Origin of the sequence: Colwellia sp. D2M02 (assembly GCF_018860755.1) — a bacterium.
Lineage (GTDB): Bacteria > Pseudomonadota > Gammaproteobacteria > Enterobacterales > Alteromonadaceae > Colwellia > Colwellia asteriadis.
The window spans coordinates 1-44,792 of the sequence record NZ_JAHKPW010000056.1 but is presented as its reverse complement, the minus strand read 5'-3'; the positions used below and the strand labels follow the sequence as shown (position 1 = coordinate 44,792).

Sequence of the window (44,792 nt, the reverse complement as noted above, 5' to 3'; positions counted from 1 at the left end):
TCCATCCCGCGTCCGAATGGTTTAATAATATCTCATTAAGAGATAAATAAACGAGCCTTAAAAGTTTTAATTCATTTTAAAAGAATATCCTCAAAAATCTCTCCCTGAGAACGAGGCGTATACTAAGGATAGCGCACTCATAAAGCAAGTGCTTTTTTAAAAAAAATTACGATAGCTTAAAACTTCAACATAAAGGGGGAATTACGCTCAATTTCGCCGCATAAACTTTAACTTTTGTTTATGTGCACTATGTTTGCGTATATAATCGCAGCATAGTTTACTCTGGAAATACCCCATGAAAGAAAGCACGCAACAATTTTTAGCCTTAACGTCTCCTGGCATTGAAGTTTTACTTAGTGATGAAATAAAAAGCCTAGGCGGTGAAAACGTCATTCAAAAGCCAGAGGGGGTTTATTTCGACGCTTCAATGGCTGTTGGTTATAAAATTTGTTTGTGGACGCGCCTAGCCACAAGAGTAATGTTAAAGCTTGGTGAAGGTGACGCTCTTAACAAAGACAAACTATTTGCCACGGCAAATACGATTAATTGGCCTGATATTTTTACCAGTAATACGACATTTGCTATCGATTTTGTTGGTTACAGTGAAGAAATCCGAAATAGTCAGTTTGGCGCGTTAACTATTAAGGATGCGATTGTTGATCAGTTTAGGGAGCAAGGTTTAGATCGTCCTAATGTTGATAAAAGCGCGCCACAAATTAGTTTTCAAGCACGCTTACTAAAAGACAATATCACATTATTTTTAGACTTTTCGGGACGCGGTTTATTTCAACGCGGTTATCGACAAAATAGTGGTGCTGCACCATTAAAAGAAAACTTAGCCGCAGCATTAATTATTCGTTCGGGTTGGTTAGATGATACGAGTAAGCCACTGGTTGATCCTATGTGTGGCTCAGGCACTATTTTAATTGAAGCTGTTTCAATGGCTGCTAAGCAAGCACCAGGAATTGACCGTAGAACATGGGGCTTTGCAGCTTGGCAGGCACATAATGTTGAGTTATGGGAAGAGGCTCTTAGCGATGCTATTACACAATCAGAACAATCACTTGAACAACTAAAAGTTAAAGTGTTTGGGGTTGATATCGACTCACGCGTTATTAATACCGCACAGCAAAACTCACGTGCTGCTGGCTTACAGCGCTTTATTGAGTTTTCATGTAAAAACACCAATGATATGAATAATACGTTTGGACAAGCGGGCACTATATTATTTAACCCTCCCTATGGTGAACGTATTGGTGAGTTACCAGAGCTTGTTGAAAACTTTGTTTTATTTGGTCAGAAGTTAAAAGCACAATTTTTAGATTGGCGTGTAGCTATTTTTACCGCGAACGTTGAGCTGCTAAGTATGCTCAAGCTTTCCAGTTTTAAACGCTATAAGTTGAAAAATGGTCCGTTAGATTGTCAACTAGCTTTATATAACGTTGATGAAAAACAGCTATCAAAAGATGCAAGTAACCCACAAGCTAACTTTGCCGAACAAGATAGTGCTTTTGCCAATCGTCTCAAGAAAAATGCTAAATCACTTAAAGGCTGGCTTAAATCAAATCAAATAGATTGTTACCGCCTTTATGATGCTGATATCCCAGAGTATAACGTTGCCGTTGATATTTACAGTGAGTATTTAGTGATTCAAGAGTACGCAGCACCTAAGAATATTGAAACAGAAAAAGCGACTAAACGCTTACAAGAAGTCATTTACTGGGCACCTAAAGTGTTAGGTATTCCAACAGATAAAGTTGTACTTAAAACCCGAGCGAAACAAAAGGGTAGTAATCAATATCAGCGTATCGATAAATCAAAGCAGTCAATTACCATTAATGAACATGGCGCTTTATTTAAAATAAACCTTTGGGATTACCTTGATACTGGCTTGTTTTTAGATCATCGAAAAACTCGCCAAATTGTTGCCAAGAAAGCGAAAGGTAAAACACTACTCAATATGTTTGCTTATACTGGTTCAGTGTCTGTGCAAGCGGCGATACACGGCGCTAGTGAAATTACCACGGTTGATATGTCTAATACTTATTTAAATTGGGCTCAAGATAACTTTGCTTTAAATAAATTGAGTAGTCATAAGTACCAATTTGTTCAGGCTGATTGTTTAGATTGGTTGAAGAAAAACACGCAAAAGTTTGATTTGATTTTTATCGACCCGCCAACATTTTCAAACTCAAAGCGTATGGAAGACAGTTTTGATGTACAACGTGATCATGTCACTTTACTTACTGATGCATTAAAGTCTCTTAATAAGGGCGGAGAAATATTCTTCACGAACAATAAGCGTAATTTTAAAATAGATTTTGATGCGTTAGATAAAGCCGGTTTACAAGCGCAAGCGATGTCTGATATTACCCGTGATAAAGACTTCTCCCGTAATAAACATATTCATAATAGCTGGTCTATTACACGAAAAGCCTAATAGGTTTTATAAAATGCAAATATATAACCTTTATGGCAGCGAAGGCTGTCATTTATGTGAGCAAGCTCAAGCGATTTGTTTATCAATATTGGCTAAAGAGCAGCTAAATGAAGTTGATATTATTGAGCAAGAACGCGTTGAACATGAAGAAAAAACATTGGTTGAACTGTATGGCGTGCATATCCCCGTACTTGAAAAGTTAGCCGTTAATGGTAATGCTAATCGCAAGTTATTTTGGCCTTTTACTGCAGAGCAAGTTAAACAACTTAGTTTGTAATGACAATATTTAAATAAGAAGAATTATGGAATTATTAAGAATAGCCAATGGCGAACTTGCTTTTGGTGAAGATAAAATTTTAGATAAAGCTGACTTGAGCATACAAACGGGTGAGCGTATCTGTTTAGTGGGCCGAAATGGTGCTGGTAAGTCAACATTAATGAAGATATTAATGGGCTTACAAAATTTAGATGATGGTCAAATCTTAAAATCAAGCACCATGCAAATGGCTATGTTAGAGCAAGATCCACCAGAATCATCAGAAATGAGTGTCTTTGATTATGTCGCTGAAGGCGTAAAGGAAAATGCTGACTTAATTCGCCGTTATCACCACTTGATTCATATCATTGGTGAAGACCCGAGTGAACAAAACCTTAATAAGCTTGCTAAAGTTCAAGAAGAGTTAGAGCAAGCTAATGCATGGCAAGATGAGCAACGCATAGAGCAAGTGATGACGACTTTATCACTTAATGGTGATGCTAAAATTTCAGATCTTTCCGGTGGTTGGCTAAGAAAAGTCGCCCTTGCTAAAGCATTAGTGACGAGTCCAGATATTTTATTACTTGATGAGCCAACTAACCATTTAGATATTCAAAGTGTTCTATGGCTGGAAAAGTTTTTAAAAGACTTTGCTGGCACTATTATTTTTATTAGTCATGACAGGGCATTTATTCGCGGTTTATCTACGCGCATTTTAGATCTCGATCGCGGGCAATTAAAAAGCTACCCTGGTGACTACGATTTATATGTCGAGCAAAAGCAGCATGACTTACAAGTTGAAAGTCAACAAAATGCGCTGTTTGATAAAAAGCTTGCTGAAGAAGAAGTGTGGATTCGCCAAGGAATTAAAGCAAGGCGTACACGTAATGAAGGCCGAGTACGCTCTTTAGAAAAACTGCGCTTAGAGCGTAAAGCAAGACGCGAAGTTCGCAACCAAAGCGCCATGAATATTACCCAAGGCGAACGTTCAGGAAAGTTAGTTTTTGAAGCTGAAGATGTAACCGTAGCCTTTGAAAATAAAGTGGTGATAGATAAGCTTAACTTATTAATTTCGCGCAACGATCGTCTAGCGTTAATTGGTGCTAATGGTACAGGTAAGTCAACATTAATTAAATTGATTATGGAAAGGCTACCTGCAACAAGTGGTAAAATGCGCTCAGGAGTTAATTTAGATATAGCTTACTTTGATCAGCACAGAGAAGCTTTAGATTTAAATAAAACGGTTCAGGAAATTGTGGGTGAAGGTAAACAAGAAGTAGTCGTTAACGGTAAATCTCGCCATGTATTGGGTTATTTACAAGACTTCTTATTTAGCCCTAAGCGAGCAAGAACACCGGTAAGAGCATTATCGGGTGGTGAAAAAAATAGGTTGTTACTCGCACGACTATTCTTACGCCCGAGTAATTTACTCATTCTGGATGAGCCAACTAACGATCTAGATATTGAAACTTTAGAGCTACTTGAAGAAGTGGTTGCAAATTATGCAGGAACCGTTATTTTAGTTAGCCATGATAGGGACTTTGTTAATAATTGTGTTAATACCTGTCTTTATTTTGATGGAACCGGACAAATTAACCAAATCGTTGGTGGCTATGATGATGTTGATGATTATTTGGTATTAAAGGCTGAACAGCGTCAAACTATGCTCGATAATGCAAAACAACAAAACAATAAAGCCACTCAAACAAAGGTTCAAGAAAAAGCAAAGCCAACCGCTCCTGAAGTTAAAAAGAAGAAGCTTTCATTTAAAGAAACAAAAGAGCTGGAAGAGTTACCCGAAAAAATAGATGTACTTGAAACTGAAATAGAGGCATTACAAGTGCAGGTTAATGAAGCTGACTTTTTTACTCAAGAAGAGAGTGTCACTAAAAAAATATTGAACCAGCTTGCTGAAAAAGAGTCAAATCTTGAAGTTATCTATGCGCGTTGGCAAGAATTAGACGAGTTTTAGTAGCGAAAAAGCAGGGTAAAAAGAAGAAACTAGTTCTTCTATATAAGTTAATAGTGTCTGAAATTATTCAACGATAAATGTTTAACACTTTTGTGGCACCCCTGTTATTAGTATTAAACTCAAAGTTTTCAAGGCAATTTTTATTAAAATAAGTTGTCATAATAATCATTAATAAGAGTTAACAAGAAGAATGAAGCAATTTGCAAAACATATGTTGGCAGTGGGCATTACCAGTGCATTGAGTTTTAGTGTGATTAATCCCGTTGCAGCCGCTACTTATAAAGTGGTTGATAAAATTGCCGTTGATGAACTTAAGCATAGTTATGCTCAACAACAAAATAATAATGGTGTATTAGCAATCTCTGGCTCTAACCTTTATAATTTTCCGGTGCAATTTGACTATCTAGATGATGATGATTTTACAAAAATTAGAGAGTTAGCAAGGATTCGACATGAGAGAGTTCATGGTTTAAATGAAATTGAAAATTATGACGAGTTAGTCGCAGGAAACCCTACAGCTAACGATCTGGCATGGGTTAAATCTTATTTAGCTTTGCAAGTTGATTTTGAAAGTCCTGAAAATGACCCTTATGAGTATCAACGAGTTGGTGATTTAGTTGCGATGATTAACTTGGGCGGTGATGCCGATACCGAAGTTTTTAAAATATTTGACCAGCCTTTTGCCGGCACTGATACCTTAACTCGCTCAACCATTGATATTATTTCAGGTGTAACCAACAGTGGTATTGCTTATGGTAGTGCGACAGCACCTTATTTACCTATGGAAGACTTCACGACCAGTAATGGTAATGTTAAAACTTTTTGGTTAAGAGAGCATGGTCAACGAGGTTTTTTCTCTTACGATAATGGTGCTCAAATTTTTCCTGTGATACCAGCAGAGACACGCTATGGTGGTGGTATTTCAGCGGTGCTTGATGTCAATGATAACGGTGAAGCTGTTGGTTACATGAGTTATGAGTTAAGTGAAACAATTCAAGAGTATGTTGAGGATGAAAGCAATGGTTGCTCCGATCCCGATGTTGTTGATGACTTTCCTTTTGAAATTTGTGTTCAGCGTTATCAGCCTTACATGTATCGTATCATGGCATTTAAGGGCAGCTTGAATGCAAATGGCGAGGTGACTTCAGAGCAGCTAGGTTTGTTGGTCGAGCCACACCCTGAAGATACACGTAATTACTCAAGTCGCGCTCTGGCTATTAATAATAATGGTGTAGCCGTTGGCTTTGCTGATGGTTGGGATGATGAAGGCGTTACTACACCTGACGAGGATGAGAGGTTGACAGGCTCTTATGCGGTGATGTTTAAGGATGGTAAAGTTTTTGATTTTAACCAAGAACATTACAGTTTTAGAGTGTTTTCAGGCTCTGTTGTAAATTGGTCTAAAGCTTATGATATTAACGATCATGGCCTCGTTGTAGGTACAACAAATACATTAAGTGCAGTTAACAAGTTTTTTTATGTTGATACCAGCGTTCCTGAAGCTGAAATGAAAATGACTTTACCCGATGACTTTTTTAAAAGCTCACAGAGTGCAGCATATGCGGTTAATAATAACGGTATGATAGTTGGCGATGGTGAAATAGAAACTCATAATGCGAGTACTGATAATCCACGTCGCACAGCCGCTTTTTTATATGACAGTAAAACGGACGTTTTTAATAATGTTAATGATTTATTAGAATGTGGCTCGCCTTATACGGTAGTAGAAGCTCGTGATATTAATGATGAAAATGTTATTTCAGGTACAGCTATTATTAAAGTTGACAGGTACGATGCCAAAGGTGAACTTATGCTCGATAGCGACGGAAGTCCCCTTACAGAAGATGTGGTTCGTGCTGTGACCTTAGTACCTATTGCAGGAGAAGTGGAAGATTGTTTTGATGAAGAAGAGAAAGTAGAACGTCAAGGCGCAAGCTTTAACTTACTAGCGTTATTATCACTATTTGGCTTATTTGGTGTCCGCTTATATAAAAGAATATTTTAGGGGAGCTTCGTGCCATTATAAAGAAAGCACTTTTTAGTGCTTTTTTTATAAGCTTAATTTATACGCCGAGAGTGAGTAATAAATATAAAAATTATTTAGGTGAAATTTGTGTTTTTTTAAATTCTTCCTATGCTTAAAGGAGTAAATAACTTTTAATTTATTAAGGAGCGTGTATCTATGATGAAACGGCAAAAACGCAACCGTAATGATAGGGCACACATAAGAGATGACCTAGCAGGTATATCTAAACGCTTTAAAGCAAATAGCCCTTACTAGAGTGATTATATTCAATCATAATGGTTATTCGGTTGGCGAGAAGCCATAGAAAATAAGCATCAGGGGGTTGTTTAAATAAAGAATTAGTGTTTTATGGTTAACAGCTCTCAAAATAGTGAAAACGTTATTTTATGTATATTTGATATGAAAAAGAATTAAAAATCCCAGCAAGAGCTGGGATTTTTTATAGTTAGATATACGCTTTTCGTTTCTTTTATGAACGATTATGGTAATGAGCTTTTACATGGTTAATTTCTAATACATAACGTCTAACTTTTTTATAAACAAATATTAAAACTTACTCGTATCTGTAAAAAGACCTACTTTTAAGTCTTTCGCCGTATAAATTTCACGACCATCTACACAAACACTACCGTCAGCAAGACCCATGTAAAGTTTACGTTTAATTACTCGTTTAAAGTCAATTTTAAATGTTACTTTTTTTGCAGTAGGTAAAATTTGACCGGTAAATTTCACTTCACCCACACCTAGTGCACGACCTCGACCAGGACCGCCAGTCCAAGCTAGGAAAAAACCAACTAGCTGCCACATGGCATCTAAACCAAGGCAACCAGGCATTACCGGATCACCTTTAAAGTGACAGTCAAAAAACCATAAATCAGGGGTAATATCTAACTCAGCTAACACTTGTCCTTTACCATGCTCACCGCCATCTTCAGTAATTGTGATAATGCGATCCATCATTAGCATATTGTCTGAAGGTAGTTGAGAATTTCCCTCACCAAACATTTCTCCAGTGCCTGCTTTAATAAGATCTTCTTTGTTATATGAGTTTTGTTGTGCCATCGCCATAATAGAGTCGATATCCAATAATAAAATAAGATGTGTACTTTAGCGTACACTTGTACACTAAACAACTCGGAGCAGTTAAAAAGTAGCTAGTTTCGGTGAAAATTAAGCAAGCGCATTACTGGTAGCTTAATTTATATACTGAAATAGGAAGTTTATGTTGTGAAAAAGCAATAATATTAGCTTATGACTATTTTAAATTAAGCGAATATAATAAAGTTAACTGAAAGCTAAGTGCCTTATTATTATTCGAAATGGGATTTTCATGAAAGATTTAGCACAAGACGAACAGGGTACCCCCCCTAAAAAAGCAATGACTAATGCACAAAAGCAAAAGCGTTACCGAGAAAGGCAAAAAGAACGCGGCTTACAAGAAATGCGAGGATACTTATCGCCAGAGGCTAAGCATTGTTATCAATTAATTGCCGAGCAAACAAATTGGTCTGATAGTATTATACTCAGCAACGCAGTACGGTTAACTTATGCAGCTTATAAAAATGGTCAAATAGGCTTGCTAAATAATTGGCTGAAAAACAATAAACTATAACCGTGTTATAAACTTACGCTACAATAAAGATAATGCTCTTGCCTTAAGATAAGCTTAACTTGTCATTTTTAATTATATAAATGATACTTTTTAGCTCACAATGAATAGACTTGAGTTTTAAGTAACATAAGCCACTAGCTGAATCAGCTAAACCATTTGATAATAACAGGTAAAATTTGTGATAAATATTCTATTAGTTGATGATCATCATATTGTTCGAGCTGGTATCCGTAATATCTTATCAACTTTTAAAGGTATAAAAGTTGTTGGTGAATGTGAAACGGGTGAGGAGGCAATCAAGTTTTGTCGAGAACATGAGCCTGATGTTGTTTTAATGGATATGGACATGCCCGGTATAGGCGGTTTTGAAGCCACTAAAAAAATTATTCGTTTTGTACCCAGTGTACAAGTAATTATTTTAACAGGGCATACGGAAGATCCATTCCCAACTAAAGTCATGCAAATGGGCGCTGCAGGTTTTTTAACCAAGGAAGCAGGACCTGATGAAATGGTTAATGCTATTAGAGCGGTCAATAGTGGGCAGCGTTACTTACCTCCAGAAATAGCTCAAAAAATGGCGCTGAATCAATTTAAAACAGTAGATGATAATCCCTTTAATGGTTTATCTGATCGTGAATTACAAATTATGGTAATGATAACACGCGGTGATAAAGTTCCTGATATATCAACACGTTTAGACTTGAGCACAAAAACGATTAATAGTTACCGTTATCGTATGTTTGAAAAATTAGGTGTTAGTAATGATGTTGAGTTAACCCATCTTGCTATTCGTCATGGTATGTTGAAAACAGAAAAAATTTAATTTTGTCAAAAAATCACCCCGAAAAACTAGTCGCTTCTCCAGCAAAGCCAACCCGTGAAAGCCAGCCGCCCGTAATGTCTTTTGATAGTACGGCTTTTTTGCAAGCCGTTACCGAGCAAGCAGGTGTTTACCGCATGTATAATAGCCAACAGCAAGTTATTTATGTTGGTAAGGCTAAACAGCTTAAAAAGCGTTTAGCGAGTTATTTTAGACAAGATGTTGGCTCAGTAAAAACCAAGGCTTTAGTTAAGCAAATTTGCGCAATAGACGTTACAGTCACTCACACCGAAGGTGAGGCGTTGATTCTTGAAAATAACTATATTAAAAAATATCAGCCGAAATATAACATTTTACTTCGTGATGATAAGTCTTACCCTTATTTACTGATCACGGCACATAAACACCCAAAGCTGGGCTTACACCGTGGCGGCAAAAAAGTAAAAGGTGAGTACTTTGGTCCATACCCAACCGTTGGTGCCGTTTGGGAAAGCTTACGCTTAATGCAAAAGGTTTTTCCTATAAGACAATGCGAAGATAGCTATTATCGCGCGCGCTCTCGACCTTGTTTACAACATCAGTTAGGTCGATGCTCTGCACCATGTGTTGATAAAATATCGCAAGCAGATTATGCAGAGCAAGTTAACTTAGCAAAACTTTTTCTTAAAGGTAAAAGCTCAACGGTTATTGAACAGTTAGTACAGCACATGGAAGCTGCGAGTCAGGCACTTAACTTTGAACTTGCTGCAAAATATCGCGATCAAATCGTTACCTTACGAAAAGTACAGCAGCAACAATATGTCAGTGGCTTTACCTCTGAAATGGATGTGATTGGTTTATATCGATTTAAATCGCAAGTGTGTATTCATTTATTGTGTATTCGTAGTCATAAAATACTAGGGAGTAAAAGTTACTTCCCTGTTGTTCCAGCAGAAACAAATGACAGTGAAATTATTGAGGCTTTTATTGCTCAGCACTATTTGGCTAGCGACGCAGCTAACGGCGGTGAAGTACAAGGCCATATTCCCAAAGAAATTGTCATACAAGGAGAGGTTGAGCAGCGACTTATGCTGACGGAACTATTAAGTAAGCAGGCTGAATTTGAGGTGAAAATATCGTCTAATAGCCGCAGTGAGCGTGCTCAATATTTAAAATTGGCTCAAACCAATGCACAAAGTGCGTTGGTTACTCGAAATAGTCATAAAGAATCAATGCAAGCTCGTTTTACTGCATTAAATGAGGTGTTTGAGCTAGAGCAAGGTATTCAGCGTATCGAATGTTTTGATATTAGTCATACTATGGGGCAGCAAACTGTTGCCTCTAATGTGGTTTTCAATCAAGAAGGTCCTTTGAAGTCTGACTATCGACGCTATAACGTGCACGGTATAACACCTGGTGATGATTATGCCGCTATGGCTTTCGCCTTAAATAAGCGCTATAGCAAGCTTAAAAACCTTAGCAGCACAGATGACACCCAGCTACTTAATGTCCCTGATATTGTTTTTATTGATGGGGGGAAGGGCCAACTTGCGAAAGCGGAAGAGTTTTTTAATCAACTTGAGCTAGTTAAAACACCTTTACTTGTTGGTGTTGCTAAAGGAGAGTCACGTAAGCCAGGGTTAGAAACGCTTATTCTAGCAGGGAGTCACCAACTAATTTCATTACCTACTACATCGCCAGCATTGCATTTAGTGCAACATATACGTGATGAATCACACCGTTTTGCGATTGCAGGTCATCGAGCTAAGCGCCAGAAGGCGAGTAAAAAATCTATTTTAGAGTCTATTGAAGGTATTGGCGCTAAAAAAAGGCAGAGTTTATTAAAGTATTTAGGTGGTATACAAGAGGTGATGGTTGCAGATATTAGCGCGCTTGAAAAAGTTCCAGGTATTAGTAAAGTATTAGCGCAAAATATTTATGATGCATTACATGACAAGTGATCGATAACTTGTGTAAACTAAAGAAAAATACTTGTAGTGAAAAGTAAATGTGGACTATACCTAATCAAATAACTTTATTTCGAATCATCTTAATTCCAATCTTTGTTATTATTTTCTATTTGCCTTTATCTTGGAGTCACTTTGGTGCGTTTGCCGTTTTTTGGTTAGCAGCGATTAGTGATATTTTAGATGGCTACCTTGCCAGAAAATTAAATCAATCTTCTGCTTTTGGTGCTTTTATTGATCCCGTTGCTGATAAATTGATGGTGGTTGTGGCATTAGTAATGATCGCCCAAGATTATCATTCATGGTGGATCTCGGTCGCAGCGATAATTATGATTGCTAGAGAAGTTTTTATTAGTGCTTTGCGTGAATTTATGTCTTCTCGTGGTAAGCGTGACATCATTGCGGTTTCTAATATGGGAAAATATAAAACAGCGGCACAAATGTTAGGAATAATGGGTCTTATTTGGCAACCTGATTACGATATTCCATTAATTTTGTTTTATTTCCCACATGAAATATTAAATGTATTGTCTTATGGCTTTTACTTTATTGCGACAGTATTAACCGTAGTTACCCTAGTTAACTATTTTAGAGCTGCCTGGCCTGAACTTAAAGATGTTTAATTGTACTAGTCTTTTATCTGTTGTTAATTTGATTGCTTTAATAAGCTAACTTAACAACATACTTTAAATGCTGTTAGCACAAAATAACCGCGCCACCGCTCGGTTTTAGTTAAAAAAACAACAAATAAGACGAAAAGTAAGCAGTCGAAATAAAAATGCAATTTAATAGTTGACTGGAAAATATTAAGATGTAGAATGCGTTTCCGTTGACAGGGAGTCAGCAGGCAAAGTTAGCTAGTTAAGCACTACGGTGTTAAATGGCTAATAAGTAATAATGAAGTAACTAATCGTTAACGTTCTATGAAGCGGCTGTAGCTCAGCTGGTAGAGCATCACGTTGCCAACGTGAATGTCACGAGTTCGAGTCTCGTTAGCCGCTCCAACTTATTTATATTTAGTTTAATATAAATAAAAGTATATTTTTGATAGTAATCAAATGTAAACTATGAACACCTCGATAAAGCGTTGATGTATAAGGCGGGTTGGCAGAGTGGCCATGCAGCGGATTGCAAATCCGTTTACCTCGGTTCGACTCCGGGACCCGCCTCCAAAATGCCCGGGTGGTGGAATTGGTAGACACAAGGGATTTAAAATCCCTCGCCGAAAAGCGTGCCGGTTCAAGTCCGGCTCCGGGTACCATTTCATCAACACTGTGTTGAGAAAAAAAGTAAAAAAATGGTTGTTAAGCTAATATTGATACGCTAAAATGCGCGCCGATAATTAGACATAACCAAGTAAATAAAGTGATCTGCGGCTGTAGCTCAGCTGGTAGAGCATCACGTTGCCAACGTGAATGTCACGAGTTCGAGTCTCGTTAGCCGCTCCAATCTTTATGGTAAAAGTATTGGTGAATCACTTAAAATTAGCTCTAATGAAGCGGCTGTAGCTCAGCTGGTAGAGCATCACGTTGCCAACGTGAATGTCACGAGTTCGAGTCTCGTTAGCCGCTCCAATTTTTATAGTGTTAATTTGAAAAGTAGGTCTCCAATACCTACTATAAAAAAAGCTCCCATATAATGCCCGGGTGGTGGAATTGGTAGACACAAGGGATTTAAAATCCCTCGCCGAAAAGCGTGCCGGTTCAAGTCCGGCTCCGGGTACCATTTGATAGTTTATAATTGAAAGCTCTAATGAAGCGGCTGTAGCTCAGCTGGTAGAGCATCACGTTGCCAACGTGAATGTCACGAGTTCGAGTCTCGTTAGCCGCTCCAACTTTTAAAGTTATTTATAGCTCTGTCGTAAAAGTAGGTACCAATACTTACTATAAAAATTCTTCCCATATCTTATATGATATCGTTGCCCGGGTGGTGGAATTGGTAGACACAAGGGATTTAAAATCCCTCGCCGAAAAGCGTGCCGGTTCAAGTCCGGCTCCGGGTACCATTTAATTTATTGCTATTCAACTATTTCATTATTCAATTCTAATAATATAAACTATTTATTTGATCAATTATTTATTTGATCAATTATTTATTTGATTAATTATTTAGTTAATCAATTATTTATTTCCTAAAGTACATTTCATCAGTAAACCACTGTAACTACTCTACGTTATAAGTCCTATTTCATATAGTGAACTTGCTATTGTTGCATTGTTCATTTACAGCTTTATTTTGTTGCACTGAACACTGTAATAAAAGCTTTGTTGTGCCTCAATGGTACTGCCTAGTGCGCGACCCATGGTAAGGGGCAATGCTTCAGGAGAAACACGTGTTGTGCTATTTGATTTTACTTATTTTACATAGTGTAAGAAGGCGGGAAAAAATAGTTAAATATATGTGGGGTGGGGCAACCTCAATAAGTTGATACTAAGGTTGCCTTGCTTTATATAAAGTAATAGTGCTTTATTTTTTTTGTAGCGTTAGGGTAAAAGAGACTGGCACAGACTGTGTAATTGAAGGTAATTGAGCCAATGCCTGAAGTTTTTCAATGCCTGCTGTTAAATTGAAGTCAGCTGGGTTAATAATTACCGGCATAAAAGAGCTTACTATAATATTGCCGTTGCCTAACTGTGTTGTTAATACATCAATTGCTAATGTTTTGTTTATGCCGTTTAAGGTGATATTAGCCGGAATGTTAAGTAATTGGCTTTGATCTGTTTTTAGCGTTTTTAAATGCTCAGATAGAGCAGCGTTCAGCTTTAAGGTTGGTGATAACTTTGTATTGAATAGATATTGCGCCATTCTTTCATTACGAATAGGGATTAATGTCTCAACGCTAGCTAACTGTATGTCCGCAGAAAACTGCCCTGATTGTGTTAATTCACCCGCTATTTTTTTAAAGTAATGAGCTTCACCAATAGTATTTTTTTTAACTGAAACAAAGCTTACTCGAGATAAGTCGTTATCTAAGCTCCAATCGGCTAACGCTATAGGGCTAAGCAATAACAACGTAGCCCCAGTGAATAAAGTTTTTAACATCATGATATTCCTCACATAAAATGGATGATAGAGCTTCTTAACTCTTGTGATTAACTTGCTTATATGTCGAAAAAAAGTTTTTTAATTTTTCTAATGCTGGGACTAGTTCATCAACATGCGGTAGAAATACTAATCTAAAATAATTATTTTCTTTAATATTAAAAGCACGGCCATGTACTAAGAGTATTTTTTCTTGTTTGAGTAAGTCTAAAATCATTCCTTCATCGTCGGTAATATTGAATTTTTTATTATCAACTTTCACAAATAAATATAGAGCGCCCATTGCGGGGTTACATGATAAACCATCAATGTCGTTAATCATTTGATAAGCAATGTTACGTTGCTTAAGTAGGCGGCCGTCACCACTAATTAGCTCATTAATACTTTGATAGCCACCTAGCGCAGTTTGTATTGCGTGTTGACTAGGAACATTAGCGCACATACGCATAGAAGATAGTAAGGTTAAGCCTTTTATATAATCTTCAGCATGTAGTTTGGGGCCCGATATTACCATCCAGCCAGCTCTAAAACCTGCAATACGATAATTCTTCGATAATCCACCTAAAGTAATAATTAGCACATCGGTAGACAAGCTAGCGGTTGGAACATGTTTGGCTTGATCATAAAGAATTTTGTCATAAATTTCATCGCTATAAATAATTAAGCCATGCTTTCGTGCGAGTGCAATGATGCCTTGTAGTACTTCTTTTGAATAGACAGCACCAGTAGGGTTATTTGGATTAATTAATACAATAGCCTTGGTTTTTTTCGTTATTTTACTTTCCATATCGGCTAGATCTGGAAACCAACTGTTTTCATCGTCACAACGATAATGTACTGGCTTGCCACCTGATAATGAAACTGCAGCGGTCCATAGCGGATAATCAGGTGATGGAATTAATACTTCATCACCGTTATCAAGTAAGGCTTGCATCGCCATAACAATCAGTTCGCTAACACCATTACCAATGAAAATATCATCAACGTTAACGTCTTTGATACCTTGCTGTTGAAAATATTGCATCACGGCAACTCGAGCAGAGTAAATACCTTTTGATTCAGAGTACCCTTGTGAGCGAGGTAAGTTATGGATTACGTCTTTTAAAATGTCATCAGGTGCAGCAAAACCAAATGGTGCTGGGTTACCAATGTTAAGCCTCAGAATTTTATGGCCTTCATCTTCAAGGCGTTTGGCTTCGGCGGCTATTTGTCCTCTAATATCATAACAAACATTGTTTAATTTAGATGACTTAGTAATAGCTTTCATGAGTTAGGTACTTCTTACGTGAATAAAAAAATAGGATGACTTCATTGTTGCCAATAATGAACTGTTTTTAAACCTTTAATTACGCTTTTTTAATGATAATTTGTCGATAAAGTCATGAAAAAGTAATATTGCGCAAAATTATGTCCTTATTGATGAGTGAAGCTGTATATTTAGCGGCTTACTTTATTTTAAATTAGAAGTAAGTCGTTTAATAAAGAGTTGTCAGCAAAGTGTAAGTATTTCTAGTTTATTTTGAACAAACTTAAAACACTAACTAACAGTATTGATTTTTATCATCAGTAAAATAGGCCTAAATAAATAGCAATGAACAGTTTGTATTAATAGGATTAAATGATGAAAAACGTAGTAACCTTGTCTATAGCACTTTTTATGGCGTCAAGTTTGGCCGCTTGCTCTTCAATTGATGTATCGCAAGATGCCACTATGGTTAGGTTGACCCACAACGAACCAAGCATTAAAGAATGTCACTTTCTTGGTGATGTTACTGGTAGTCAAGGAGATTTTTTTGTTGGTGCATTTACATCAAATGAGAATTTAGAAACTGGTGCTCGTAACGACATTAAAAATAAGGCAAAGGCACTAGGTGGTAACGTTGTTTACCTTTTAACTGAGCGAGCAGGGCAGACAGGTAGCGTAGGGGGGATTGATGGAAATGTTAGCGGTGGCAGTCAACAAACGAATGTTACTTTGTCGGGTAATGTTTATTATTGCCCTGTAAGTTAATTTAAACGAAATGGTGTGCTAATAAAAAAGCCAACTAGATAACCTAGTTGGCTTTTTATTAAGTCTTTAAATTCGTTTTTATTGGTTAGTTAAATAACGACATTACGTTATCAATCGCTAATAATGACTTCTCACCAGTAATACGATTTTTTAATTCAACTTCTTGAGTATCAAGGTTACGCTCACCAACGACGAGTAATAATGGTGTCCCCATTAGTTCATGGTCAGCAAACATTACACCAGGGCGTTCTTTTCTGTCATCAAACAATACTTCAATACCCGCGTTACTTAATTGCTCATAGAGTGCTTCTGCTGTTTCTTTCACACGAGCAGATTTTGCCATATTCATTGGTACAATCGCCACTTGGAAAGGCGCAATTGCTTTTGGCCATTTTATACCGTATTGATCGTGGTTTTGCTCTATTGCGGCAGCAACAATACGAGAAACGCCAATACCGTAACAACCCATAGTTAACGTTTGATTTTTACCGCCTTCATTTAATACAGCACAGTTCATTGCTTGGGCATATTTGTTACCTAACTGGAAAATATGACCTACTTCAATACCACGTTTTATCACAATGCTACCTTGACCACATGGGCTTGGATCGCCTTCAACCACATTGCGTATATCTGCAACGGTAATATCAGCACAATCTCTTTCCCAATTAACACCAGTAAAAGAGTAACCATTTTGGTTTGCACCACAAGCAAAGTCACTTAAATGTGCTGCGCTTCTATCAACGATAACCGGTACCGATAACCCTTTAGGACCTAATGAACTGCTGTGACAGTTAGCAACAGCAGATACTTGTTCGTCAGTTGCAAGGGTTAATGGGGCATGCACGCCACTAATATTTTCAGCTTTTATTTCATTTAGCTGGTGATCGCCACGAAGTACAAGTGCTACAAAGTTTTTGGTAGGCTCTTCATCAGTATCACCAAGAACTATGATTGTTTTAACGGTATTTTTTATATCGACATCCGTTGTTTTGATTAACCGTTCAAGTTTTAATTCAACTGTTTCTAGCGCTTGAGATGCTATGGCACGTTCACCTTGTGGTGCTAATGCCTCAGCTTTTTCAATATTCGCAGCAAAGTCACTTGCATTACTAAAGGCGATATCATCTTCACCCGATTCCGCTAACACATGAAATTCATGTGATTTTTCTCCGCCAATAGAGCCAGTGTCAGCAATTACAGGGCGGAAGTTCAATTCTAATCGTTCAAAAATACGGCAGTAGGCATCAAACATTATTTGATAAGTTTTTTCCAAACAAGCATCGTCTAAATGAAATGAATAAGCATCTTTCATTAAAAATTCACGGCCGCGCATAACACCAAAACGAGGGCGAATTTCATCACGAAATTTCGTTTGAATTTGAAATACATTTAGCGGCAATTGCTTGTAACTATTTAACTCATTAGCCACTAACTTAGTAATAACTTCTTCATGAGTTGGGCCTAAAACAAAGTCACGTTTATGACGATCGCTTAAACGTAGTAATTCGGGACCATAGTCATCCCAACGACCAGACTCTTTCCATAAATCAGCAGGCTGTACCATAGACATCATGATTTCATTCGCGCCGGCACGCTGCATTTCTTCACGAACAATGTTTTCTACTTTTTTAAGTACTCGCAAGCCAGTAGGTAACCAAGTATATAAACCCGAAGCAAGGTGGCGTACTAACCCTGCTCGTAACATCAATTGATGACTTATCACTTCTGCGCTCGCAGGAGTTTCTTTTAAGGTAGACAGTAAGTATTGACTGGTACGCATTGCTAAAGACTTCCAAATAAATAGGATAATAAAATTGCCGCTATTCTATCAGGGGGATCTCAGATGAAAAAGCAATAAATACAATATTTATATCGAGTGGTATATTTTCAGGTTCTATAATGAAAAGTTGTCTTTATCGGGTCATCTTTTTGACGAATACCACAACAAAAAGCGCGATAGTAAAACTACCAGTAAATGCTTCTATGGCTGCAATAGCTCGGGATATACCTACGGGGGTGAAGTCGCCATAACCTAAAGTGGTAAAGGTAACAACAGAGTAGTATAAAGAGGAAAAAAAGAAGTTAATATTCTGTTGGATATCTTGTTCACTACTAAGAGATTGCACCGCGCCGTTATAACTTAAACCAGTAAAAGCATAAATAATGGCGCAAACAAAAATAATTGCCATCGATAAACCGATAATGCGCAAAGGCGCTTCTCCATAACCACAGCATATATCAACCAGCTTAGACAAGGTGCGCTTAATGCTAAAGCGAGGGAGCTGTAAGCGGCGCATTGTTAACTCTTTTTGAATAAAGTAACCTGATAAGGTAAATATGCCTTCATGCTCGGAATGCTTGCGCAAATCGCGGTAAATCTCCTCAGCTTGCTCTAAGTAATCAAGTGAGGCGCGTTGGTTTTTTTGCTTTTGTGCCTTTTTTGCGGCAATTTCTTGTCGTATTTTTTTACCAAACTTTATATTTTCAAACTTACTACCAGCCCACTTTACTCCTAACATATTGGTATTTTCTAAATTAGCGCAGTTTAAGTTAGCGTCACGCAGGTCGGCTTTCATAATACTGGCGTTATTTAAATTAATATTAAACAAATGCCCGCCCATGAGGTTTGCATGATAAAAATCGGCATAGCTAAAGTCATAACCTAGTTTTTGATGATGATTGACTAAATCGACATCTTTTAGGTTTGCACGGGTAAGATATATACCTCGTAATAAACCACCGTTTTTGGCATATTCTTCTAAAAGTGCCTTAACCTCTGTTCCTGTTTTATCAATTGATTTATCATGCCAATAACAAAAGCCAGAGTCATTGGCTTGCTCCGTACAGCAGAAGTTTTCTGTACCTTTTTTATTGGGGTCTTGGTATCGACACAATGGTGACTTTATCTCATTCATTTAAAGAGTATAGTGTGCTCTCTCTAAAATTAAAAAATAACTGTTAATAAATTAGTACGTATAAAGGAAGTATTTAATGCAAATATCGTTAATTCAAGCTGACTACCAAAATGAACAACATAGCAAAGACTTAGTTATGTTACTCAATGCCTATGCGCAAGACCCTATGGGGGGAGGTGAGCCTCTCGCACAATCAGTACAACAAAACTTGGTCGCAACGATAGCGAAACGTAATGATTTTTTTACTGTGCTTTGTTATGTCGATGGTAAACCCGCAGGCATTATTAACTTTATTGAAGGTTTTTCTACTTTTAAGTGCAAGCCACTGATGAATATTCATGATTGTGGTGTGTTAAAAGAATACCGAGGCTTAGGTATTAGTCAGTTGTTATTTGGCGAAGTTGAAAAAATATCACGAGCACGCGGTTGCTGTAAATTAACACTTGAGGTCTTGGAAGGTAATACTATTGCCAAAAATGCTTATAAAAAGTTGGGATTCTCTGGTTATGAGTTAGATGAAGAAACAGGTAATGCGATGTTTTGGGAAAAAGTACTTGGTTAACTTGACGTTGTGGTAAAAGTCACAAGCTAAATTATATCAATGTAGCACGGTTAAATGTCTACATTGATATAAGTTACGAGAGGTTTAAAAAGAAATAGGTCTTCTTTTTCGTGGTGTTGGCGCAATTGCTTGTTCGGTTAATGGTGAAGTGTTTGTCGATTTTTTACTTGCTTGTTTCTTATTATTTGCACTCTGTTTTTTAGGTGGTTGTGTTGAAGGCTCTGGGCTTACATCAAAATAATCATCAGTAGCATTGCTATATTGAGAAACATTGTTTTCAACGGTATTTGCATATTCATTCGACTCATCAGAAAAATCTTGATTAGCTAAATCTTCATTTACTATCACTTGCAGTAAGTCGCCATTAAACTCAATAACGTCTTCATGGTATATCTTTTTACGTTTTTGATATTCTACTTCACCATTAAGTAATACGTAGCCTTGGCTAATAACAATTTTAGCTTCGCCGCCGCCGCCAACTAAATTGGCAACTTTTAATAACTTACATAATTCAATAGGTTGGTGATCTAATTCAACCATCAAGTGGTTTATTGTCATAATGTTCTCTAAAACAGGTACAAAGGGTAGTGAAAAAGAGTGCTATTGAATGCTTGTAAAGAAATCATTAATTTCTTTTTGTAGCTCTTCATCATCAATAGTGCCAGCTAATTCATTAGCTTGTGCCGCATATTGTTGTGCTTTCTCTATTTCTTCAAATTCATGATAACGCTGTGCCATGGCTAAAGTGATAGACGCTTTAAAGGTATTTAATGCCATTTTTTCTGCGGTTACTAAAGCTATTTGGTATATATCCATAGCTTGGTCACCATCTTCAGTAAAGTCTGCAAGAGCCTCCCATTGTAAAGGGTGATCATTAGGGGTGTTTTGATTGGTTGCACATAACACTTGCAGTTTTTTGCAGGCTTGAAGTCTTGCTTCGTCATTATCAACAGAAGAAGCATTTGCTATATCTTGGCAAATAGTGAGTATTTCATCAAATAAAGGGGCTTTCATTTATTGTCCTAAAGGGAAGGTGGTTCATGTATAAAATAAACAGCATACTTAATAGTCATTTGCTGTTTACCTGAACATTAATTAAAGTAAGGTAATTGGTAGCGATTTTAGCATAGTGCTAAATAACATACAAAATGAACGAGCTGATAATAGCCGATAATAATAGGTATTATTATCACCGTACCAAGACTTTTTATATCACTAAAACAGGGTAGTTTGCATGCAAAATATGATCAAGCGCAACACGAGAGGGCACTGGTTAAAGTTTGTCTATCTTAAATTTATCACTTTTATGTTGATAGGGGCTTCTAGTTACTCTTTTGCTATAGATTGGCCACAAGAATTAAGCGGTGAATTAGGTAATATCATTGTTTATCAACCCCAACCAGAAAAACTTAATGGCAATATATTAACGGGTCGAGCTGCAATGTCGTTAGAGCTACCCGGAAAACCTGAGCCTATTTTCGGTGTGTTTTGGTTTTCATCAACTATATCTACCGATCGTAGTAATGACTCTGCAGTTATCTCTGGTATTAGCGTCACGAAAGTAGGATGGCCTGACTCTAAAGACGCTCAAGAAGAGAAATTCACCAAGTTTGTTGAAGCAGAGTTGGTGAGTTCGTCTTTTACTACTTCCTTATCGAAATTAACGGCAAGCTTAACAACCGCAGAAAAGGTTAGTAACAGCTTAGCTGAAATTAAAAATGATCCGCCAAATATTTTATTTAAAGAGCAGCTTGCTGTTTTATTGAGCTTTGATGGTGAAGCTATATTCAAAGATATTGAAAAAAGTACATATCAACGAGCATTAAATACACCATTTGCCGTAGTTAAGGTAAAAAATAAAGAGGTTTATTATTTAACCAGTGGTAGTTTGTGGTATCAGTCGACGAAAGTGCTAGGGCCATGGCATATAACTCATACACCGCCAGCAGATTTAGTTGCTATGATGCCAAAAGATGATAATGAGGAAGACTCAACGCCTGTCACAAAAGTACCTGAAGTGGTAACTGTTACGAAACCAACCGAGCTAGTAGTATCAGACGGAAAACCGCAATGGACCAGTTTGTTGGGTGGTAAATTACTTTATGTGAATAATACTGAAACCCCTTGGCTACGTGAGCTAAGTAGTGGCGATATGTATTTATTGTTGTCAGGGCGTTGGTTTAAAAGTAAAGCAATTAAAGGTCCTTGGGCTTTTGTTCGACCGGATAAATTACCTAAGAGCTTTAAAGATATTCCACCCGATTCAGATATTGGCGGCTTAAGAACTTCGGTTGCTGGTACGGATGAAGCAGAGCAAGCAGTACTTGATGCGCAAATACCACAAACAGCGACAATTAAGCGTAGCGAAGCAAAACTAACCGTTGAATATGACGGGCAGCCAAAGTTTGTGGCTATTAAAGGTACAGAAGTAGAATATGCCGTTAACACTAATGCGCAAGTGCTTAAGATTAATGGGAAGTATTACGCTGTAGACAATGGTGTTTGGTTTGTTTCCGAGCAGGCCCAAGGATCATGGCAAGTGGCTGATAATATACCCGAGTCAGAAATAGCACAAATACCTGCTAGCTCTCCAGTTTATAATACGACTTATGTGAAGGTTTATAGTTCTACTCCTGAAGTGGTTTATGTTGGCTATACGCCAGGTTATTTATGGTCTTACCCTTATTACGGTGTACCAATTTATGGTACAGGGTGGTATTACCCACCTTATTATGCAGGAGGCTGGTATTACCCTCGTCCACCAACATGGGGATTACATGTTGGCTATAATCCTTGGACGGGTTGGAATGTTGGCGTTAGCTGGGGTGGACCATTCTTTAGAGTAGGTGTCAGCTGGGGTGGTGGTTATCATAACCATTACCGTCCATGCTGTGGTGGTTTTTATGGTGGCTATCGCGGTGGTCATAACACTAATGTTAATGTGAACGGCAATATCAATATTGGTAATTCAGTAAGTATTGGTAATAAAAATCATATTCAGCGCAATATTGGCAATCATGTGAGCAATAATAAGTTCACTAATAGCCGTGTCGGCACTCGCCATAATAATTTGTATAATCGCGTAGAAAATAAACAACGTAATGCTACCAAGCTAAAAGCTAAGAAAAATTATCAACAAGGGCGTGTCACTACTAAACGAGCAAATAATGTTTTTGCAGATAAGCGCGGTAATGTTGTGAGGCATGAAAATGGCCAATGGCAAAACAGAAGTAATAAAAGCTGGAGCACCATCGAGAATAAGCGCCCAAATACTCAGATTAATAATCAAAATATACGTAAGAGAAACAATGGCTCGTTTGACCGAGGTGGCATGAATCGAGATTTACGTGGTCGTCAAATGGGCAATATGCAACGTGGTGGGCAAGGGCGTATGCAACAAATGAGACGTGGTAGATAGCGTAAACTCTTTTAATGAATAGGGTTTAACCATAATGGTTTTTCATTAACACCTATGTTAATAAAATTAATGTTATAAAGGATGGTTATTATGAATAAAATAGCGGCTGTAAAAGTAAGTGTTATTGCAATATCAGTAATGCTTTTTATGGGGTGTAGTTCTACTTATCAGAGTAAAGCACCGCAAGTATCTCCGGACGGGATGACATTAAAGAAAGCTACGCGTTCAACACTTGCTTATAAAAAGGAAGAAGTAGATTTTTCTCAATATACATCAATCCTCATTTTACCAAGTCAAGTTGCTTTTAAGAAAAACTGGAAGCGCGATTATAATCGTGATCAAGTAGGTTTAAGTACAAGAGTGAGTGATGCGGATGTTATTCGTATTAAAGAAGATGTCGCTAAGCTCTTTGATGAGGTTTTTCAAGCAGAGTTTAGCCAAAACGCAAACTCTCCTCTAGTTCAAAAGCCAACGGTAGGTACTTTGGTGGTTAAACCTGCGGTTATTAATCTTGATGTTAATGCACCAGATACTGTTTCTGCGACTAATATGAAAAGTTATACCAGTGAGACTGGCGAAGCTACCTTATTTTTAGAGTTGTATGATGGTGTTAGTGGTGAAATATTAGTCCGTGTATTTGACTCTGAAACGGCAGGCGATGATAGTTATTATCAATGGGCTACGCGTGTATCAAATCGAGCAGATGCTAAACGGTTAATTAAAAAGTGGGCTAAAGCACTTCACAATAAGTTTGAGCAAGTGCAGAACCCATAAAGCAAGTTATGGGGGCTTACTTATTGGTAAGTCCCCAATTGATATATACCTAAGCTGGCTTGCAACCTATTAAACATCACGCTAATTTAGCCTATAAAAATAGCGTTGTGCGCAAAAATAAATCAAACAAACTTTTTTTTGCAAAATATTAATTATTTTAATTATTTTCGGTTGACAGAACTTTCGATCTACCTATAATACGCCCCCACAGAGATGGACGATTAGCTCAGTTGGGAGAGCACCGCCCTTACAAGGCGGGGGTCACTGGTTCAAGCCCAGTATCGTCCACCAAATTTATAGCATGAGCTATAAAGTGAATGTTGTAATTGATGTGGTTTAAGCCCATTAATGCTAAACAATGTCCACCACTTCTACTTCATGGAAGTATAAATAAATTGATAAAGATATCGGACGATTAGCTCAGTTGGGAGAGCACCGCCCTTACAAGGCGGGGGTCACTGGTTCAAGCCCAGTATCGTCCACCAAATTTATAGCATGAGCTATAAAGTGAATGTTGTAATTGATGTGGTTTAAGCCCATTAATGATAAGCAATGTCCACCACTTCTACTTCATGGAAGTATAAATAAATTGATAAAGATATCGGACGATTAGCTCAGTTGGGAGAGCACCGCCCTTACAAGGCGGGGGTCACTGGTTCAAGCCCAGTATCGTCCACCAAATTTATAACATTAGCTATAAAGTGAATGTTGCAATTGATGTGATTCAAGCCCGTTAATACTAAGCAATGTCCGCCACTTCTTTTTCAAGGAAGTCTAAATAAATTGATAAAAATATCGGACGATTAGCTCAGTTGGGAGAGCACCGCCCTTACAAGGCGGGGGTCACTGGTTCAAGCCCAGTATCGTCCACCAAATTTATAGCATTCACTATAAAGTGAATGTTGTAATTGATGTGGTTCAAGCTCATTAATGCTAAGCAATGTCCACCACTTCTTTTTCAAGGAAGTCTAAATAAGTTGATAAACATATCGGACGATTAGCTCAGTTGGGAGAGCACCGCCCTTACAAGGCGGGGGTCACTGGTTCAAGCCCAGTATCGTCCACCAAATTTATAGCATGAGCTATAAAGTGAATGTTGCAATTGATGTGGTTCAACTCATTAATGCTAAGCAATGTCCGCCACTTCTTTTCAAGGAAGTCTAAATAGATTGATAAACATATCGGACGATTAGCTCAGTTGGGAGAGCACCGCCCTTACAAGGCGGGGGTCACTGGTTCAAGCCCAGTATCGTCCACCAATCTTAATTAGCTATTCAAGTTATACCTCTCCTCTGATTTCACAGTATTTTTTAAAATACACCTAATGTCGAACTTATGTGGCAATAATCGCCATATTTCAAATGAATCTAGCTCTATTATTCTCCAAAATAACTACTTGAGACGGAGTATTATTTTGAGTTTAGGTTAATTACATCTAAATGGTGAATTTAACTGAGCTCAATGTTAAAATGCAGCCAATTTATATATTCTAATTTCACTAATGTCAGTTTATTGTTGGCTTTAGTTATTCATATTGAGATTTCTATGACATTAACTACTCGTTTTGCACCAAGTCCTACAGGTTACCTTCACGTTGGTGGCGCTCGTACAGCCTTATATAGCTGGCTTTATGCTCAAAAAAATGGTGGGGACTTCATTTTACGTATTGAAGACACCGATTTAGAGCGCTCAACACAAGCGTCTGTTGATGCCATTATGGATGGTATGAACTGGTTAGATCTAAAATGGACCCATGGCCCTTACTTTCAAACCAAACGTTTTGATCGTTACAAAGAAGTGATTGAACAATTATTAGCCTCTGGTAATGCTTACCGTTGTTATAGCACCGCAGAAGAAGTTGAAGCGATGCGTGAGGAAGCAAAAGCTAAAGGTGAAATTGAAAAGTACAATGGTTTATGGCGTGAACGTACAGATCACCCAACGGATTTACCTTATGTTATTCGTTTTAAAAACCCACTTGAGGGTAATGTTGTTATTAAAGATATGGTTAAAGGCGACATAACTATTAGTAATGAACAGCTTGATGATTTAATTATCGCACGTTCAGATGGCACACCAACCTATAACTTAACCGTTGTGGTTGACGACTGGGATATGAAAGTAACTCACGTTGTGCGTGGTGATGACCATATTAGTAACACTCCTAAGCAAATTAATATTTTAGCGGCATTAGGTGCAACTATTCCTGAATATGCACACATTCCTATGATTTTAGGTGATGACGGTAAACGTTTATCTAAACGTCACGGTGCTGTTAGTGTTATGCAATACCGTGATGAAGGTTATTTACCTGAAGCATTACTTAACTATTTAGTGCGCTTAGGTTGGTCACATGGTGATAAAGAAATTTTTTCTCGTGAAGAAATGATTGAATTATTTGACCTTAAAGACTGTAACCGTGCCGCGTCTGGTTTTAACACCGACAAGCTTATTTGGGTAAACCAACATTACATGAAAACCATGGATCCAGAGTATGTAGCAACTCACCTTGAGTGGCATATGAAAGATCAAGGTATTAATACAGATAATGGCCCAGCCTTGGCTGAAATTGTAAAAATTCAAGCCGATCGCGTTAAAACGTTAAAAGAAATGGCGCAAATTTCTCGTTACTTTTATGAAGATTTTAGTGAGTTAGATGCAACATCAGTTAAAAAACATTTACGTCCCGTGGTAAAAGAGCCATTAATTTTAGTCAAAGCAAAATTAGCTGGGTTAAGTGCATGGGAGCCGGCATTAATTCATGCGGCAATTAATGATACCGCTACTGAGTTAGAAGTAGGAATGGGTAAAGTGGGTATGCCATTACGTGTTGCCGCTACTGGTGGTGGTAATTCTCCATCGCTTGATATTACCTTAGCGTTATTAGATAAAGACAAAGTGCTTGCTCGTATTGACCAAGCATTAGTTGTAGTTGAAGAGCGTATTGCGAATAGCTAGTTCGCTCGACTATCAGTAAAGTGATAAGGGACATATAAGATATTTTACCCAGTAAATGTATTTTGTATTAACCTTATCAAAAGTAAAAATCATCACCTTAAGAAGCAGTTTCTGCTGGAGTAATTAGTGCAATTTAGTGATTTTGGTTTAGATAGATGTTTAATGAACACGGTTGAGCATTTAGGTTTTAACGAGCCAACACAAATTCAGCAACAGGCGATACCTGCTGCCATGTCGGGGCATGACTTAATTGCCTCATCTAAAACTGGCTCAGGTAAAACCTTAGCGTTTATTCTACCTGCGATACAACGCCTGCTTAAAAATAGAGCGCTATCAAAGCGTGATCCACGCGTGGTTATTTTAACGCCAACACGTGAATTAGCTAAGCAAGTGTTTAGCCAGTTACGCTTATTTACTGCTAATACACAATTTAGTGCTGTGCTGATTTTAGGTGGTGAGAACTTTAACGATCAAGTTAAAGTACTTGAAAAAGATCCGCACTTTATTGTAGCAACGCCAGGTCGTTTAGCGGATCATTTAACGCAAGGCCATTTTTACCTTAATGGCCTAGAGCTATTAATTTTAGACGAAGCAGACCGAATGCTTGATTTAGGCTTTAGTAAAGAATTAAGCCAAATAAATAAAGCGGCCGATCATCGTAAACGTCAAACCTTATTGTTTTCAGCAACCTTAGACCATGCACAAGTGAATGAGTTTGCCGCAGAGCTACTGACTAAACCAAAGCGTATAGCCATTGAATCGGGTCATACCGAGCATAAAGATATTACTAAGCGTTTTTACTTAGCCGATAATCTCACACAAAAAGAAACCTTACTACAGCATTTCTTAGCGACAGAAACGTGCCAGCAAGTCATTATTTTTACTGCTACGCGTAGCGATACTGAGCGCTTATCATTACTTATTAATGCTGAATTAGTCGATAAAGGCATAAATGCCGTTGCCTTAAGTGGTGAGCTTAACCAAGGTCAGCGTAATCAAATTATGGACGGCTTCACTAAAGGCCACCATAAAATCCTAGTAACGACTGATTTAGCATCGCGCGGTTTAGATTTGGTGAATGTTTCACACGTGATTAACTTTGATATGCCAAAGCATACCGAAGAGTTTGTACACCGCATTGGCAGAACAGGACGCGCTGGTATGCATGGTGACGCTATTTCATTAGTGGGGCCAAATGACTGGTTAAGCTTTAAAAATGTTGAAGCGTTTTTACAGCAAACTATTAGCTTTGAAAAAGTTGCTGGTATTAAGGTTAATTTTAAAGGGATTAAACCGAAAAAAGCTAAAGCAGTGAAAGCCAAAGCCGTCGTTAAAAAAGCTGAAAAAGTGAAAAAATCTCCAGCGAAACAATCAACCAAGCAAACGTTCTTAGAAGCGCATGATGTTAGTGATATGCCAATTATCAAGCGTAAAAAATCACTACCAGCTAGTGAGTTAGATAATAACACTGAGCAAGAGATTGATTAAAAATAAGTAGATTTGATACGTGATTAAGGCTGCACCTGCAGCCTTTTTTATTGCTTATATTTTTAAAGTGCCAAAAGAGTCTTTTTATATTTCTTTATGAATATATGCACCTTTAATCTTGGTAACATCACTAATGGCTTTGAAATAAGTGGCTTGAAAACTTATAGAGTTAGTTGGAGTACAGAAGATAGCACAAAATTTAGTACTACCTCCTAATGATCAATAAGTTAATCTAATCAACTTGAATCTAAGTAATTACATACAATGACTAGGCTTACTAAAAGACCATAGTTCTAAGTTAGTTTCTATTTCATTGAGCTGAGAGCAATCAAGATCATTATTACCTGATAAGTAAAAGTTGTGTAAATATACAGGTATAGAGCTTAGCGCTATATCCTTTAACTCATTATTGCTGAGGTCTAATTCTTGTAAATTACTTAAGTTAGCGATATTAGAAAAGGCAGTAATAGTGTTGGATGATAACTGTAGGGACCGAAGCTTAGTTAATTGATTTAAGCTTGAAAAATCAATGATCATGTTATAATTTAGGTTTAACCAAGTTAGGTTGGTTAGCGTAGACAAGGCAGTTATATCTGTTAGGTTATTACTAGATAAACTTAGTCTAGTTAACTGCGTTAAACTAGATAACGCAGAAGCATCAGTAATATTATTATTGTCTAGACTCAATTCACTTAGTTTAGTCAGTTGCTCAATGCCTTCTAAGCTTTTAATTTCATCATATCGACATCTCAGGTAGTTAATATCCGCTATATCTAAGCTTGATCTTGTAATACAACTTAAAAGCCCTTGATCAATAATTAGAGATTCATTGATCGGTTGCTCCATACAATTATAATTTCTTGAGATTACAGCGAGAGGGAATGTCTGCACTAATAAGTCTAGATCACTGCACAAAATAACAGAATTACCATTTAAGTTAACTTCTTTGAGTAAAGGTAAGCTTAATAATACATCAATACTGCTTAATTTATATACACCCTCCATTAGAACAGTTTCTAAATTAATCGCCGTAGCAAGAGCATCTATAGAAGTAACTATCGAGTGATTTAAGTTGAGGTGTTTAAGTTTAGTGGTAAAAGATAAAGCAGATACGTCAACGAGTTGGTCGTTGTATTGTGCTTTTAGCTCTATTAAGCTTGGAGCATTTTCTAGTTCGGTTAAAGTTACTAAATTATTTTGGCTGATATTTAAGCTGACTAACTGAGTAAGTAAGCTAAAATCAAATAGTTGGCTTAAATTAGCATTGGAAATATCTAACTCTTTTAGGTTAGACATTTCCTCCAGTACAGATATATCTGTATAGGTGTTGTGGTTCGCGATAAGTTGCTCTAATTGCTTTAAGTGTGCAAGCGGCTCTAGTTCTATTCCTGTTCCTTGATATCTATTATATAGATTACTTATATTCAATGATGTTAATGAGGTCAGTGCTTTAATTGGCGAAATATCATTTAAGTTATGATTGTTAGATAAGTCTAATTGAGTTAAGTTTATCAAATCTTTTAGTGGGCTAATATCACCTAAACGTCCGTTGTGGCTAATATCTAGTATTTCTAATGAAACTAAACTAGCTAAAGGTGCAATTGTAGCGGTATTGATATTACGTAAGCTTAATTCTTTTAACTGTGTAAATGTTTCTAATACGGAAAGATTACTAAGGCTAGTAATATTATCTAATTCTAATACAGATAACTTACTCATTTCACTAAGTACATTAAGATCTAACGTATTTGTATAATAATAATATGAATAGTTTATTTTTAGTTCGGTTAGGTTTACTAACTTACTAATAGGGCTGTAATCAGCAACACCTAGATTTGAAATATTGAGTTTTTCAAGAGAAACTTTTGCTGAAAGAGCACTTAAGTCTTGTAAGTTACTATTATTGCTTACATCTATTTCTTTAATATTGTGTAGTGGTAGGATGAAGCTTAATGAGTTGAGAGAACTGCCTAACTTAACAAGTTTAAGCGTTTGTAAGGCAGTGTTGTGGTCTGCGAGACTTTGTATATTTGTAATTTCGGCATTACTAATGTGTAAATAGCTTAACTCACTTGCCTGTTCTAATTGTGCTAAATCTATATTATTCCATCGGCTGTTTTTATTTAAAGAAGCTAAAGATATATGAGTGAGTTTTGTTAAGGCACTAAGGTTGATTCCGTTGGAATTATAACTATTAATATAGTTATGGCTCAAGTTCAAATTAACTAGCTGGGTAAGGCTGTTAACTGGGCTAGCGTCAATAATGTTATTGTTTGATAAGTCTAATAAAGTCAGTTGATTAAATTCACTAAGGGCGGAAATGTCTTGTAAGTTCGCGTTAGTGATTGTTAGCGAAGATAAGTTATCGAACTTACTTATATCTTTAAGTGATAGTATAGAAGTGCCGTCACAAACGATTTGCTCTATACCGACATCGGCATTATTTGTATTTTGAAGACAAAGAGCTAAGCCAGCATCATGAAACGTTACTGTAGATATTTCGTTATACGCCTCAACTGAAATATCAATATCGGCAGAACTAGTGACATTATTGTTATCAGTTACAGTCAGAGTAAACTTAAGTGTTTCATCTGTCGTGATATTTGGAGCGGTAAACGTTAATGTATCGCTATTCGCTATTAAATCATCAACACTCGTTCCTGAAGTTTGCTGCCATTGATAACTGATAATAGAGCCGTCGGAGTCTGTAGTATCAGCCGTAAAGCTAAAAGAGTCACGTTCTACTACTTGACCTGAAACCATATCTGCAATTGTAGGCGCTATGTTCGTTGATTTCTCGGCTGTATTGGGTGAGTCACCGCCTCCACAGCTAGCAAGCAAAAGGCATGAAACGAAAGTCGTTATTTTTTTTGGATGAATGAAAAAGCTCAAGATAATTCCTTATATAGTTGACCAAAGCTCTAATAGTTACGCTTTGTTTACGTACTTGTGATAAAAGCGAGGGCAGTTTAATTTGTTAACATACTTATTACAATCAAGTTACTTGTAAATCATAATAAATATTGAAGGCTTTTTATTTCAAGCTATTGAGTACAAGATTAAAGGTTTATTTTGAATAATGCCGCAGAGCAATGTATTGTTCGTCATTAAAAAGTATCGAAAGTGAATTCATTAAGTTATCGTTAAGTTCATTTTAGGTTCTGGTAGGCAAGTCGTAACTGATTATTACTAGGGAAGTTTTTATGACAATAATGCAAAAAGTGTTTTGGTTAATATTCAGTGTTGGAAACATTGTCGCACTGTGGCTTTATTGGCAAACGCAAAGTGTTGTCAGTGCGTTATTTTTATTGTTCACCCTAGGCTATAGCGTTGTTGGTATATATGATCTTAAGTTTAGTACTCATAGTCTTAATCGTTTATATCCTGTTGTTGCTTACCTTCGTTACTTTTTTGAGTCTTATCGGGTTGAAATCCAACAATATTTCATTGCTAATGATACTGAAGAACAACCATTTAACCGCGAACAACGAAGCTTAGTATATCAACGCTCTAAAAATATTCGCGATACTATTGCTTTTGGTACCCAACGTAACCTACTCGAAGAGAATTATCGAAGTTTATGGCACTCACTCGCACCAACTCATGTTAAAGACGAGGTAAAACGGGTTGTTATTGGTAATGAGCAATGTAGCCAGCCTTATTCTGCTTCATATTTAAATATATCAGCGATGAGTTTTGGCTCATTAAGTAGTAACGCTATAGAAGCGTTAAATTTAGGTGCTAAAAAAGCAGGCTGCTATCACAATACTGGTGAAGGAGCTGCGAGCCCATACCACTTAAAGCATGGTGGTGATATTGTTTGGCAATTAGGAACCGGTTTATTTGGTTGCTGTAATGAAGACGGCAGTTTTAATGCAGACAGCTTTGTAACAACGGCAAATTTACCACAAATTAAAATGATTGAAATTAAGCTATCTCAAGGTGCTAAACCAGGTCATGGTGGTGTGTTACCTAAAGCTAAAATCACGCAAGAAATTGCCAACATACGACATATTTCAATGAGTAAAGATTGCGTATCACCTGCTGTAAATCCTGAGTGTACTTCCCCCAAGGCTCTGTTGAATTTTGTGCAACGATTGCGTGAGTTAAGTGGTGGTAAGCCGGTAGGCTTTAAACTTTGTATTGGTAATCCGGCTGAGTTTTTAAGTATTTGTAAAGCTATGTTAGAAACTGAGATTTATCCTGACTTTATTACTGTTGACGGTGCTGAAGGTGGTACGGGAGCAGCACCCGTTGAGTTTAGTAACCGACTAGGTATGGTTTGTATTGAAGGTATTTATTTTGTTGAAAATGCCTTAGTAGGTGTTGGTTTACGCGATAAAATAAAAATAATAGCCTCAGGAAAAACAGCGTCTAGTTTTGATTTGCTCGATAAAATAGCAGCCGGAGCCGATGTGGTTAATGCCGCGCGAACAATGATGCTAGCACTAGGTTGTATTCAATCAAGACATTGTAATACTAATTTATGCCCGACGGGTATTGCAACACAAGATCCGGTTCGTTCCCAAGCGATTGATGTTGAAATTAAGAGCGAACGGGTTAAAAACTTTCATAATAATACCTTGAAAAATTTTTATGAGTTGGTCGGTAGTATGGGTTTAGATGATCCCGCCAAACTTGTACCACAAATGATTAAGCGTCGCTCACCTTATGGCTTACAAATGTCTACCGGTAGTTTAGTTCCACCGCTGAAATTAGGCGCACTAGTGAATAATAAAGTGCAAGATGAAGCATGGAAGCACTGGTGGCATGCTTGTAGCGCCGAGCAGTTTTATGTTGAAGATTTATATGTACTAAAGTCTCCAGAGTTTAATCAATTTCATACTCAAGGTGCTTAAGTTAAGAAGAGACTACTTTGATATGTTACCAAACAATACTACTTCATGGTTATCTAGCCATAACGGATATTTAGCCATAACCTTAGTAAACATGGGGCTTTGTAAGTAATTATTAAGCCATTGTCTTACTTTAGGGTAGGGCGACTGTAAATACCATTGGCGTTCTACACGTGCAAATTGTCGAATAAATGGCATTAACGCAATATCAGCTAAGCTTTCTTTATCTGACATTAAGAAGTTATGCTGAGTTAAACGCTGCTCCAAGCGCTGTAAGTATTGCTCACAGGCAACTCGACATTCAACCACATTATCTTCTTGATAACGTTTGGCGCATTTGTATTGCTCTAAACAGCTTTTAAAATCAGTATCAAACTCAGCGATAAGCACTAACATTGCGGTGAGTGTATTTTTATTATTTGCGCTATTATGACCCTTTTGATGCAGTAAATCATTAGGATCACTTTGCTGTAGTGCCCATAACATTATTGCTAAACTTTCATCAATAACACTGCCATCAGCTAAGACTAAAACAGGAACCGTTGCTTTTGTTGAGGCGGCTATCATTTCACTAGGTTTGTTACTTAGTACAATGTCTCGTAACTGTATTATTTGCTTAGTTTTGAAAATTGCCATTCTAGCTCGCATGGCATAAGGGCAGTTTCTTAATGAATAAAGTACTGGTAGTGATTGTCTCTCATCGACCTTATGAGGTATTTTTTCTTTTGTGCTACTGTTCATTTGTACGTTTCCCTAAAGGTCAAATTCATAAATACCGTTATTAACCTATTTTAGCGGTATTCAACGGCTAAATATATGCGTAGAATTCGCTCTTTGAAATTTAACTGCCGATACTGTTGGCTAAAGTTGTAATAAATGAGTTCTAAAATTGAATTATTAGCGCCAGGTGGCGATGTCGATGCAATCAAGGCCGCTATTATTGCAGGCGCAGATGCCATTTATTGTGGTTTAGATACCTTTAATGCTCGAAATCGTGCGGCGAATATTTCGTTTGAAGAGCTTGTAGGTATTATTCGCTTAGCGCATCAGTACCAATGCCAAATATTTTTAACTTTAAATATTATTATTTTAGAGCGAGAGTTTAAATCACTCGCCAAGTTACTCAGTAAGCTTGCTAACACCACACTCGACGGTGTTATTGTGCAAGATTTAGGCTTATGTTACATACTTAAAAAACACTTTCCAACGCTTGATATTCATGCCTCAACGCAGCTAACAACTCATAATATTGGCCAAATTCCCTTTTTGAAAAAACTTGGCGCTTCTCGCGTTAATTTATCTCGAGAAATGAATTTAAAAGAAATCACCGCGATTACCGCAGTAGCAGATGCTGAAGAGGTGCTTGTTGAAGTATTTGTTCATGGCTCGTTGTGTGTCGCTTTTTCAGGGTTGTGCTACTCAACGTCTGCCAGTGTTGGTAATTCAGGTAATCGTGGTCGCTGTAGTCAGGCGTGTCGTGAAGAGTATGAAACAACACCATCAGGTAATAACTTCCCGTTAAACATTAAAGATAACTCTGCCTTTTTTGACTTACCTGCATTAATTGAAGCGGGCGTGCACTCTTTTAAGGTAGAAGGGCGTATTAAAGGGGCAAGTTATGTGCATACTGTTATTGATAGCTTCCGTAAACAAATAGATGGTTTTATTGAAACAGGTGAGTTACTTGAAGACGGTGAACGTCTTTATAAAGTGTTTAACCGTGATTTTTCTAATGCCTTTTTACGTGGTGATTTAAATCAGTCAATGTTTATTGAAAACCCGCGTGATAACTCAAAATATCATGCAATTGATCAAAGTAATGCAATATCAGTGGTACAAATCCACGAAGTTGAGCAAAGCTTAAGTGATGAAAAAGAGCAAATAAACAGTACAGTACAAGATAAAATAAAGCATTTGAGCATTGAAAAGCGGCCATTGTCATTAACCTTTTCAGGCAGCCTTGGTCAGCCGTTAACAATCACGATGGTTACTGAAGAGTTTGCTAAAGGGGCGACTAAGCCTCATGAGTTAGTTAAAGTATTCAAGACATCAAGTGCACTAATCGCTAGTAAAACTAACTGCATTGATAAAGCAACCATTGAAAAGCGCTTTAAGAGCTTTAACAATGCTGAGTTTACCTTAACTGCGTTAAATACCGGCGAAATTGAGGCAGGGGTTGGTATTGCTTTTAAAGAGTTAACCGCGCTTAAAAATGATGTCGCTGCCTTTTTAAATGATGGGGTGAGTGTCTTACCCGAGGTTACCTTACCTAAATTGATACATCATGCAAAATCAAACCCTGGCGCTAAAGCTAAACTTTCTATCTTAATTTGTGATGATAGTGACATTAACCTAAGTAATGTCACCAATGCCGACATCTACTTTAAATTGCCTGATGCTTATAAACGAGGCTGCACTAAGTATGTTGATTTTTTCGAAGAGAATCCTCAGCTTATTCCATGGTTCCCGTCGGTGTTAATCGGTAAAGATTTTGATGTTGCTTTAACTATTTTAGAGCAAGTAAAGCCGCGACTAATCGTGACCAATAATACCGGTATTGCTCATCGTGCTTATGAGCTAGGTATTAAGTGGATAGCGGGGCCATTTTTAAATACGACTAACTCTTATGCCTTATTGGCGATGAAAGAAGAGTTTAACTGTGCAGGTGCGTTTATTTCTAATGAAATTAACCATCAACAAATGCGTAATATTGCGCGACCTGAAAATTTCGAGTTATTTTATAGTGTTTATCATCCTATTTTATTGATGACTAGTAGACAGTGTTTTTTCCAGCAAAGTGTTGGTTGTGAAAAGCCGCGTATTGATAATGGCTGTATGCTTTCTTGTGATAAGTCGACCAGTATTACCAACTTGAAAGGCGTTTCATTTGCCATTGACAAGCAAAAGGCGGGCTACCCAAGTATTTACAATAAAGATCAGTTTTTAAATATGGAAGTGATTAACGATTTAGCCGAGCATTACGATGGCTTTATGATTGATTTAACCAATATTGGCGCAGGTGATAAACAATCACCTGAAAAAACAGCTTTAATAACACAGTTTGAACAATTACTTAGTGGTGAGTTTACCGATACTCAGTCTATTGAAAACAGCTTAAATAAGCTGGTACCAGAGTCAACCAATGTTCAATATCATAATGGTTTGTAGGGTAGGCTGTTATTACGTTTAGTCAGGCTAAAAAAAACCTTGAAGTTATCTTCAAGGTTTTTTAGTTATTAATAATTTTACCAGCTAATAGCTGGCTACTCAGCAACTAATTGTGTTACTTGGTAAGTTGATTGTTGACTACCAAGTTTAGTTTTTAAATAAGGCAATATTTCTTTTAGCTGTTCGGCTAATTGCCATGGCGGATTAATAATAAATAATCCAGTGCCCGTCATACCGTACTCTTCACTATCGGCTTCTAAACAAAACTCAACTTGCAGCACGTTTTTAACATTGCTGTTGGTAAAGTCTTTTTCCATTTGCTCAATAAAGTGACGTTTTACGACAGGGTACCAAATAATATAGGTGCCTGTGGCAAACTTAGTGTAAGCTTTGATAATAGTTTTAACGGCTTTTTGGTAATCTTCTTTGAGCTCATAAGGCGGGTCTATTAATACTACACCACGTCTACTTGGTGGTGGTAATAGCCCTAAAACACCTTGATAGCCATCGGATTGCTTAACAAATACTTTACGCCAACGCTGACAAAAATCTTCTAAATGTTGAATGTCAGTAGGGTGTAATTCAAATAAATGAGTACTGTCTTGGCGACGCATAAAGGCTTTTGCAATACCTGGCGAGCCAGGGTAAACTTCAAGTTCATCTGACAAATTAAGACTATTGATTAACGATAAATAAGGCTCAAGTGACTCAGGCGCACTTTTATCCTGAATGATTTTCTCAATACCGTTTTTGTACTCTCCTGTTTTTTGAGCGTATTCATCCCCAAGTTGATACATACCAGCACCAGAGTGACTGTCTAAATAACAAAAGCCTTTTTCTTTTCGAGTCATGTAATCAAGTACGAGTGTTAAAACGCTGTGTTTTAATACATCGGCAAAATTGCCTGCATGAAAGGCGTGACGGTAACTAAGCAAGGTAATTCCTTAATAGGGAAGTGTTATTGAGCTTTATAAGCCAAATAAAGCGGTTATTACAACAGTGTAATAACCGCTGGGTGTTTAAACTTAGCCTTTTAATTAAGCTTGGCTAGCTAAGTATTCATCGTAAGTACCAGCAAAGTCGTTATAACCTGTTGGTGTTAATTCAATAATGCGCGTAGCAATGGTTGATACAAACTCACGGTCATGGCTGACAAATAACAAAGTACCTTCGTATTGCTCTAGTGCCATATTTAATGACTCGATTGACTCCATATCCATATGGTTAGTTGGCTCGTCGAGTACTAAGATGTTTGGTTTTTGCATCATTAGTTTACCAAATAACATTCTGCCTTTTTCACCACCTGAAAGCACTTTCACTGATTTTTTTATATCATCAGCAGAGAATAATAAACGACCTAAGTAACCACGTACCACTTGTTCGTCATCACCTTCTTGGCGCCATTGGTTCATCCAGTCAAATAAAGTCATGTCGTTTTCAAATTCGTATTCATGATCTTGCGCGTAATAACCAATATTGACATTTTCAGACCACGTTAACTCGCCTGAACTTGGCTCGTAACCGACATCATTCATTAAGGTGCGTAAAAAGGTGGTTTTACCAATACCGTTTTCACCAATAATGGCAATACGTTCGCCCACTTCTACTAAGGCTGAAATGTCTTTAAGAATATGAGCATCATCAAAGCTTTTGTTTAATTTCTCTAATACTAAGGCATTACGAAATAATTTCTTTTCTTGCTCAAAGCGAATGAAGGGGTTGCTACGACTTGATGCTTTAACTTCATCAAGTTGAATTTTATCAATTTGCTTGGCACGAGAGGTAGCCTGTTTCGCTTTTGAGGCATTTGCAGAGAAACGCGCCACAAAGGCTTGTAATTCGCCTATTTGTGCTTTCTTTTTCGCGTTGTCGGCTAATAAACGCGCGCGTGCTTGTGTTGCTGCAAGCATGTATTCATCGTAATTACCAGAGTAAACACGTAATTCGCCGTAATCTAAATCAGCCATATGTGTACAAACACTGTTTAAAAAGTGTCTGTCGTGCGAAATAATTATCATGGTTGAATCGCGGGCATTTAAGGTTTCTTCTAACCATTGAATAGTGTGAATGTCTAAGTTGTTGGTTGGCTCATCAAGCAATAAAATATCAGGATCTGAAAATAATGCTTGAGCAAGTAAAATACGTAATTTGAAGCCCGGTGCTATTTCGCTCATTAAACCATAATGTTGCTCGACAGGAATACCAACACCAATTAATAGCTCGCCTGCACGACTTTCTGCGCTGTAGCCGTCCATTTCAGCATATTCAGACTCTAAATCGCCAACTTTCATACCATCAGCTTCACTCATTTCAGGTAAAGCGTAAATACGATCGCGCTCTTCTTTTACCGCCCACAATTCAGTATGTCCCATGATTACGGTATCTATTACACTGTATGATTCAAAGGCGAATTGATCTTGACGTAACTTACCTAAACGTTCACCGGTATCAAGGCTAACATTACCTGAGGTTTGTTCTAAATCACCACCTAAAATTTTCATAAAGGTTGATTTACCACAACCGTTTGCACCGATTAAACCGTAACGGTTTCCGCCGCCAAATTTTTGTGAAATGTTTTCAAACAATGGCTTAGCGCCAAACTGTTGGGTGATGTTATTTGCTGCTAGCATGATGAGTTCCGTTGATGTTTATAAGACAGAGAGTGTTAAACAAGTATTAATTACAAGTACTAATACTTGTTAGTCTACCGCGTAATATTTATTGAATAACAAAATAGCAACAACGGTAGAAACAATGCGCGCGATTATACCGAGAAAGTAAAAAGAAGTCATGTACAGTACAAGAAGTTATTTACTGTAGGTGGGAGTGCAAGGGTAAGCCATAAGGTAAAACTATTTAGCGACTTCTACACGATTTCGTCCTAATGCTTTTGCCTGATACAGGGCATCGTCAGCATCTTGGAATAAATGATTAAAGCTATGCTCAGGGTTTGATAGTTCTGATACACCAAAACTTGCCGTAATCTTGACGTGTAATTCATTAATTAAAAAATCATTATCGTCAATTGCTGCTCTTATTCTTTGCGCTACCATGCGTGCTTTCTTAGCGGTTGTTTTAGGTAATACTAATAAAAATTCTTCGCCGCCAATACGGCCTAAAATATCTTGTTCTCTAACATATTCATTAGCAATTTTGGCAATATTAATCAGCGCAATATCACCGCCAGCATGTCCATAAGTGTCATTAACTATTTTAAAATGATCAATATCAAAAACAACAACAGCAAACGGAGAGTTATGATTTTTACATGCCGACAGCTTATTCTCTGCATACTTGAAGGTAAAGCGTCTATTAGCTAAGCCCGTTAGTGCATCTGTATTAGCGAGTTTATTTAAATATTTGGAAGTTTTAACTTGTCTTCTGACTAAAAAAATTAAAAAGCAGGTAAGTGCTAATGTAAATAAAATAATGAGGTATTGAATCCATTTTTCTTGCTCTGCACTTTTTAACGCGGCTTTATCAAGTAACTTATCCCGCGCTAAAATTTTGTTTTGTAATCGGGTTTGATCGGTATCAAATAAAATTTTAAATTTAGATCTAATGGTTTCACGTTGCGTGTTTTGATAAGTATTGTGTAGTTCTTTTGATTCACGCTCAAAAAGATAAGCCGACTCATAGTCTTTGTTGAGGTAAGCTATTTTGGCTTTTATCGAAAGCACCTTTACTTTCCATGATAATGTTGCGTTCTTATCCAAAGTATCTAAAGTCGCCTCAACTTCACTTATTTTTTCCTGAGCTAAAACTAAGTTATTATCAGTAATGGCTAACTTTGCTTCTAATACTAAGTAATTTACTCTCGTAAAAGTAAGAACTTCTGCGGGCCTAGTTTCATGAAATATTTGCAAATATTCTCGTGATTTATCATAGTCCTCTAAGGCAAAGTAAACTTCAGCTAGGCCAAAATTAGCAATAGGAATGGAGGCTTCACTTAAGGTTTTTTTGGAAAAAATGATTACATTTTCAAAAGCGATTTTTGCTTTATTGTAGTCTTTAATGTTGAGGTAGCTGTTTGCTAATTCGCTTTGTACATAGAGCGCATCAAAATAAAACTCACGTTCAATAAAGTAACTTAAAGCTTCATTACCCAGCTTTATCGCGTTTTCATTATCATGAATATTGGAGTATGCACCTGTCATTTGTGATTTAAGGTACATCATTTCTAATTCGTTGTTTAATTGCTCTACTAATACATAGGATTGATGGAAGTATTTTAAAGCTTGTATATCATCATGAAGTATCGAGTAATAGCCTGCTATATAGCTATATACTTCAGCAAGGCGTTTAGTATTTTCAGTAGCAATAGCTATTTTTTCTGCTTTGGCATAAAGCGGCATTGTTTGCTCTAACTCACCTTTGCTCAATAATAATGCACCATGGGTAATTAATAATAATAATCCGGTGTCACTGTTAAAGTCTGGGTTTAAAGCATAGGCTTGTTCAATGGCTGTTATACCTTGAGTAACATTCCCGAGAAAGTAATTGTACTGAGCTATTTTAGCGAGCAGTGTTGTTTTATTTTCTTGAGACAAGGTTGAACCTTGCTCTGTCATCATTTTGGTTGCTGCTTCTAAAGCGAGGCTAGGGTCTTTAGCGCTTAACTCTTCAAAGTGGTCAAACGCTTTGCTAATAGTATTAAAGTTAGGAGAGCTTGAATAAGCTTTAAAGCTAAAAAATAAAAAAAACGTGATAAGTGCTAAACGTAAATAAATGACGGTGTTGAGAGTAAAGTCACTATTCTCTTTTTTTACATACATTGATAAAAGCCGTCCACTTATTTGTTTTTAAAGTAATTTTATAGCTATATAGCATAACAGTGTTAAGCTTAGCTCGTTATTTACTTTATTGGAATGCTTTAAACATAAAAATTAATTACTATTTAGTCTAATAAAAATAGCGCGTAGTGTTAACCATACAATGAGTAGCTTATTATTGCTGATTGCTACGGGTTGGGGGTTGTTTAGCAGGTATAAAAAAAGCTACCTTTGTGGTTAGACAAAGATAGCCTTGGGCTTTCAATAAATAGTTAGGTTTTAGGAGGCTATTTATTTTTAATAAGGCTCACTATATTTGTAGAGCTGTCATTACTTAGGTGTATTTTTTCTACTTGTAAACTGATTATCTGAAAAACGGGTTAACCCTTTTTTATGATTTGGTGTTTTCTTACCTTTTGCTTTGTTTGATGGACTTCTATGTTGTCCTGGGCTGGTTTTAAAGCCTTGAGAGTTATTCTTACCTTGTCGGCTTTTATTCGCTAACTGTTGTTCACTACGTGTTTCACGTGGTACTAGACAATTAGGCGCTGATCCTATTAGTTTACTTAAGCCCATCTTAGTTAATGCTTGGCGAATAATAGGCCAGTTAACCGGATCATGATAACGTAAAATAGCTTTATGAAGCCTACGTTGAATAGTGCCTTTAGGGACGCTAATTGTGCCGCCTTCTTTGGCAATATTTTTCTTAGTAATATTACGCAGAGAGTTAAGTTCAGTATGGTAAAGCGTTGTTGCATTTGCTAATGGTGACGGATAAAAGTTTTGTACTTGATCTAACTTAAAGTCGTTACTTTTAAGCCATAATGCAAGATTTACCATGTCTTTATCGGTTGTGCCGGGGTGAGCAGAAATAAAGTACGGAATGAGGTATTGTTTTTTACCAGCAAGTTTAGAGTAATGATCAAACATTTCTTTAAACTTATCGTAACTGCCCATACCTGGCTTCATCATATTATTTAATGGCCCTTCTTCGGTATGCTCAGGTGCAATTTTTAGGTAGCCTCCAACATGATGACTCGCGAGCTCTTTAACGTATTCAGGATCTTTTATCGCTAAATCATATCGAACGCCAGAAGCGATCAATACTTTTTTAATACCTTTTACAGCGCGCGCTTTGCGGTATAGCTCAATAGTAGGTGTGTGGTCGGTATCTAAATGACCACAAATCGTTGGCCAAACACAAGAAGGTTTTCTACAAGTCGCTTCTGCTTTTTCACTTTTACAATTAAGCTGGTACATGTTGGCAGTTGGTCCGCCTAAATCAGAGATTACACCAGTAAAACCAGGCACTTTCTCTTTAATGTCTTCTATTTCGTTAATAATAGATTCATGTGAACGACTTTGAATAATGCGCCCTTCATGTTCGGTTATAGAGCAAAAAGTACAACCACCAAAACAGCCGCGCATAATGTTAATGGAGGTTTTGATCATATCGTAAGCAGGAATTTTAGCTTTACCATAACTTGGATGCGGAACACGCTGATAAGGTAAACCAAATACACCATCCATCTCTTCAGTAGAAAGTGGTTTTGCTGGCGGGTTTAGCCAAATAATGCGATCGCCATGACTTTGTACCAAAGGTTTAGCCGAAGTAGGATTTACTTCTTGGTGAAAAATACGAGAGGCATGAGCGTACAACACTTTATTATCTTTTACTTGTTCAAAGGTAGGTAAATTAATATAAGTTGTTTGCCAAGGCTTACTTTTCTCTTGCCATGACTTATTACGATAGGTTGATATTTCAATAGGTTGTGCTGTTTTAGTAATATCAGCATTTACAATATTAACCGCGTTATCTGCTTCTGTTTTAGCTTCGTTGTCGCTGCAGCTTTCAGGAGTTATTTCTTCATAAGGGCTATAAATAGGATCTATTTTTCCTGGGCGATCAATATCACGTGAGTCAATACCGTGCCAACCAGGTAAAGCTTGCTTGGCTAAAAATGCGCTGCCGCGAACATCGGTAATAGACTTTACATCATCACCACGGGCAATACGGTGTGCTATTTCTACCAGAGGTCGCTCTGCATTACCGTAAATAAGTAAATCAGCTTTTGAGTCAAATAACACCGAGCGACGGACTTTGTCTGACCAATAATCATAGTGGGCGATGCGGCGTAAACTTGCTTCAATGCCACCAATAATCACAGGAACTCCTTTATAAGCCTCTTTACAGCGTTGTGTATAAGCGGTTACTGCGCGATCTGGGCGTTTTCCACCTTCATCATTTGGTGTATAAGCATCATCGTGACGCATTCTACGCTCGGCCGTATAACGATTTATCATTGAGTCCATGTTACCAGCAGTAACACCAAAGAATAAATTGGGTTGGCCAAGCTCCATAAAAGCATCTTTTGAGTGCCAATCAGGCTGAGCAATAATACCTACACGAAATCCTTGCGCTTCTAACATACGACCGATAATAGCCATACCAAAGCTTGGATGATCGACATAGGCGTCACCTGTAACAATTATAATATCGCAACTATCCCAGCCTAAAATATCCATTTCTTTACGAGACATCGGGAGAAATGGTGAAGTATCGTAGCATTCGGCCCAATATTTAGGGTACTCGAATAAGCCGTACTTTGTTTCTGGGATCAGTGGTTTTGTTGCTAAGGTCATTTAATGCTCTCTGGTTACTGCGCTATTCACTTAAGGTTAGATATTTAAGTGCTTACTTTAAATTAATGATTAGCTCATTAAACCTGTATGCAAAGATACAGGCGCGCGATTGTAACAGAAAGCGTTGAGATGTTCTAAATAAACTTTGTTTGTTTTTTGAACGATAAAGGCAATGTCACTACGTAAGAGGACTAGTGTACTTGTGGTTTATTATGCGCATTATTTTTTAATAATACACATTGGGTTTCACCTTGCTGAGCACATAAGGTTAACTCTGCTATTTCTTCTGGCGCAAAGCTGGCATTAGACAAGATAACCGCTGAGCAATTTCCGCGACATAACACACCTTTAATTTGTTCTACACTTAAATCGACAGTGCGATTTATTTGATCAGTACGGTTTTTATTTCTTAAGTTTACACACAATACTTTTGAGGTATCGATGCCATGTGTTTTTGCAAGTTGCTCGAGTGAAGCTTCGTTAGGGTTAATAATTAATATCCATTTTTTAGCTTGAGTATATTGCTGACAGACCTGTGCATATTGAGTTGATAGCTCATCATGGCTTGCAACATCTTTGAGTGCTAACCAAGACATATTTAAAGTATTTACCCCAGCTAATTCAACATTAGTAGCAGTGAAGTTGTTGTTATAAATAGAAAACATAGTAACCCTTAGTTATTTGTATATTTACTGTATGCATATACAGTATTTGTTTTGTGTTCACAATTCAAGCACTTTTTTAATTATTTTTAAACAAAGAAATCCGCATGTCTTTCACGGATACGACTTACCAGTATTCGTGGCACTTTTAAGGTAACTGTGAATAAACTTGGGATTAATGGGATTAAGCTAATGAGCACAGTAAAGTACGGCTAACTTGCGTAACTTTGATTAACTAATTGTGCTGATTGCTAGGAGCTGTTGATCTTTCGCGGTTAAATTTTGTTCGAGATAAAAGCGTTTTAATCGCGGCGGACAGTGTGTTGCCTAGTCATTCTAAGCAAATACTGTTCAACAAAGAGTAAAACGCTTTTAGCCGAATCCTTCGGACAGCGTTTGTTGGTCATTTTTACTGCGTTATCGCCTTTTTAGGTAGAATAACTACATT

31 protein-coding genes and 14 tRNA genes are annotated in these 44,792 nt (G+C 37.2%); 31 read left to right on the top strand and 14 right to left on the bottom strand.

Features of this window, described 5'->3' with window-relative positions:
- Positions 1-295 precede the first annotated feature (295 nt).
- The 5 genes from rlmKL to KO495_RS17665 all read left to right on the top strand — a co-directional run bounded on the left by rlmKL (position 296) and on the right by KO495_RS17665 (position 6,949).
- A complete protein-coding gene (rlmKL, locus tag KO495_RS09120) occupies positions 296-2,440 on the top strand; it encodes a bifunctional 23S rRNA (guanine(2069)-N(7))-methyltransferase RlmK/23S rRNA (guanine(2445)-N(2))-methyltransferase RlmL (protein WP_215980088.1) in 2,145 nt (714 codons plus the stop codon).
- A 13-nt stretch (positions 2,441-2,453) separates the two neighbouring features.
- On the top strand, positions 2,454-2,717 hold the full coding sequence (locus tag KO495_RS09115; protein ID WP_215980087.1) for a glutaredoxin family protein: 264 nt from the start codon (positions 2,454-2,456) through the stop codon (positions 2,715-2,717).
- Between the two features lie 25 nt (positions 2,718-2,742).
- Positions 2,743-4,668: an ATP-binding cassette domain-containing protein gene (locus KO495_RS09110; protein ID WP_215980086.1), complete on the top strand. Its 1,926-nt coding sequence runs from the start codon at positions 2,743-2,745 to the stop codon at positions 4,666-4,668.
- Positions 4,669-4,858: 190 nt separating this feature from the next.
- The gene (locus KO495_RS09105; RefSeq protein WP_215980085.1) at positions 4,859-6,673 is read left to right on the top strand and encodes a DUF3466 family protein; all 1,815 of its coding nucleotides are present in this window, start codon (positions 4,859-4,861) and stop codon (positions 6,671-6,673) included.
- Between the two features lie 177 nt (positions 6,674-6,850).
- Positions 6,851-6,949, top strand: a complete 99-nt coding sequence (locus KO495_RS17665; protein ID WP_354668377.1) for a ribosome modulation factor — start codon at positions 6,851-6,853, stop codon at positions 6,947-6,949.
- Between the two features lie 291 nt (positions 6,950-7,240).
- Here KO495_RS17665 and fabA read toward each other — a convergent pair whose 3' ends face one another.
- The gene (fabA, locus tag KO495_RS09095; protein ID WP_215980092.1) at positions 7,241-7,756 is read right to left on the bottom strand and encodes a bifunctional 3-hydroxydecanoyl-ACP dehydratase/trans-2-decenoyl-ACP isomerase; all 516 of its coding nucleotides are present in this window, start codon (positions 7,754-7,756) and stop codon (positions 7,241-7,243) included.
- Positions 7,757-8,024: 268 nt separating this feature from the next.
- On the opposite strand from fabA, the gene KO495_RS09090 reads away from it, so the two are divergent.
- The 12 genes from KO495_RS09090 to KO495_RS09035 all read left to right on the top strand — a co-directional run bounded on the left by KO495_RS09090 (position 8,025) and on the right by KO495_RS09035 (position 13,077).
- Positions 8,025-8,306 (top strand): hypothetical protein, encoded by a 282-nt coding sequence (locus KO495_RS09090; protein WP_215980084.1) that lies wholly within the window; start codon positions 8,025-8,027, stop codon positions 8,304-8,306.
- A 178-nt stretch (positions 8,307-8,484) separates the two neighbouring features.
- A complete protein-coding gene (gene uvrY, locus KO495_RS09085; protein ID WP_215980083.1) occupies positions 8,485-9,129 on the top strand; it encodes a UvrY/SirA/GacA family response regulator transcription factor in 645 nt (214 codons plus the stop codon).
- Between the two features lie 74 nt (positions 9,130-9,203).
- On the top strand, positions 9,204-11,066 hold the full coding sequence (gene uvrC / locus KO495_RS09080) for an excinuclease ABC subunit UvrC (RefSeq protein WP_215980091.1): 1,863 nt from the start codon (positions 9,204-9,206) through the stop codon (positions 11,064-11,066).
- Between the two features lie 47 nt (positions 11,067-11,113).
- Positions 11,114-11,695, top strand: a complete 582-nt coding sequence (gene pgsA, locus KO495_RS09075) for a CDP-diacylglycerol--glycerol-3-phosphate 3-phosphatidyltransferase (RefSeq protein ID WP_215980082.1) — start codon at positions 11,114-11,116, stop codon at positions 11,693-11,695.
- A gap of 305 nt (positions 11,696-12,000) precedes the next feature.
- Positions 12,001-12,076: transfer RNA gene (locus tag KO495_RS09070), tRNA-Gly, on the top strand.
- Positions 12,077-12,170: 94 nt separating this feature from the next.
- A tRNA-Cys gene (locus KO495_RS09065) sits at positions 12,171-12,244 on the top strand.
- A 4-nt stretch (positions 12,245-12,248) separates the two neighbouring features.
- Positions 12,249-12,333: transfer RNA gene (locus tag KO495_RS09060), tRNA-Leu, on the top strand.
- A gap of 111 nt (positions 12,334-12,444) precedes the next feature.
- Positions 12,445-12,520, top strand: a tRNA-Gly gene (locus tag KO495_RS09055).
- A 50-nt stretch (positions 12,521-12,570) separates the two neighbouring features.
- Positions 12,571-12,646, top strand: a tRNA-Gly gene (locus KO495_RS09050).
- Positions 12,647-12,712: 66 nt separating this feature from the next.
- A tRNA-Leu gene (locus tag KO495_RS09045) sits at positions 12,713-12,797 on the top strand.
- A gap of 32 nt (positions 12,798-12,829) precedes the next feature.
- Positions 12,830-12,905 (top strand) — tRNA-Gly (locus tag KO495_RS09040).
- Positions 12,906-12,992: 87 nt separating this feature from the next.
- Positions 12,993-13,077 (top strand) — tRNA-Leu (locus KO495_RS09035).
- A gap of 461 nt (positions 13,078-13,538) precedes the next feature.
- Here the strand turns inward: KO495_RS09035 and KO495_RS09030 are convergent.
- Together KO495_RS09030 and KO495_RS09025 are read right to left on the bottom strand one after the other, a co-directional pair.
- Entirely contained in the window at positions 13,539-14,117 is a 579-nt protein-coding gene (locus KO495_RS09030) for a YceI family protein (RefSeq protein ID WP_252738891.1), read from the bottom strand.
- A 34-nt stretch (positions 14,118-14,151) separates the two neighbouring features.
- Entirely contained in the window at positions 14,152-15,381 is a 1,230-nt protein-coding gene (locus KO495_RS09025; RefSeq protein ID WP_215980081.1) for a pyridoxal phosphate-dependent aminotransferase, read from the bottom strand.
- Between the two features lie 351 nt (positions 15,382-15,732).
- Between KO495_RS09025 and KO495_RS09020 the strand changes: the two genes are divergently transcribed.
- The gene (locus KO495_RS09020) at positions 15,733-16,125 is read left to right on the top strand and encodes a DUF4156 domain-containing protein (RefSeq protein ID WP_252738890.1); all 393 of its coding nucleotides are present in this window, start codon (positions 15,733-15,735) and stop codon (positions 16,123-16,125) included.
- A gap of 85 nt (positions 16,126-16,210) precedes the next feature.
- Here KO495_RS09020 and KO495_RS09015 read toward each other — a convergent pair whose 3' ends face one another.
- Both KO495_RS09015 and KO495_RS09010 read right to left on the bottom strand, forming a co-directional pair.
- Positions 16,211-17,908 carry a proline--tRNA ligase gene (locus KO495_RS09015; RefSeq protein WP_215980080.1) on the bottom strand — a complete coding sequence of 566 codons (1,698 nt, stop codon included), beginning with the start codon at positions 17,906-17,908 and terminating at the stop codon, positions 16,211-16,213.
- 133 nt (positions 17,909-18,041) lie between these two features.
- Entirely contained in the window at positions 18,042-19,043 is a 1,002-nt protein-coding gene (locus tag KO495_RS09010) for an ion channel (protein ID WP_215980079.1), read from the bottom strand.
- Between the two features lie 76 nt (positions 19,044-19,119).
- Between KO495_RS09010 and KO495_RS09005 the strand changes: the two genes are divergently transcribed.
- Positions 19,120-19,605 carry a GNAT family N-acetyltransferase gene (locus KO495_RS09005; protein ID WP_215980078.1) on the top strand — a complete coding sequence of 162 codons (486 nt, stop codon included), beginning with the start codon at positions 19,120-19,122 and terminating at the stop codon, positions 19,603-19,605.
- A gap of 84 nt (positions 19,606-19,689) precedes the next feature.
- On the opposite strand, the gene KO495_RS09000 is transcribed toward KO495_RS09005, so the two are convergent.
- Complete coding sequence (locus tag KO495_RS09000) at positions 19,690-20,163, bottom strand: RNA-binding S4 domain-containing protein (RefSeq protein ID WP_215980077.1); 474 nt, start codon at positions 20,161-20,163, stop codon at positions 19,690-19,692.
- Between the two features lie 42 nt (positions 20,164-20,205).
- Positions 20,206-20,619: a hypothetical protein gene (locus KO495_RS08995; RefSeq protein ID WP_215980076.1), complete on the bottom strand. Its 414-nt coding sequence runs from the start codon at positions 20,617-20,619 to the stop codon at positions 20,206-20,208.
- A gap of 220 nt (positions 20,620-20,839) precedes the next feature.
- On the opposite strand from KO495_RS08995, the gene KO495_RS08990 reads away from it, so the two are divergent.
- The 10 genes from KO495_RS08990 (at position 20,840) to KO495_RS08945 (ending at position 28,243) form a co-directional block, all read left to right on the top strand.
- Positions 20,840-23,023 (top strand): carbohydrate-binding family V/XII, encoded by a 2,184-nt coding sequence (locus KO495_RS08990; RefSeq protein WP_215980075.1) that lies wholly within the window; start codon positions 20,840-20,842, stop codon positions 23,021-23,023.
- Positions 23,024-23,113: 90 nt separating this feature from the next.
- Positions 23,114-23,797 carry a DUF3313 family protein gene (locus KO495_RS08985; RefSeq protein WP_215980074.1) on the top strand — a complete coding sequence of 228 codons (684 nt, stop codon included), beginning with the start codon at positions 23,114-23,116 and terminating at the stop codon, positions 23,795-23,797.
- 215 nt (positions 23,798-24,012) lie between these two features.
- Positions 24,013-24,088: transfer RNA gene (locus KO495_RS08980), tRNA-Val, on the top strand.
- A gap of 118 nt (positions 24,089-24,206) precedes the next feature.
- A tRNA-Val gene (locus tag KO495_RS08975) sits at positions 24,207-24,282 on the top strand.
- A gap of 118 nt (positions 24,283-24,400) precedes the next feature.
- Positions 24,401-24,476: transfer RNA gene (locus KO495_RS08970), tRNA-Val, on the top strand.
- A 118-nt stretch (positions 24,477-24,594) separates the two neighbouring features.
- Positions 24,595-24,670, top strand: a tRNA-Val gene (locus KO495_RS08965).
- A 118-nt stretch (positions 24,671-24,788) separates the two neighbouring features.
- Positions 24,789-24,864 (top strand) — tRNA-Val (locus KO495_RS08960).
- 116 nt (positions 24,865-24,980) lie between these two features.
- Positions 24,981-25,056: transfer RNA gene (locus KO495_RS08955), tRNA-Val, on the top strand.
- Between the two features lie 286 nt (positions 25,057-25,342).
- A complete protein-coding gene (gene gltX, locus KO495_RS08950; RefSeq protein ID WP_215980073.1) occupies positions 25,343-26,755 on the top strand; it encodes a glutamate--tRNA ligase in 1,413 nt (470 codons plus the stop codon).
- Between the two features lie 126 nt (positions 26,756-26,881).
- Complete coding sequence (locus tag KO495_RS08945; RefSeq protein ID WP_215980072.1) at positions 26,882-28,243, top strand: DEAD/DEAH box helicase; 1,362 nt, start codon at positions 26,882-26,884, stop codon at positions 28,241-28,243.
- Positions 28,244-28,498: 255 nt separating this feature from the next.
- Here KO495_RS08945 and KO495_RS08940 read toward each other — a convergent pair whose 3' ends face one another.
- A complete protein-coding gene (locus KO495_RS08940; RefSeq protein ID WP_215980071.1) occupies positions 28,499-31,135 on the bottom strand; it encodes a leucine-rich repeat domain-containing protein in 2,637 nt (878 codons plus the stop codon).
- A 311-nt stretch (positions 31,136-31,446) separates the two neighbouring features.
- Between KO495_RS08940 and KO495_RS08935 the strand changes: the two genes are divergently transcribed.
- Positions 31,447-33,102, top strand: coding sequence for an FMN-binding glutamate synthase family protein (locus KO495_RS08935; RefSeq protein ID WP_215980070.1), 1,656 nt, complete (start codon positions 31,447-31,449; stop codon positions 33,100-33,102).
- Positions 33,103-33,114: 12 nt separating this feature from the next.
- On the opposite strand, the gene KO495_RS08930 is transcribed toward KO495_RS08935, so the two are convergent.
- Positions 33,115-33,840, bottom strand: coding sequence for a glutathione S-transferase (locus KO495_RS08930; protein WP_215980069.1), 726 nt, complete (start codon positions 33,838-33,840; stop codon positions 33,115-33,117).
- A 135-nt stretch (positions 33,841-33,975) separates the two neighbouring features.
- Between KO495_RS08930 and KO495_RS08925 the strand changes: the two genes are divergently transcribed.
- Entirely contained in the window at positions 33,976-36,267 is a 2,292-nt protein-coding gene (locus KO495_RS08925) for a peptidase U32 family protein (RefSeq protein ID WP_215980068.1), read from the top strand.
- A 95-nt stretch (positions 36,268-36,362) separates the two neighbouring features.
- Here KO495_RS08925 and rlmJ read toward each other — a convergent pair whose 3' ends face one another.
- The 5 genes from rlmJ to KO495_RS08900 form a co-directional block, all read right to left on the bottom strand.
- Positions 36,363-37,202 carry a 23S rRNA (adenine(2030)-N(6))-methyltransferase RlmJ gene (gene rlmJ / locus KO495_RS08920; RefSeq protein ID WP_215980067.1) on the bottom strand — a complete coding sequence of 280 codons (840 nt, stop codon included), beginning with the start codon at positions 37,200-37,202 and terminating at the stop codon, positions 36,363-36,365.
- Positions 37,203-37,304: 102 nt separating this feature from the next.
- Positions 37,305-38,897, bottom strand: coding sequence for an ABC-F family ATPase (locus KO495_RS08915; RefSeq protein WP_215980066.1), 1,593 nt, complete (start codon positions 38,895-38,897; stop codon positions 37,305-37,307).
- A 222-nt stretch (positions 38,898-39,119) separates the two neighbouring features.
- Positions 39,120-41,042 (bottom strand): GGDEF domain-containing protein, encoded by a 1,923-nt coding sequence (locus tag KO495_RS08910; protein ID WP_215980065.1) that lies wholly within the window; start codon positions 41,040-41,042, stop codon positions 39,120-39,122.
- Between the two features lie 327 nt (positions 41,043-41,369).
- Positions 41,370-43,682, bottom strand: a complete 2,313-nt coding sequence (locus KO495_RS08905; RefSeq protein WP_215980064.1) for a YgiQ family radical SAM protein — start codon at positions 43,680-43,682, stop codon at positions 41,370-41,372.
- 191 nt (positions 43,683-43,873) lie between these two features.
- Positions 43,874-44,347: a hypothetical protein gene (locus tag KO495_RS08900; protein WP_215980063.1), complete on the bottom strand. Its 474-nt coding sequence runs from the start codon at positions 44,345-44,347 to the stop codon at positions 43,874-43,876.
- Positions 44,348-44,792 lie beyond the last annotated feature (445 nt).

Bases quoted from the DNA above. Each gene is read 5' to 3' on its own strand.
- uvrC (WP_215980091.1), top strand. From the start codon at position 9,204: ATGTCTTTTGATAGTACGGCTTTTTTGCAAGCCGTTACCGAGCAAGCA.
- KO495_RS09005 (WP_215980078.1), top strand. From the start codon at position 19,120: ATGCAAATATCGTTAATTCAAGCTGACTACCAAAATGAACAACATAGC.
- KO495_RS09090 (WP_215980084.1), top strand. From the start codon at position 8,025: ATGAAAGATTTAGCACAAGACGAACAGGGTACCCCCCCTAAAAAAGCA.
- rlmKL (WP_215980088.1), top strand. From the start codon at position 296: ATGAAAGAAAGCACGCAACAATTTTTAGCCTTAACGTCTCCTGGCATT.
- KO495_RS09010 (WP_215980079.1), bottom strand. From the start codon at position 19,043: ATGAATGAGATAAAGTCACCATTGTGTCGATACCAAGACCCCAATAAA.
- KO495_RS09025 (WP_215980081.1), bottom strand. From the start codon at position 15,381: ATGAAAGCTATTACTAAGTCATCTAAATTAAACAATGTTTGTTATGAT.
- KO495_RS09020 (WP_252738890.1), top strand. From the start codon at position 15,733: ATGATGAAAAACGTAGTAACCTTGTCTATAGCACTTTTTATGGCGTCA.
- KO495_RS08905 (WP_215980064.1), bottom strand. From the start codon at position 43,682: ATGACCTTAGCAACAAAACCACTGATCCCAGAAACAAAGTACGGCTTA.
- KO495_RS09000 (WP_215980077.1), bottom strand. From the start codon at position 20,163: ATGACAATAAACCACTTGATGGTTGAATTAGATCACCAACCTATTGAA.
- KO495_RS09015 (WP_215980080.1), bottom strand. From the start codon at position 17,908: ATGCGTACCAGTCAATACTTACTGTCTACCTTAAAAGAAACTCCTGCG.
- KO495_RS08925 (WP_215980068.1), top strand. From the start codon at position 33,976: ATGAGTTCTAAAATTGAATTATTAGCGCCAGGTGGCGATGTCGATGCA.
- fabA (WP_215980092.1), bottom strand. From the start codon at position 7,756: ATGGCACAACAAAACTCATATAACAAAGAAGATCTTATTAAAGCAGGC.
- KO495_RS09030 (WP_252738891.1), bottom strand. From the start codon at position 14,117: ATGATGTTAAAAACTTTATTCACTGGGGCTACGTTGTTATTGCTTAGC.
- KO495_RS09115 (WP_215980087.1), top strand. From the start codon at position 2,454: ATGCAAATATATAACCTTTATGGCAGCGAAGGCTGTCATTTATGTGAG.
- KO495_RS08985 (WP_215980074.1), top strand. From the start codon at position 23,114: ATGAATAAAATAGCGGCTGTAAAAGTAAGTGTTATTGCAATATCAGTA.
- KO495_RS08930 (WP_215980069.1), bottom strand. From the start codon at position 33,840: ATGAACAGTAGCACAAAAGAAAAAATACCTCATAAGGTCGATGAGAGA.
- KO495_RS08900 (WP_215980063.1), bottom strand. From the start codon at position 44,347: ATGTTTTCTATTTATAACAACAACTTCACTGCTACTAATGTTGAATTA.
- KO495_RS08915 (WP_215980066.1), bottom strand. From the start codon at position 38,897: ATGCTAGCAGCAAATAACATCACCCAACAGTTTGGCGCTAAGCCATTG.
- KO495_RS08995 (WP_215980076.1), bottom strand. From the start codon at position 20,619: ATGAAAGCCCCTTTATTTGATGAAATACTCACTATTTGCCAAGATATA.
- pgsA (WP_215980082.1), top strand. From the start codon at position 11,114: ATGTGGACTATACCTAATCAAATAACTTTATTTCGAATCATCTTAATT.
- KO495_RS08990 (WP_215980075.1), top strand. From the start codon at position 20,840: ATGCAAAATATGATCAAGCGCAACACGAGAGGGCACTGGTTAAAGTTT.
- KO495_RS17665 (WP_354668377.1), top strand. From the start codon at position 6,851: ATGATGAAACGGCAAAAACGCAACCGTAATGATAGGGCACACATAAGA.
- KO495_RS08910 (WP_215980065.1), bottom strand. From the start codon at position 41,042: ATGTATGTAAAAAAAGAGAATAGTGACTTTACTCTCAACACCGTCATT.
- KO495_RS09110 (WP_215980086.1), top strand. From the start codon at position 2,743: ATGGAATTATTAAGAATAGCCAATGGCGAACTTGCTTTTGGTGAAGAT.
- KO495_RS08935 (WP_215980070.1), top strand. From the start codon at position 31,447: ATGACAATAATGCAAAAAGTGTTTTGGTTAATATTCAGTGTTGGAAAC.
- KO495_RS09105 (WP_215980085.1), top strand. From the start codon at position 4,859: ATGAAGCAATTTGCAAAACATATGTTGGCAGTGGGCATTACCAGTGCA.
- gltX (WP_215980073.1), top strand. From the start codon at position 25,343: ATGACATTAACTACTCGTTTTGCACCAAGTCCTACAGGTTACCTTCAC.